Here is a 57,279-nt window from a genome sequence, read left to right as displayed (position 1 = left end):
CTTGGCCCCATTGCCGACCTCGCTGATCTCAAAATCAACACCACCAACCTGAACCTGTATCAGCTACGCGACACCATCAAGCTGCGCCTGCTGAACCAGCCGGAAGCCGGCACTGCATTCCTGGTCGAGTCCTTCGGATTCAAGCGCGGCATGCCGGTGGACGCGGACCTGGTGTTCGATGTGCGCTGCCTGCCCAACCCTTACTGGAAGCCGGAACTGCGAGCGCAGTCCGGGCTTGATCAACCGGTGGCCGAGTACCTGGCGGCTCAACCGGACGTCGAAGAGATGTTCCAGGACATTTCCACCTACTTGCTCAAGTGGTTGCCGCGCTTTGCCGCCAGTAACCGGGCTTATGTCACCATCGCCATTGGCTGCACCGGCGGGCATCATCGCTCCGTCTACCTGACCGAACGTCTGGGCCAGGTCCTGCAACAATCCCTGAAGAACGTCCAGGTCCGCCACCGCGACCTCAGCTAAAGGATCCACATCGCGATGCCTGCTCTGGAAATTGAAATCATCAACAAGCTGGGCCTGCATGCCCGCGCTTCTGCAAAATTCGTTGGAGTGGCGGGTCAGTTCAAGGACTGCACGATCAGGGTAGGACGTGCCCCAGAATCCACGGTCGACGGTAAAAGCATCATGGCGATGATGATGCTCGCCGCCGGCAAGGGCACCACAATCCACCTGAGTACCGAAGGTGAGCAAGCGCAGGAAGCACTGGATGCGCTCGTGGCATTGATCAATAACTTCTTCGACGAAGGCGAGTAACACCTCGCCCTGTAGCAGCTGGCGAAACCTGCTGCTACAGCTCAGCGTTACGCCAGCGCCGTATCCATCACCATCATCAAACAAAATCCGATCAACAAGCCAAGACTCGCGAGTTTGTCATGACCATTGCGTCGCGACTCCGGGATCACTTCGTGGGTCACCACCAACAGCATCGCCCCCGCCGCCAACGCCAATCCCAACGGCAACAACAGTTCGGCAAGGCTTACCAGCCACGCGCACAACAGCGCGAATACCGGCTCGACCAGGCCTGATCCCGCACCAATCAGAAATGCCTTGATCCTAAACATCCCTGCCCCAGCCAGCACCAACGCAATCACCAGCCCTTCCGGCACATCCTGCAGCGCGATGCCCATGGCCAGGCTGTCCGCGTCCGGCATGCCGCCGCCGGCAGAAACGCCGACGGCCATGCCTTCAGGGATGTTATGGGCAATGATGGCGAACACGAACAGCCAGATGCGTGGAGGAATCACCGGATGTTCAAGCGTGCCGATGAGCATTTCCGGTGAAGCGCTCGACACCTTGCGATCAACCAAATACAGACCAAACGCCCCGAGCATGATGCCGAAACAGATCAGTCCACTGGCTGACCACGGCGTCAGGCCGAGGCCTTCAGCGGCGGAAATGCCCGGCACGATCAGCGAAAACGCCGTCGCCGCCAGCATCACGCCGGCACCGAACCCCAGCAATGTGTCACTGAGCGCCTGGGGCATGCGCCGAATGACCAGCACCGGCACCGCACCGAGCGCGGTGCCGAGCGCGCAGATCGCACCGCCCTGCAACGCACGCGACAGTCTCGGCTCAAGGTCCAGCCAGGCGAGCCCTTGAGCCACCAGCAAGGCCATGCCTGCCATCAGTAATAGCGATCCCACAGCGTAACGAAACATCCGCCCACTTCCGATCGCCAGTGTTTCAGTGCCCATAGTCAGCCTTGGATTGTTTTTATAGAGGACTTAAACCAGCACGGCTTGATAGCGCGCAGCGACTTCGGGCCAATTGATGACGTTGTAGAACGCATTGATGTATTCCGGACGGCGGTTCTGATAGCGCAGGTAATAGGCGTGTTCCCACACATCCAGACCAAGAATCGGCGTATTGCCGTTCATCAGCGGACTGTCCTGGTTACCGCTGCTTTCCACCACCAGCGTTTTTTGTGGCGTGACACTCAGCCAGGCCCAACCACTGCCGAAACGGGTCAGCGCCGCTTTGGTGAACGCCTCTTTGAAACTGTCCAGACCACCCAGATGCTCATCGATCGCCTTGGCCAGTGCACCTTCGGGATTGCCGCCGCCGTGAGGTGCCATCACTTCCCAGAACAGCGAATGGTTCGCGTGGCCACCGCCCTGATTGATGACAGCGGCGCGCAGTGTTTCCGGCAGTTGCCGGACGCTGGCGACCAGCTTTTCAACTGACCACTCGGCGAACTCCGTGCCCTCAACCGCGGCGTTGAGGTTGTTGATGTAGGCCTGGTGGTGCTTGGTGTAATGGATTTCCATGGTCTGCGCATCGATGTGCGGTTCCAAGGCGTCATAGGCGTATGGCAAGGCAGGCAAGGTAAAAGCCATTTCAATGGACTCCATGATGTAAAGGCGCAGGCGCGACCGCCGGGCTGTGCAGCAAACGATGGGTGCGCGGATACTCGCCGTGCTCGCTGATGAAATTCAGCAGTTCGACATAGGTTTTGCTGCTTTGGCGCAGTGCGGCATCGCGCAGGGCCGGTGCCAGACGCGGATCCTGCAGGGTCTGCAACAACCGTTGGTGGATCGCACACAAATACTCGGCGCTCTCCTCCGGCTGGTTCAGCCGCAGATGCAGGTCCGCCAGGTTGTGGTGGGAAATCACGCAAGCCGCCACCGCTTCGTCGGCATCCGCCCAACGCTCAAACAACACTTGAGCCAGGGCCAGTGCCTGCAAGTAAGCCTCGCGGGCATCGACCAGTTCGCCCAGCATGAAACAGTGATTAGCCCTTTCGATCGTGCGTTTCCAGTGCTCCATGGTGAGCCTCCAAAGCGGTGGCAGTGATTACACGCCGCCTGCGGTTAGTTTTTCCGGGGCCAGCAAAACCTCAAGCTGGTTGCGGGTCATGTCGGTGTGTTCCAGTGCCACGTCGATAACCGGCCGACCTTGCTGATAAGCCTTCTTGGCAATCTCGGCGGCTTTTTGGTAACCAATGATCGGGTTGAGTGCGGTGACCAGTATCGGATTGCGCGACAGCGCTTCCTTGAGTCTGGCTTCGTTGACCTTGAAGCTGGAGATCGCTTTTTCACCCAGCAGATGGCTGGCGTTGGCCAGCAATTCAATGCTGCTGAGCAGGTTCTGGGCGATGATTGGCAGCATCACGTTCAGTTCGAAATTGCCTGACTGACCGGCGATGGTGATCACGGTGTCGTTGCCGATCACCTGAGCGGCGACCATCGCGGTGGCTTCCGGGATCACCGGGTTGACCTTGCCGGGCATGATCGACGAGCCCGGCTGCAAGGCTTCGAGTTCGATCTCCCCCAGACCGGCCAGCGGACCGGAATTCATCCAGCGCAGGTCGTTGGCAATTTTCATCAAGGACACCGCCGTCGCCTTGAGCTGCCCGGAGACCGCAACGGCCGTGTCCTGGGAGCCGATCAGCGCAAACAGATCGGTACCGGGCTTGAATGGGACGTGGGTCAGCTCGCTCAGTTGTTGACTGAAACGCGCGGCGAACTCGGGATGCGCGTTGATGCCGGTGCCCACCGCGGTGCCGCCCTGCGCCAGGGATTGCAGGCTTGGCAGCAGGTTTTGCAGATGGCCGATGTTGGCTTTGAGTTGCTGCGCCCATCCGTTGAGCACCTGGCTCATGCGCACCGGCATCGCGTCCATCAAATGGGTGCGACCGGTCTTGACGTGATGGTGAACGGTCTCAGCCTTGTGCTCGATCACCTGCACCAGGCGCAGCAGCGCCGGCAGCAGCTGTTCATGCAACGCCAGCGCCGCGCTGACATGGATCGTCGTCGGGATAATGTCGTTGCTGCTTTGGCCGCAATTGACATGATCGTTGGGGTTCACCGGCTCACCGAGTACGCGGCTGGCCAGGGTGGCGATCACTTCATTGGCATTCATGTTCGAGCTGGTGCCAGAGCCAGTCTGGAAGATGTCCACCGGGAAGTGCCGCATGAAATCGCCGGTGAGCAGACCCAATGCCGCCTCGACAATGGCAGCACCCTGAGCTTCGCTGATTTGCTTGAGCTCGACGTTGGCCCGGGCGGCGGCCGCTTTGGCCAGGATTAGCGCGCGGATGAACTGCACGGGCATCGGCTTGCCGCTGATCGGGAAGTTATCCACCGCCCGTTGGGTCTGCGCGCCATAGAGCGCATCCACCGGGACCTGAAGCTCGCCCATGCTGTCGCGTTCAATGCGTGTCTTGGTCATCAGAAAATCCTTGCACCAGTTCTATGAGAGGAATCGAGGGCTGCAACTCGCAGGTCGCCAGTTGCCAGGTGTAGCGTTGCCAGCGCGTGAGGCGGCACTTGCACAGAGAGAGGCGTTCGAGTTCACGCAGCGGGCGCCAGGCCTGGTCGAGGCAGTAAGTGCGCCAGTGCCAGGGCAGCGCGACATCGGCGGCAGTGTCGAGTAACAAACGGAAGGAAGTTTCGGCGATGGTCCAGGGAGACGTTGCCGTGCAACAGGCCAAATACCGGCCTTCAGCCAGGTAATGGGCGATCAGGCGTGGTTCGTCAGGGTCCATGGCGCAACGGATCTGGCGACTCATCCAGCGCCAGCTTTCGAGGTAAGGCTGCTCGTGCAAGGCAGAACTCATGATCCGGGCTCATTCGGTAATGAGATTAATTATTAGATGATAATGAGAACCAAAACAACCCCGATAAAATCGAGGCACAAAAAAAGGCGCGTTTCCCGCACCCGGGTAACGCGCCTTTTTGCGTAACGGTTAAGCGTTAGCTACCCGCGACCGTCATGCGTTCGATCAGCACCGAACCTGTGCGAATGTTGCTGCGCAATTCCAGATCATTACCGACCGCAACGATCTGCTTGAACATGTCACGCATGTTGCCGGCGATGGTCACTTCCTGCACGGCAAACTGGATTTCGCCGTTCTCGACCCAGTAACCCGCTGCGCCACGGGAGTAATCGCCGGTGACCATGTTCAGGCCCTGCCCCATCAGCTCTGTGACCAGCAGGCCACGGCCCATGCGACGCAGCAACGCGGCCTGATCTTCATCGCCATGGGTGACAAACAAGTTGTGCACACCGCCGGCGTTGGCAGTACTCGGCATCCCGAGCTTGCGCCCGGAGTACGTGCCGAGGATGTAGGACACCAACTCACCTTTTTCGACGAACGGCTTGGCGTAAGTCGCCAGGCCATCGCCATCGAACGCGGAACTGCCCATGGCGCGCATCAAATGCGGACGCTCATCGATGGTCAACCACTCCGGAAACAACTTCTGCCCCAGTGTGCCTTCAAGGAACGACGACTTGCGGTACAGACTGCCGCCGGAAATGGCCGAGAGAAAGCTGCCGAACAAACCACCGGCCAGTTCAGCGGAAAACAACACCGGCACTTCGCAGGTCGGTACGGGACGCGCGCCCAGACGGCTCGCCGCCCGCTGCGCGGCACGCTGACCGATGATCGCCGGATCGGTCAGCAAGTTGCCCTGGCGGTTTACGTCGTACCAGTAATCGCGCTGCATCTGGCCATCGGCCTCGGCAATCATCACGCAACTCAAGCTGTGTCGGGTCGACGCGTAGCCGCCGATAAACCCATGACTGTTGCCGTACACGCGGCAGCCCTGATGGGTGCTGAGCGTGGTGCCGTCGGCATTCTTGATCCGGCTATCGGTGGCAAACGCTGCGGCTTCGCAAGCCAGCGCTTGCTCGATGGCTTGTTCCGGAGTGATGTCCCATTGGTGGAACAGGTCGAAATCCTGCAGGTCGCGGGCCATCAACGCAGCATCGGCCAGGCCCGAGGCTTCGTCTTCGGACGTGTGCTTGGCGATGGCGAGCGCCGCCGCGACGGTTTCCCGAATGGCGTCAGGGCCGCTGGCCGAGGTGCTGGCCGAGCCCTTGCGCTGACCGACATACAAGGTGATGCCAAAGCCCTGATCGCGGTTGAACTCGACAGTTTCGACCTCGCGCTGGCGCACCGACGTCGACAGGCCCTGTTCCAGGGACACGGCGACTTCGCAGGCACTGGCGCCCTGACGCTTGGCTTCAGCAATGATCTGCTCGACTTGTTCTTGCAGTGCCGGCAACGCTTGTGGGCCGACGCTTTCAACTGCACTCATGCTGTTCTCCACTCAAATTCTGCTTTCGGTATGGCCTTCGAGCGACCGGGCCGGACAAGCGGCCCCCGACTGGTTATCATGGCGGCGTTTCTTTGCGGACGGCCACCATGGTTGATTCTTACGACGACTCCCTCGATACGGGAGAAAAAAGCAAATCCCAGGTTAAACGTGAGCTTCATGCTCTGGTTGACCTTGGCGAGCGCCTTACAACACTCAAGCCTGACTTGCTGGCAAAACTGCCGTTGACCGACGCTTTGCGCCGGGCTCTGGGCGATGCGCCCAAGCACACCGCGAATATCGCGCGTAAACGGCACCTCATGTTCATCGGTAAACTGATGCGCGATCAGGACACTGACGCCATTCTGACCTTGCTCGATCAACTCGATGCCTCCACTCGGCAGTACAACGAACGTTTCCATGGCCTGGAACGCTGGCGCGATCGCTTGATCGCGGGCGACGATGCAGTCCTGGAGAAGTTCGTGCTCGACTACCCGGAAGCTGATCGTCAGCAATTGCGCTCCCTGATCCGTCAGGCCCAGCACGAACTAGCGACCAACAAGCCACCGGCATCGAGCCGTAAAATCTTCAAGTACATCCGTGAGCTGGACGAGACTCAACGCGGCCTGCGTTAAGTCCCTTCTCGGGTGAGTCGCCAAGCGGCTCACCCGAAGCTTCTCTTTTCTCAAAAGCCACTTATGCGCCTGTGCCACCCACAGTGATCGCATCGATTTTCAGCGTTGGCTGGCCGACACCCACCGGCACCGACTGCCCATCCTTGCCACACGTGCCCACGCCGCTGTCCAGCGCCAGATCGTTACCGACCATCGACACCTTGCTCATGGCTTCCGGCCCGTTGCCGATCAACGTCGCGCCTTTGACCGGGGCAGTAATCTTGCCGTCTTCGATCAGGTACGCCTCGCTGGTCGAGAACACGAATTTGCCGCTGGTGATGTCCACCTGTCCGCCGCCGAGATTGGCGCAGTAGATGCCGCGCTTCACCGAGGCGATGATTTCTGCTGGATCGCTTTCGCCCGCCAGCATGTAGGTGTTGGTCATGCGCGGCATCGGCAGGTGCGCATAAGATTCGCGACGACCGTTGCCGGTACGAGCCACGCCCATCAGACGCGCATTGAGCTTGTCCTGCATATAGCCTTTGAGTACGCCGTTTTCGATCAGCGTGGTGCACTCGGTCGGGGTGCCTTCGTCGTCGACGTTCAGGGAACCTCGACGGCCCGCCAACGTACCGTCATCGACGATGGTGCACAGTTTGGACGCAACCATTTCGCCCATGCGCCCGCTGTAGGCAGAGCTGCCCTTGCGGTTGAAGTCACCTTCCAGACCATGGCCGACCGCTTCGTGCAGCAGCACGCCAGACCAGCCGGAACCCAGCACCACCGGCAACGTACCGGCCGGCGCCGGAATGGCTTCAAGGTTGACCAGTGCCTGACGCAATGCTTCACGGGCGTAACCCATGGCGCGGTCATCGCTGAGGAAATAACGGTAATCGGTACGACCACCGCCACCATGACCGCCACGCTCGCGGCGACCGTTCTGTTCGACGATCACACTGACATTGAAGCGCACCAATGGCCGTACATCCGCTGCCAGGCCGCCGTCAGTAGAGGCCACCAGAATCCGCTCCCAGACACCGGCCATGCTCACAGTGACTTGCTGGATACGCGGATCGAGAGCACGAGTAGCCGCATCGATGCGTTTAAGGAGTTCGACTTTTTCGGCGCGGCTGATCACTTCCAGCGGGTTGTCCGGCCCATACAACTGGGCGACGTCCTGGGTCGTGAAAGCCTGCACCGTGCCGTTCTGCCCGGCGCGGGAGATTGAGCGCGCAGCACGGGCCGCGGCACCGAGGGCTTCCAGGGTGATGGCATTGCTGTAGGCAAAACCGGTCTTTTCACCCGATTGCGCGCGTACGCCGACGCCCTGGTCGAGGTTGAAGCTGCCTTCCTTGACGATCCCGTCTTCCAGCGCCCAGGACTCGGAAATCTGCCCCTGAAAATACAGGTCGGCAGCATCGATACCCGGGCCAGCCAGGTCGCCGAGCACGCCTTGCAGGCTCTCGATCGTTACGCCACCGGGCGCCAGGAGGTGTTCACTGACTGAGGACAACAACTCGCTCATATGCTTTACGCCTTAAATTCATCGTTCTGAGGCAGGACGCTGAGCGCCCTGCGAGAAAAGCGCCGGTGACTGGACACCGGCATCCGCGCCCGGATGGACGCCTGTTCGCTGCTATCGCGTTCGGCCAGCAGCACGGCCTCGCCTTGATCCTGTTGCGCCAGTATCCGGCCCCAAGGGTCGACGATGGCGGCATGCCCCCAGGTTTCTCGCGGCCCCGGATGAGTCCCACCCTGCGCGGCCGCCAGCACATAACATTGAGTCTCGATGGCCCGGGCGCGAATCAGCACATCCCAATGCGCCGCGCCGGTCACCGCCGTAAACGCCGACGGCGCGGTAATCAATTCCGCCCCGGCAGCCCGTAATTCGCTGTACAACTCCGGGAAGCGCAGGTCGTAACACACCGTCAGGCCGACTCGACCGACCGGCGTATCCGCCACGACCACCCCACTGCCATAAGCATAGTCATCGGACTCGCGATAACGTCCGCGATTGTCCGCAACGTCCACATCAAACAAGTGCAGCTTGTCGTAGCGCGCCACTGTTTCGCCATGGTCATTCACCAACAGCGAACAGGCATGCACCTTCGCCGTCGGTTGATCCACCGGCGGCAACGGCAATGTGCCGGCGACTATCCATAACTTGAGGTCGAGGGCGGTCTGTTTCAACCATGGCAGGATCGGCCCGTCGCCCAACGCCTCGGCGCGGCCGATATCGGCGATGTCGCGACGGCCCATCGCGGCGAAGTTTTCCGGCAGCACGGCCAGTTGCGCGCCACCGGCCGCCGCTTGCTCAAGCAGGCGGCGAGCCTGGGCCAGATTGGCCAGCACATCGCTCTGGCTGACCATTTGAATCACCGCTACAGACATGGCCTTTCCTGACTTGAGAAGTGTCCGCCAACCTGTAGCGGCTGGCGAAGCCTGCGTCCGGCTGCGCAGCAGTCGTAACACCGGATTGCACGGTTTACCTGCAAGACCATGTTGACCGGGTTCACGACTGCTGCGCAGCCGGACGCAGGCTTCGCCAGCTGCTACAGGATCTGCGTCGCTGATTGAAATGTGTTCGGCCATGCTACTCCATCGCCTTGGCGAGTGCCTTTTCGAAAAGCGACTCAAAAGGTTTGTCGAAGGTGATTTTCGGCTCTTTCCACGGGCCTTTGACGGTGTATTTCACACTGGCAAACCGCGCCATGCGATCACCAATCAGTTTGTCGATCAGGAACAGCGCGCCGCCAACGGCCGGCGCGCCAACGATCAACGCGGCAATCGGCAAATTGTTGGTAACCGGTAACGTCACCAGCAATTTGGCGTCGATCTGATCACCCACCAGATTGAGCGTGCCATCGAGTTCAACATTGCTGGACGGACCGGTCATCCGGATCGGTTCACGGGTGACGTAGACGCCATTGGTACCGACCAGCAAACCTTTGACCCGGTCATAACTCAACCCTTTGCCGAACAGGTCGGAAAAGTCCAGGCGCAAACGGCGACCGATGGAATTGAAGTTAAGCAAGCCGAAGACTCTCAGCGCCTGGGCACTGCCGTCGACTTCAACAAACTGGCCCTTGGTAAGGGAAGCATCAAGGGTGCCGGAGAACCGTTTGCTGGCCAGCCACGCCGGCGAACCGGGCCAGCGACCGTCAACATCCATATGGAACTCTTCGCTGGTGACACTCGGTGCAAACCCCCAGCCCTTGAGCACATCGGCTAGATTCTTGCCGCTGATTCGCCCCTTGTACCAACTGCTGGAGCTCCCTGGCGCACCTTCCCAACCGCCACTGCCCTGCAACAGAATGCCTTTGAGCCCCATGTCCAGGTTATTGAATGCAATGCCCCGCGGCGTCGGACGGACTTTCAGCGACCAGCCACCCACCAGATCCTGACCCAGGAACAGCTGATTGATGGTGATGTCCAGTGCCGGAATTTTTGTCGGGTCAACCGTGGCCAGAGGGTCGGGCGCATTATCGTCGGTCAGTGCCTTGGGATCCGGCGCGGGTAGCCGCACGTATTGCAGATTGACCGTGATCGGCGCGCCTTTCGCGTCAGGCACACCGACCGTGCCTTTGACCTGCTGGCTGTCGAGTTGCAAAGCCCAGGCGGCGGGCTTTCGGTTTATCTGCACCGATGCCTTGTCGAGGGTACTGCCCAGTGCACTGAGCTTGCCAATCTGGAAGTCTGCACCGCTGAAGAACTGCTTGGCATTACCACCCGGATCCTGGCCAGCGTACTTGTCCACCAAATCCTTCCAGGGGCCGACATCCAGTTCCGACAGTACGCCACGCACGCGCAGGCCTTTGGTACCGGGCAACACGGCATTGCCACCACCGAGGAACAGCTCACCACGACCTTCGGCAAAATTGCCGTTCGGGGCTGCAAACGTGAAGTTTGCCAACTCACCATAATTGACCCAATAACGACGCTCCGCACCTTGCAAGGTCATGCGAAATGTCGTGTCGCGCCCCGCATCGGCCGCCATGCCGAACGGAGCCGGCAGATCAACCGTCACGCCTCTGAGGTTTGAATTGACCATCAACTGGCTGTCGGCGCCATCCAGGGTCAGTTGCAATTGATACGGGATCACCCCGGACACCGGCAACGGCTGAGTCACGTTCAACCACTGAGTGAGTTTTTTGACTTCGACATGACCGGAAGCCGTAACGCGAGTCTTGAGATTGCTGGCGTTGCCATCAGCGAAAATCTGCGCGGTGACCGGTTTATCAAAGGCGCGGGCGCTGATGTTCTGCCCGCTCAGCCCCTTGGTGCTGTCGAAGCGGAAATCGCCCTTGAGCTGAGTCAGCTCCAGCGGTGGCTCGGGAAGTTTCAGGCGCGCCCTGGCCGTCTTGAAGTCGACCAGTATTTTCGGCTTCTCGCCTTGGGCCAGCGGGATATCCAGTTTCAGTTTGCCTTGCAGCTCACCCTCACCTTCCCATTTGGCGAAGGTTTCAGCCGTGCCGATGGGCGCCTCCTGGAGAATCTTCAACCCATCGCCCAAACCACCGGCAAACTCGCCGTCAAGAAACAGGTGGACACTTTTTCCATCCGGCACATGGGGAATATTGACGTAGATGTCCTTGACCTGAGTGTCGAGCAACTGGCCCTTGCTGGCCAGAATCCGCACACCACTGTCTTCGACAAACACATCACCCGTGACTTTGCTGACATGCGGCCAGCCTGGCTGGAACGCCAGCTCGGCATCGTGCACCTTGAAGAACAGGCTGATGCTGCGGGCGGTATCAGCGACGCCATGGTTCAGCGACCCCTGATACTGGAAGAAACCTTCATCCACCGCGCCTTTGAGAATGGCCGTACGCAACCATTCGTCGAGTGCGGGGCTGAGGATGGTCGGCAGGTACTTGGCGGTGTAGCGCCCATCGCCTTCCACCATACCCACCCGCAGGTCCATGTAATCTTCCTTGGCGGGATCAAAATACAGGCGAATCAGAAAATCGCCGGCAATCTTGCCCTCTTCGCCAAGCACCTTGAGGTAGGGCGCGATCAGGGTGAAGCCTTCTTTATCGAGTTTCCAGGTCAACGTGGCGTTGGCCTGGATGTACTGCCATGGCTTGGCGAAAATGGGGTCCAGGTGCAGGACAAAGTCCTTGCTGTCCATGCGCAGCTCACCCTTGCCGAGGTCACCGCTGATGCTGCCGCTTACATTTCGCGCCGCCGGGGCGCCGGCATAGGCATCAAAACCTACCTGGTCAAGGTTCGCGGCGAAGCTGAACTTGCTGTCGTCAGTGGCATTGGGCCGCATGTCGATCAGCACATTACGCAGCCCACCGGTCACTTTGAGTTTCTCGACTGCCGTGGCGACACCTTTGGGCAGTGGGCCCAAGGCGTTCAGCAGCGGCGTGAGCGGGGTGAGGTCGAGTCGATCGGCTTGCAGGTGCCAGAGTTCTTCGACCTTGTCAGTGGCCGACGTCTGTTTGAGTTGCAGATGCGACTCCCAGCGCGTCTCGCCGAAGCTCATGGCCAGCGAATCGAGGGTCACCACGACGCCTTCAGCACTGCGCTGGAAATAACCATTGAGTGCCAGGTTATTGATCTGGATCGGCTTGCGCTCGGCATACGCCCCTTTGAGTTGCGGCGCGTTGAGGCGAATCGCCGCGCTTTGCAATGTGCGCTGGCCCCAATTGATCCAGAGCTCGCCGCCGGCCTTGATCTCGGAAAAATTCCATTGCTGGGTCAGGCGCTCGGGCAGCCATTTTGACCAATCGCTTTGCGGCAGGCTCAGGTAGGCCTCGGCCTCCCCATCCTGCCACTGGCTGGCGCGGATACGGGTACGCAGGCTCATGGCCACTGGCTGACCATCAGGCAAGGTCATTCGGGCATCGAGACGCTGCCGCGAAGCTCCGGTTTTCAGCGTGAAGCCGACGTAGGTCAAGGTCAGCGCCGGTTGATCCAGTGGTTGCAAGGTCACCTGACTGTCGATCACCGACAACTGCTGGACGATCTGCAGGCGATTAAGCAGTTGCTCGGGATCCAGCGGCTGATCCTTCTGCACCGGCAACCCTTCCAGCGCCCACTGCCCGTCGGTGCCTTCCTTGAGGCTGATCTTCAGGCCATTGAGCTCCAGGTGAGCGATGCGCAACTGACGAGCCAACAGGCTGCCCCAAAGGTCAGGCACCGCACGCACCTGATCCAGGCGCAAGGCATTGGCACCTTCGCCGACCGTTACGTCATGGGCGAACAGGATCGGCGCAAAACCACTCCAGCTGCCTTCAAGCGCGCCGATTTGCAATGGCACGCCGAAGGCCTCACGGGCTTTGGTTTCGACCTCGGCCCGGTATTCAGCCACCAGTGGCGTCAGCTCCCGGCCGAGGCTGACGTACAACGCCATCAACACCAATGCCAACGCGCACAGGCCCAGCCCCCAGCGGGTGAGTGCGACCAAAATGCGTGTCAGACGCTCCATGTCAGTTGGCTCCCATGGCAAAAATGCTGCAAAAAGCTGAGGCCAGCCGTTCTAGTAAGGTTGGAACACCGCGATTCAGAGCAACACCACGTCGTATTGTTCCTGGGAATACATGGTTTCCACCTGGAATCGAATGGTGCGTCCGATAAATCCTTCCAGCTCGGCAACGTTACCTGACTCTTCGTCGAGCAAGCGGTCGACAACTTTCTGGTTCGCCAATACACGATAGCCCTCCGCCTGATAGGCGCGAGCCTCGCGAAGAATTTCTCGAAAAATTTCGTAGCAGACCGTTTCCGGGGTCTTCAGCTTGCCACGCCCCTGACAGCTGCTGCACGGCTCGCACAGTACCTGTTCGAGACTCTCGCGGGTGCGCTTGCGGGTCATCTGCACCAGGCCCAACTCAGTGATGCCGATGATGTTGGTTTTGGCGTGATCGCGTTCCAGTTGTTTCTCAAGCGTGCGCAATACCTGGCGCTGGTGTTCTTCGTCTTCCATGTCGATGAAGTCGATGATGATGATCCCGCCCAGATTGCGCAGGCGCAGCTGACGGGCAATCGCGGTGGCGGCTTCGAGGTTGGTCTTGAAGATGGTTTCTTCAAGGTTGCGATGGCCGACGAAGGCCCCGGTGTTGACGTCGATGGTGCTCATGGCTTCCGCCGGATCGACCACCAGGTAACCGCCGGACTTGAGCGGGACTTTGCGCTCCAGGGCTTTCTGGATTTCGTCTTCCACGCCGTACAAGTCGAAAATGGGCCGCTCGCCTGGGTAGTGTTCAAGACGATCAGCGATTTCCGGCATCAGTTCGGCGACGAACTGCGTGGTTTTCTGAAAGGTTTCCCGGGAGTCGATGCGAATCTTCTCGATCTTCGGGCTCACCAGGTCACGCAAGGTCCGCAACGCCAGGCCGAGGTCTTCGTAGATCACACTCGGCGCACTGATGGTTTTGATCTGCTCGTTGATCTGATCCCAGAGCCTGCGCAAGTAGCGGATGTCCATGAGGATCTCATCGGCGCCCGCCCCTTCGGCGGCGGTGCGCAAAATGAAACCGCCAGCCTCCTTGATGCCTTCTTTGGCCACGCAATCGGTGACCACTTGCTTGAGGCGCTCGCGCTCGGCCTCGTCTTCGATCTTCAGCGAAATACCGACGTGGGCGGTACGCGGCATGTACACCAGATAGCGTGATGGAATCGACAACTGAGTCGTCAGGCGTGCGCCTTTGGAGCCGATCGGGTCCTTGGTGACCTGGACCACCAGGCTCTGGCCTTCATGGACCAGAGCGCTGATGCTCTCGACCACCGGGCCTTCACGCAGGGAGATTTCCGAGGCATGGATGAACGCGGCACGGTCCAGGCCGATGTCGACGAACGCTGCCTGCATGCCGGGTAGAACCCGCACAACCTTGCCTTTATAGATGTTGCCGACGATCCCGCGCTTTTGCGTACGCTCGACGTGGACCTCTTGCAGAACACCGTTTTCGACCACCGCCACGCGCGATTCCATCGGCGTGATGTTGATCAGAATCTCTTCACTCATGGCAGGGTCTCGTTCAGGCATGTTCACGATAGTGGCTGCATCTTGTCAGTACGACGCTTAGCGCGCGTTAAGTGTTTGCCAACAGGGTATGCCGAAATGGCCGAGCAGTTCCGCGGTTTCGCACAGCGGCAACCCGACCACCGCCGAGTAACTGCCATCGAGCCCGGCAACAAATACCGCACCCAGCCCCTGAATTCCGTAGCCACCCGCCTTGTCACGAGGCTCACCGCTGGCCCAGTAGGCTGCCGCTTCTTCGCGACTGATGTTGCGAAACCGCACCAGACTGCGCACCACCAGCGACTCGCAGCGCTCGGCGTCGAGTACGGCGATGGCGGTCAGCACCTCATGCTCACGACCGGCCAACAGCATAAGCATGGCGCACGCATCGGCTTCGTCCACCGGTTTGCCCAGAATTTTGCCGTCCAGCACCACGGCGGTGTCGGCACCCAGCACGCAAAAATCGACGTCGGAAACGACAGTTCCGCACCCGACTTCGGCCTTGCCGCGCGCCAGGCGCTCGACATAGGCCGACGGGGATTCTTGAGGCAAAGGGGTTTCATCGATGTCCGCGCTGATGGCGGAGAATGGCACGCCGATCTGCGTGAGCAGTTCACGCCGACGCGGCGAGCCTGAGGCGAGGTATAGCTTTTTCATCAAGACGTCTCCCTGTCCAGTGCCCTGTCTCACAAATACTGTTCCTTTTTGGCGGCGTCTGTTGTTGCCATACTGCGTTGCCGCTTCTCGCCATAGCGAGCTATGACTTGGCGCGGCGCCTTGTCTGGCAACAACAGCCACTCGCCAAAAAAGGAACGTATTTGCGAGACAGGGCACCGGCGCGGGCAAATGCCTGACCGAATTAATTGATTTTGTAGCGTCGACGCAGACCACGCAAACCGTAGCTGACCCAAGGCCAGAGCAACGCACTGACCAGTGCCGGCAGCACCAGCGCCAGGGTTGGCTGGCGATTGCCGGTCAAGGCGCTCAGCCACAGCTGAACCAGCTGTGCGAGGCCGAAGATCACCAGGATCACCAGGCTCTGTTGCCACATCGGGAACATGCGCAAGCGCTGTTGTAGTGACAACACCAGAAAAGTGATCAACGTCAGGATCAGCGCATTCTGGCCAAGCAACGTGCCGTAAAGCACGTCTTCAGCCAAGCCCAGGCACCATGCGGTGACCATGCCGACCTTTTGCGGCAGGGTCAGCGCCCAGAACGCGAGCAGCAACGCCAGCCACAGCGGGCGAAGGATTTCCATGAATTGCGGCAGGGGCGAGATACTGAGCAACAGGCCGATAGCGAACGTCAGCCAGACAATCCAGCTATTTCGGGAAGCTTTGACGCCGACCATTATTCTTCTCTCCCAGTAGAAGCCGGCGCGGGGACAGGCGGTTTGGCGGCAGGCTTCACGGCCGGTTTAGCGGCGGCAGGTTGCGGCGCGTGCGGTTTGGCGGCAGCGGGTTTGGCCGGGGTTGCCGCCGGTGCCGGTGCGGCCGGTGCAGCTGGCGGCGCGACAGGCGTGGCAGGCGCTGCGTTGGCGGCGGGCACCACCGTGGTCGCCGGCACTGGTTTGGGTACGGTGGCCGGAATGATCGGCCCGCCACCATGCTGGTCCAGTGCTTCCTGAGCCTGGGCCGCTTCGTTGGCACGCTCTTCGGCAGTACGGCCGTCGCTGAACACCAACAGCAAGTAGCGACTGCGGTTCAAGGCAGCGGTCGGCACGGCGCGAACAATGGCAAACGGCTGGCCGGAGTCGTGAATCACTTCCTTGACGGTCGCCACCGGGTAACCAGCCGGGAACCGCTGACCGAGGCCGGAGCTGACCAGCAGGTCGCCTTCCTTGATGTCTGCAGTATCGGCAACGTGACGCAGTTCCAGGCGCTCCGGGTTGCCGGTGCCGCTGGCAATCGCCCGAAGACCGTTGCGGTTCACCTGCACCGGAATGCTGTGGGTGGTGTCGGTCAGCAGTAATACACGGGAGGTGTAGGGCATCAATTCGACCACCTGCCCCATCAGGCCGCGGGCATCGAGCACCGGCTGACCGAGGATCACCCCGTCGCGCTCACCTTTATTGATGATGATGCGATGGGTGAAGGGGTTCGGGTCCATGCCGATCAACTCGGCCACTTCGACCTTTTCGTTGACCAGCGCGGAAGAATTGAGCAACTCGCGCAGCCGAACGTTCTGCTCGGTCAGGGAGGCAAGCTTTTGCATGCGCCCCTGCAACAGCAGATTTTCGCTTTTGAGTTTTTCGTTTTCGGCGACGAGCTCGGTACGGCTGCCAAATTGGCTGGCCACACCCTGCCATAGCCGCTGCGGCAGGTCGGTGATCCAGTAAGACTGCATCAGCACCAGCGACATTTGGCTACGCACTGGCTTGAGCAGTGTGAAGCGGGCATCGACCACCATCAGCGCGACCGATAGCACGACCAGCACCAATAAGCGCACGCCCAGTGAAGGCCCTTTGGTGAAAAGCGGTTTAATAAGCCGCTCCTCCCAGGCAAATGTTCTCTTTATTCATACGGCATCAAACCGGCCTGGATGCAGACTGACAGAAGATAAACGCCAACAGGCAGCACTGCAAAGTGCTGCCTGCGCGCCAACAGCATAGATGCAACCGGCGAGATCACTCGCTGGATAGCAGGTCCATGGTGTGTTTATCCATCATTTCCAATGCACGGCCACCGCCGCGAGCAACGCAGGTCAGCGGGTCTTCGGCGACGATCACCGGCAGACCTGTTTCCTGGGCCAGCAACTTGTCGAGGTCGCGCAGCAAGGCGCCACCACCGGTCAGAACCAGGCCACGCTCGGCGATATCGGACGCCAGCTCCGGAGGCGATTGCTCCAGTGCGCTTTTCACAGCCTGAACGATGGTGGCCAGGGACTCTTGCAGAGCTTCCAGCACTTCATTGGAGTTCAGGGTGAATGCGCGTGGAACGCCTTCGGCCAGGTTACGGCCACGAACGTCGACTTCGCGAACTTCGCCGCCCGGGTAGGCTGTACCGATTTCCTGTTTGATGCGCTCGGCGGTGGATTCGCCGATCAGGCTGCCGTAGTTGCGACGCACGTAGGTAATGATCGCTTCGTCGAAGCGGTCGCCGCCAACCCGTACGGACTCGGCGTAAACCACACCGTTCAGGGAGATCAGGGCGATTTCGGTAGTACCACCACCGATATCGACCACCATCGAACCGCGTGCTTCTTCAACCGGCAGGCCGGCACCAATCGCAGCAGCCATTGGCTCTTCGATCAGGAACACTTCACGAGCACCGGCACCAAGGGCCGATTCACGGATGGCACGACGCTCAACTTGAGTCGATTTGCACGGAACGCAGATCAGCACACGAGGGCTAGGCTGCAGGAAGCTGTTTTCGTGAACCTTGTTGATAAAGTATTGCAGCATCTTTTCGCAGACGCTGAAGTCGGCAATCACGCCGTCCTTCATCGGACGAATGGCAGCAATGTTGCCCGGCGTTCGGCCGAGCATGCGCTTCGCCTCGGTGCCGACAGCAACGACACTTTTCTGGTTACCGTGTGTCCGAATAGCCACAACCGATGGCTCATTCAGGACGATACCGCGCTCGCGCACGTAAATAAGGGTGTTGGCAGTGCCCAGGTCAATGGAGAGATCGCTGGAAAACATGCCACGCAGTTTCTTGAACATGGGAAAGGGACCCTAGGCAACGCGTGGGTAAAAAAGTGCGGCAAACTCTAACAACGACAGGGATTTTGGGCAAGGCGCCAATATGTTAAATTGACCGCTTTTCTGTGCACCAACCCCCACAATCGCGGCCTTATGACCGTAGAAATGCGGTAGTGTTCCGACAATCTAACACACGGACGCCGTCCGTTCTGTTTTCCACTGGAGAATCGCAATGGCGCTTGAACGCTCCGACGTGGAAAAAATCGCTCATTTGGCCTGCCTGGGCCTCAATGATGCCGATCTTCCACAAATCACCTCGGCCCTGAATAGCATTCTGGGTCTGGTCGACGAAATGCAGGCGGTCAATACCGACGGTATCGAGCCGCTGGCCCACCCACTGGAAGCCAGCCAGCGCCTGCGCGCAGACGTCGTGACCGAGACCAATCATCGCGAGGCCTATCAGTCCATCGCACCAGCGGTCGAAAACGGCCTGTACCTGGTTCCGAAAGTCATCGACTAAAGGGAAAGAGCCTGCAATGCATCAATTGACTCTGGCCGAGATCGCCCGCGGACTCGCCGATAAAAAGTTTTCTTCCGAAGAGCTGACCAAAACCCTGCTGGCGCGTATCGCCCTGCTCGATCCTCAGCTCAACAGTTTCATCAGCCTCACCGAAGACCTGGCGCTCCAGCAGGCGAAAGCCGCTGACGCACGCCGGGCCAATGGTGAGAGCGGCGCCCTGCTCGGCGCGCCGATTGCGCACAAAGACCTGTTCTGCACCCAGGGCATCCGCACCAGCTGCGGCTCTAAAATGCTCGACAACTTTAAAGCACCGTACGATGCCACCGTAGTCGCCAAACTGGCCGCTGCCGGGACCGTGACCCTGGGCAAGACCAACATGGACGAATTCGCCATGGGTTCGGCCAACGAGTCGAGCTACTACGGCGCGGTGAAAAACCCGTGGAACCTGGAACACGTTCCGGGTGGTTCATCCGGCGGTTCAGCGGCTGCAGTTGCCGCGCGCCTGCTGCCTGCGGCCACGGGCACCGATACCGGCGGCTCGATCCGTCAGCCAGCGGCCCTGACCAACCTCACCGGCCTGAAACCGACGTACGGTCGTGTTTCGCGCTGGGGCATGATTGCCTACGCGTCCAGCCTCGATCAGGGCGGCCCGATGGCACGCACCGCCGAAGACTGCGCGATTTTGTTGCAAGGTATGGCCGGCTTCGATCCGAACGACTCCACCAGCATCGATGAACCCGTGCCGGACTACAGCGCCAACCTCAACGGTTCGCTGCAAGGCCTGCGCATCGGCGTGCCGAAAGAGTATTTCAGCGCCGGTCTCGACCCGCGCATCGCCGAGCTGATCCACAACAGTGTCAAGGAGCTGGAAAAGCTCGGCGCCGTGATCAAGGAAATCAGCCTGCCGAACATGCAGCACGCGATTCCTGCGTATTACGTGATCGCGCCGGCAGAAGCCTCTTCCAACCTGTCGCGTTTCGACGGCGTGCGTTTCGGCCACCGCTGCGCAGACCCGAAAGACCTGATCGACCTGTACAAGCGCTCCCGTGGCGAAGGTTTCGGCCCGGAAGTACAGCGCCGGATCATGGTCGGTGCCTACGCGCTGTCGGCCGGTTACTACGACGCCTACTACCTGAAGGCCCAGAAGATTCGCCGCTTGATCAAGAACGACTTCATGGCAGCCTTTAATGAGGTCGACATCATCCTCGGCCCAACCACGCCGAACCCGGCCTGGAAGCTTGGCGCCAAGAACAGCGACCCGGTCGCTGCTTACCTGGAAGACGTCTACACCATCACCGCCAACCTCGCTGGCCTGCCGGGCTTGTCCATGCCTGCCGGTTTCGTCGATGGCCTGCCGGTGGGCGTGCAACTGCTCGCGCCGTATTTCCAGGAAGGTCGCCTGTTGAACGTTGCCCACCAGTATCAGCTCAACACTGACTGGCACACCCGCACCCCAACCGGCTTCTGAGGAGACACACATGCAATGGGAAGTCGTGATCGGGCTGGAGATTCATACCCAGCTCACCACCCGGTCGAAAATCTTTTCCGGTAGTTCCACCACCTTCGGTTCCGAGCCGAACACCCAGGCCAGCCTTGTAGACCTGGGCATGCCCGGCGTGCTGCCGGTGTTGAACCAGGAAGCGGTGCGCATGGCGGTGATGTTCGGTCTGGCGATTGACGCCGAGATCGGTCAGCACAACGTGTTCGCCCGTAAAAACTATTTCTACCCGGACTTGCCGAAGGGCTACCAGATCAGCCAGATGGAACTGCCGATCGTCGGCAAAGGCCACCTGGACATCGCCATGGAAGACGGCACGATCAAACGTGTCGGCGTGACACGTGCCCACCTGGAAGAAGACGCCGGTAAAAGCCTGCACGAAGAGTTCAACGGCGCCACCGGCATCGACCTGAACCGTGCCGGCACGCCGCTGCTGGAAATCGTTTCCGAGCCGGACATGCGCAGCGCCAAGGAGGCCGTGGCATACGTCAAGACCATCCACGCGCTGGTACGTTACCTGGGCATCTGCGACGGCAACATGGCCGAAGGCTCGCTGCGCTGCGACTGCAACGTGTCGATCCGTCCGAAAGGTCAGGTTGAGTTCGGTACTCGCTGCGAGATCAAAAACGTCAACTCGTTCCGTTTCATCGAGAAGGCGATCAACAGCGAAGTGCAGCGCCAGATCGAGCTGATCGAAGACGGCGGCAAGGTGATCCAGCAAACGCGCCTGTACGACCCGAACAAGGACGAAACGCGTCCGATGCGCAGCAAAGAGGAAGCCAACGACTACCGTTACTTCCCCGATCCGGACCTGCTGCCAGTGGTCATCGAAGACTCGTTCCTCGACGACGTGCGGGCCACCCTGCCGGAACTGCCACCGCAAAAACGCGAGCGTTTCCAGGAGCAATTCGGTCTGTCGGTCTACGACGCCAGCGTGCTGGCCACCAGCCGCGAACAAGCCGATTACTTCGAGAAAGTCGCGAGCATCGGCGGCGACGCCAAGCTGGCGGCGAACTGGGTGATGGTCGAGTTGGGCAGCCTGCTCAACAAGCAAGGCCTGGATATCGAAGACTCGCCGGTGTCCGCAGAGCTTCTGGGCGGCATGCTGCTGCGCATCAAGGACAACACCATCTCCGGCAAGATTGCCAAGGTGGTGTTTGAAGCCATGGCGAACGGCGAAGGCAGCGCGGACGAGATCATCGACAAGCGCGGCCTCAAGCAAGTGACCGACACTGGCGCGATCTCGGCGGTGCTGGACGAAATGCTCGCCGCCAATGCCGAACAGGTTGAACAGTACCGCGCGGCAGACGAAGCCAAACGCGGCAAGATGTTCGGCTTCTTCGTCGGCCAGGCCATGAAAGCCTCCAAAGGCAAGGCCAACCCGCAACAGGTCAACGAATTGCTCAAAAGCAAGCTCGAAGGCTGATGACAATGGAGCCAGTTTCAAAGCCTGGCTCAAATCCCTGTGGGAGCGGGCTTGCTCCGGGCGGCGTTCCGACGATAGCGGTCCGGCACTCAACACCATGTTGACTGTCAGAATGCCAATCGCGAGCAAGCTCGCTCCCACATTTGTTTCGGGAAACCTTTAAATGAAGCGTCTACTCGGCGCCTGCGCCCTGCTCTCTCTGCTGGCCGGTTGCGCCAGCAACGATATCGTCGATCCACACGGCTACGACAAGACCGGCACGGCGTCCTTTTACGGCGCCAAACACCAAGGTAAACGCACCGCCAGTGGCGAGCGTTTCGACAAGAATTCCATGACCGCCGCCCATCGCCAGCTACCCTTTGGCACGCGGGTGAAAGTCACCAATCTGAACAACGACAAGTCCTGCGTGGTCCGCATTAACGACCGCGGGCCACATACCCGTGGACGTCTGATCGACCTGTCCCATGCAGCCGCGGAGCGCTTGGGCATGGTCAAGAGCGGCACCGCCAAGGTTCGCGTGCAAGCCCTCGACGACTGACAGACGGAGCACCCACCATTTTCGGACTTGCCGATATACCCCTGATCAGTGTGATTGAACTGCTCAGTGGCCTGCTTTTACTGATCGCAGGCGCCGAACTGATGGTGCGTGCCGCCGTGCGCCTGGCGGCGCGGTTGCACGTGCGGCCGCTGATTATCGGCCTGACCATCGTCGCCCTTGGCAGCAGTGCGCCGCAGATGGCGATCAGCCTGCAAGCCACCCTGGCGGACAATGCCGACATCGCCGTCGGCAGCGTGATCGGCAGCAGCATCTTCAACATCCTCGTCACCCTCGGGCTTTCGGCACTGATCATTCCGCTGCGTGTCTCGCGGCAACTGGTGCGCCTGGATATTCCGTTGATGATCGGCGCCAGCCTGCTGGTGTTTGTCCTGGCGTGGAATGAAGAACTGACCCGAACCGATGGCGTGATACTGCTGGCAGCATTGGCCCTGTATCTGGGCCTGTTGCTACGCCAGTCCCGGCACTCGGCCCGTCCACCATCGAGCGACCCGCACAGTCACACCGCGCCCTGGATCAGCAGCCTGTTGATGATCGTCGCCGGGCTGGCGATGTTGATCTACGCCGGGCACTTGCTGCTGGGGGCGGCGGTTGTCGTGGCGACCGACCTTGGCCTGTCGGAACGAATCATCGGCCTGACCATCGTCGCCATCAGCACATCCCTGCCGGAGTTGGCCACCTCATTGATCGCCGCCCTGCGCGGTCAGCGGGACATTGCCGTGGGCAACGTGATCGGCAGCAACTTGTTCAACCTTCTGGGTGTGCTAGGCGTGACAGCGCTGTTCGCGCCGTCGCCGTTGTCGGTGTCACCCAATGCCCTGGATTTCGACTTGCCGGTGATGCTCGGCGTTGCGGTGTTCTGTCTGCCGTTGTTCTACACCGGCTATCGGGTAACCCGGGCCGAAGGTTTGTTGTGCCTGGCTTTGTACCTGGCTTACGGGCTGCACGTGGTGTCATTCACCACCGGCATGCCACTGGCCGGCAAGCTTGAACACCTGATGCTGTTTTTCGTTCTGCCGGCGCTCGTGGCGTTTCTGCTGTTCTCGTCGCTGCGCGCCTGGCATCGCCAACACCACAAGAGGGATGTGTCATGACCGATAATAAAAAATCTGGCGTTGAAGTCCGCCGCCAAGTGATGGGCGACGCCTTCGTCGACCGCGCACTGGGCAATGCCACCGAGTTCACCCAGCCGCTGCAGGATTTCGTCAATGAACACGCCTGGGGCGGTGTGTGGAATCGCGAAGGCCTGCCGCTGAAAACCCGCAGCCTGATCACCCTTGCCGCCCTGACTGCACTGAAGTGTCCGCAAGAATTGAAAGGCCACGTACGCGGCGCCCTGAACAACGGCTGCACCGTGGAAGAGATTCGTGAAACGTTGCTGCATTGCGCGGTGTACGCCGGCGCGCCCGCGGCGATTGATGCGTTTCGGGCGGCGCAGGAAGTGATTGAGAGCTATCAGAAGCCGGAGTAAATCTTCGGTATTTGCGGCGGCAGGACTACCGCCATCGCGGGCAAGCCCGCTCCCACAGTTTGGAATGCATTCCCCTGTGGGAGCGGGCTTGCCCGCGATGAGGCCCTATAAAACACTACAAATCCCTGGGCTAAATCCACTCGCCCCACTGCAATAAAAAGATCCCGATATTGGTCGTGATTGCCGCCATCAACGTGGTAATCACAATAATCGCCGCCGCCAGTTCATGATTGCCCTCGGCCTGGCGAGCCATGACAAAACTGGCGGCCGCGGTCGGGCTGCCGAAGTACAAAAACAGAATCCCCAACTCCGCCCCACGAAAGCCCCAGAGCCAGGCCCCAAGGGTCGCCAGCACCGGCAGGCCGATCATCTTCACCAGGCTGGAGCTGAGCGCAATGTTGCCGCTCTTGCGCAACGCAGCCAGCGACAACGTGCCGCCAATACAGATCAACGCCAGTGGCAACGTGGTCTGCGCCAGATACTGCCCGGATGTCTCGAGCCAACCTGGCAAGGCGATCTTGAAATAGGCAAACGGCGCCGCCGCAAACACACTCATGATAAGCGGATTGACCATGACGCTTTTGCAGATGCTCCACGGATCGGACTTGATCACCGGGCTGTAGACTGCCAGCACAATGGTCGAGAGCGTGTTGTAAAACAGGATCACCAGCGCCGCGAGAATCGCCCCGAGGGAAATCCCGTAAGCGCCGTACATGCTCGCCGCCAGTGCCAGGCCGATTACCCCGTTGTTGCCGCGAAAGGCGCCCTGGGTGTAAATCCCCCGGTCTTCACGCGGGCACTTCCAGATCGCCCAGCCCCAGGCAATGGCGAAACTTGCCAGGGTCGCAATCGAAAAGTAGATCAGCAGCGCCGGTTGCAACGCGGCGTTCAGGTCGGCATGCAGGATGCCCAGAAACAACAACGCCGGCATGGTGACGTTGAACACCAGGGCCGACGCGGTGTGGATGAAGTTGTCGTTGATCCAGTTGATGCGCTTGAGCAACACCCCCAAAAACAGCATGGCAAACACCGGCGCGGTGATGTTCAGGGTTTCGAGGAAGATTGCCAGCATGCCGGGGATAACCTTGGGTGAGCGTCGTTAGGGGGCTAATGATAAGCCACCCAGAGCATCGGCGTCTGGTAGACCGCTATCGCGGGCAAGCCGTGCTCCCACAGGTCGGCGTCGTACGCAATGGCGTGAACGACATAAAACCGTAGGAGCAAGGCTTGCCCGCGATGCAGGCGACTCGGTCTCAGGTGATTGGCGCCGGGTTAAACAACGTGATGTCGTTATGCAGCTTGTGCTGCTCGGCCCACGTCTGTTTTTTGCCGCTGGCCACGTCCAGGTAGTAGTGGAACAACTCCCAGCCAAGCTCTTCGATCGATGCCCGCCCGGTGGCAATCCGCCCGGCATCGATGTCGATCAGGTCCGGCCAGCGTTGCGCCAGTTCCGTGCGGGTCGAGACCTTCACCACCGGTGCCATCGCCAAGCCATACGGCGTGCCACGCCCAGTGGTGAACACATGCAAGTTCATCCCCGCTGCCAACTGCAACGTCCCGCAGACAAAGTCACTGGCCGGGGTCGCGCAGAAGATCAGCCCTTTGCGTTTGAAGCGCTCGCCAGGGCCAAGCACCCCGTTGATCGCACTGCTGCCGGACTTGACGATCGAGCCCAGGGACTTCTCGACAATGTTCGACAACCCACCTTTTTTGTTACCCGGTGTGGTGTTGGCGCTGCGATCCGCTTCGCCCTTGGCCAGGTAGCGGTCGTACCAATCCATTTCCCGCACCAGTTCCTGGGCAACTTCCTCGGTTTCGGCACGGGAGGTCAGCAAGTAAATCGCATCGCGCACTTCAGTGACTTCGGAAAACATCACCGTCGCACCGGCACGCAGCAACAGGTCCGAGGCATACCCCAAGGCCGGGTTGGCGGTGATGCCGGAAAACGCATCGCTGCCACCGCACTGCATGCCCAGAATCAGCTCGGACGCCGGCACGGTTTCCCGGCGACGCTGATCGAGCTTTTTCAAACGGGTTTCGGCCAGCGCCATGATCTGCTCGATCATCTCGGTAAAACCGTGACTCGAGTCCTGCAAGCGATACAACCACGGCTCACTCAAATCCACGGAACTGTCGTTGTCGTGCATGACCTGTCCGGCCTGCAATTTCTCGCAGCCCAGGCTGATCACCAAGGCTTCGCCACCCAGGTTCGGGTTGCGCGCCAGGTTGCGCACGGTGCGGATCGGGATGTACGCGTCCGCCGCCGTAATCGCCACACCACAGCCATAACTGTGGGTCAGCGCCACCACGTCATCGACGTTCGGGTACTTGGGCAGCAACTCGTCCTTGATGCGCTTGACCGCATGGTCCAGCACGCCCGTGACGCACTGAACAGTCGTGGTGATACCAAGAATGTTGCGCGTGCCGACGGTGCCGTCGGCGTTGCGATAACCCTCGAACGTGAAGCCTTCCAGCGGTGCCTGCGCAGCGGGCACTTCGGTGGACAGCGGCAAGCTGTCCAGCGGTGGCGCGGTGGGCATGCGCAGTTGATCTTCCTTGACCCAGCTGCCGCGCGGAATCGGCTGCAACGCGTAGCCAATGGTCTGGCCGTAACGAATCACCTGCCCGCCTTCTGGAATATCTTCCAGCGTGACTTTGTGGCTCTGTGGCACGAAGTCCACGGTCACCAGGCCATCGGAAAACTCGGTGCCGGCTGGCACGCCCTGGTCATTGACCACGATCACTACGTTGTCCCGCTCGTGCAGGCGGATGTAGCGCGGCGAGTCGGAATGTTCAATCAACTGCATGACGCCGCTCCTCAGGAATGCGCTTGTGACAATTTGTTATTTGTTTCAGGACCGCTGACTGGCGGCTCTTTGAGCACCACACGCTTGATCGGACCCACGATCACCAGGTAGCTGAACACCGCAACCAGTGCGTTGCAACCGACAAACACCAACGCCCATTTGAACGAGCCGGTGGAGCTGATGATGTAGCCGATCACGATTGGGGTGGTGATCGACGCGATGTTGCCGAACATGTTGAACAGGCCGCCACTCAAACCGGCGATCTGTTTTGGCGAAGTGTCGGACACCACCGCCCAGCCCAGTGCGCCCACGCCTTTGCCGAAGAATGCCAGCGCCATGAAGCCCACGACCATCCATTCGATGTCGACATAGTTGCAAGCCACGATGCTGCTAGACACCAGCAGACCCGCGATGATCGGCGCCTTGCGGGCGAAGGTCAGTGAGTGGCCTTTGCGCAGCAGGTAGTCGGAAATCACACCGCCCAACACACCACCGATAAAACCGCAAATGGCCGGCAACGAGGCAATGAAACCAGCCTTGAGGATGGTCATGCCGCGTTCCTGCACCAGGTACACCGGAAACCAGGTCAGGAAGAAGTAGGTGATGGCGTTGATGCAGTACTGGCTCAAATACACGCCGAGCATCATGCGGTTGGTCAGCAACTGACGCACGTAATCCCATTTCGGGCCTTCAACACGCTTGCCGGCTTCCTGGCCTTTGGTTTTGTCCTGGTCCATGTCGACCATGCCGCCATTGTCAGCAATGTGCTTGAACTCGGCGTCATTGATCATCGGGTGCTGGCGCGGGCTGTGGATGACTTTCAGCCAGATCAGCGAGAACACGATGCCGATGCCGCCCATCACCACAAACACGTGCTGCCAGCCAAACGTGAAGACGATCCAGCCCATCAGCGGAGCAAACAACACGGTGGCAAAGTATTGCGCCGAGTTGAAGATCGCCGAAGCCGTGCCACGTTCAGCGGTCGGGAACCAGGCCGCGACAATGCGTGCGTTACCCGGGAAGGATGGCGCTTCGGCCAGGCCCACCAGGAAGCGCAGCATGAACAGCGCAACCACCGCCGTGGACATGCCGAACTCACCGACATAGCCCTGCAACACGGTGAACAGCGACCAGGTGAAGATGCTGAGCGCGTAGATTTTTTTCGAGCCGAAACGGTCCAGCAACCAGCCACCGGGAATTTGCCCGGCCACGTAGGCCCAACCGAATGCAGAGAAGATATAACCGAGGGTGACCGCGTCAATGCCGAGGTCTTTTTGCAGGCTGGAGCCCGCGATGGCGATAGTGGCCCGGTCGGCATAGTTGATCGTGGTCACCAGGAAAAGCATGAGCAAAATCAAATAGCGGACGTGAGTCGGCTTGGTCGCTTGCATGTAGATGTACTCCCACTGATTATTTTTATGCGCGGGTGAAACTGTTTATCTCGTAGAGCTGTCGAGCGAAACGAGGCTGCGATCTTTTGATCTTTAAAAGCAAAGATCGCAGCCTCGTTTCACTCGACAGCTCCTACAGGGAGTGCGGTATCCGGGGATACCGCGATGTGTCAGGAGCCGATGTAGCTAGTCTTCACGACCGTGTAGAACTCTTGCGCGTAGCGACCTTGCTCGCGAGATCCATAGGATGAACCTTTACGCCCACCGAATGGAACGTGGTAATCCACGCCAGCGGTCGGCAGGTTGACCATCACCATCCCGGCCTGGGAGTGGCGCTTGAAGTGGTTGGCGTACTTCAACGACGTGGTGGCGATGCCCGCCGACAGACCGAACTCGGTGTCGTTGGCCATGGCCAGTGCCGCTTCGTAATCCGCGACGCGAACCACGTTGGCCACCGGGCCGAAGATCTCTTCGCGGCTGATGCGCATCGCGGCTTCGCTGTCGGCAAACAGGGTTGGCGCGAGGAAGTAGCCTTCGGTGTCGCAGGTCACCAGACCACCGCCGCTGACCAGACGCGCACCTTCGGACTGGCCGATGTCGATGTACTTCATGTCCTGTTCAAGCTGCGCTTGCGAAACGACCGGGCCAATGTCGGTGCCGGCTTTCAACGCGTGGCCGACCTTGATCGACTTCATGCGTTCGGCCACGGCTTCGACGAACTTGTCGTGGATGCCGGCGGTGACGATGAAACGGCTCGAAGCAGTGCAACGCTGGCCGGTGGAGTAGAACGCGCTCTGCACCGACAGCTCGACCGCTTGCTTGAGGTCGGCGTCGTCGAGAATGATCTGCGGGTTCTTGCCACCCATTTCCAGCTGAACCTTGGCCTGACGCGACACACAGCTGATCGCGATCTGACGACCGACACCGACGGAACCGGTGAAGCTGATGCCGTCGACTTTCGGGCTCTGCACCATCGCATCGCCAACCACACGACCACTGCCCATCACCAGGTTGAACACACCGGCCGGGAAGCCTGCGCGGGAGATGATTTCGGCCAGGGCCCAGGCGCAACCCGGCACCAGATCGGCCGGCTTGAGCACCACGCAGTTGCCGTAGGCCAGGGCCGGGGCGATTTTCCATGCCGGGATAGCGATCGGGAAGTTCCACGGCGTGATCAGGCCAACCACGCCGAGCGCTTCGCGGGTCACTTCAACGTTCACACCCGGGCGTACCGACGGCAGGTAGTCGCCGGACAGACGCAGGCATTCACCGGCGAAAAACTTGAAAATATTACCGGCGCGGGTCACTTCACCAATGGCTTCAGGCAGGGTCTTGCCCTCCTCCCGAGCCAGCAAGTTGCCGAGTTCTTCACGACGGGCGAGGATTTCAGTACCTACTTTATCCAGCGAATCGTGACGTGCCTGGATGCCCGAAACGGACCAGGCCGGGAACGCAGCGCGAGCGGCGTCGATCGCGGCGTGAACCTGAGCCAGATCGGCCTTGGCGTAATTGCCAATGGTGTCGGTCAGTTCAGACGGGTTGATATTGGCGCAGTACTCACTGCCCGCTACCCACTCACCATTGATGTAGTTATCAAAACGCTTTGCATCTGCCACGAGATGTTCTCCTCACGCAAAAGGCCGCTGACGAGTCAGCGGCCTTGCTTAATCGAAAGTGTTACTGCGCGCCCTGCTTGTCGATCAGTGCGGCGAGCATTTCGTACTCTTCGCGGGTCAGATCGGTCAGCGGTGCACGCACAGGACCTGCGTCATAGCCGGCAATTTTTGCCCCGGCCTTGACGATGCTCACGGCATAACCGGCCTTGCGGTTACGGATGTCCAGGTACGGCAGGAAGAAGTCGTCGATGATCTTGCCGACGGTGGCGTGATCTTCACGAGCGATCGCGTGGTAGAAGTCCATCGCGGTTTTCGGGATGAAGTTGAACACCGCCGAGGAGTAAACCGGCACGCCCAACGCCTTGTAGGCAGCGGCGTAGACTTCAGCGGTCGGCAAGCCGCCCAGGTAGCTGAAACGGTCACCGAGGCGGCGACGGATCGACACCATCAGCTCGATATCGCCCAGGCCATCCTTGTAGCCGATCAGGTTCGGGCAGCGCTCGGCCAGACGTTCCAGCAGCGGCGCGGTCAGGCGGCAGACGTTACGGTTGTAAACCACCACGCCGATTTTTACCGATTTGCACACGGCCTCAACGTGGGCGGCAACGCCGTCCTGGCTGGCTTCGGTCAGGTAGTGCGGCAGCAGCAACAAGCCTTTGGCGCCCAGACGCTCGGCTTCCTGTGCGTATTCGATGGCTTGACGGGTCGAACCGCCCACACCGGCCAGGATCGGCACGCTGGTTTCGCAGGTGTCGACGGCCGTCTTGATGATTTCCGAATATTCGCTGGCCGCCAGAGAGAAGAACTCACCGGTACCGCCTGCGGCGAACAACGCCGTGGCGCCGTATGGGGCCAGCCATTCGAGACGCTTGATGTAGCCCGCGCGATGGAAATCGCCCTGAGCATTGAAATCGGTAACCGGGAAAGACAGCAGACCGGAAGAGAGGATGGACTTCAGTTCTTGTGGATTCATTATTCGAACACCCTGGGTAGCAACGTATATGTGTGTGTGAGAAAACCGTTCAGCCTGCGCCGAAGTTGTAGGTCATCGTACAACTTAAATAACAACCGTCAACTGCATTTCATCGCCGGCTGCATTTTTATGTAGGAGAGGCTCCTTCCTTGACGTAGGAAATTTCTCGGCTAAGATCTATTTAACTGTATATACATACAGTTATTTTGAAATCTGCCTACGACATATCAAGGAGATAGAAATGTCAGGTCTACACACAAAACCTCAGGAAACACCGAAACAGGTCATTGCCAATCTGGATGATCTTTTTACTGAACGCGGCATTACCGTCAGCGCCAACGAACACGTAGTGCTGCACCTTGCCGAGCAACACATCGCGGCTCCTCAACCGCCTGCCTCAACCTCCGCGAGTGCTCTGAAAGGCAAGCCACAGCTACGTTTCGAGGGGGGTGAACACACCGCCATCGGCGACACCACGCTGCTGCGTTTCGTCAAGGATGCCCCGGCCATTCCAGCGGCCCAAGTTGAATTGCACCTGCCCAATGGCCTGGCGCTGACCTATGGCCAGGTGGTTGCGTTGGGGGGTGATTTCTATGGCATTCCCGATCAGCCCGTCAGCGAAGGCGCCACGCCTGCGAAGCGTATCCAGCGCTTTGCCAATGCCTTCAATTCACTCGCTGTGCTGCCGACCGCCAATGCCGAGGCCAAGCAGATCCTCGCCGTGATGCAGAAGGAAATCGCCGCCGTTAATCAGGCGATCCGGGAAGGCAAACAACCTCACGAGGTTTATGACGCCTTGGGAGATACGTTGTCGGAAGAGTGGAACAAGATCACCGGCGGCGGCAGTTTTGTCTCGGCCCTGTTCCCGTTGGGGCGCTATCTGAAATTGGCCGCCAACAACACCGACCATTTTGTCGAAGGGGCGCTGGCGGCCTACATCGCCGGGCATACGGCGGCGGTGCAGCAAGCGGTTCTGGCGAGAAGCAGTGGCGACGAAAAACAGCTGGAAATCGCCTACGCGATGAATGCCTTTGCTGATCATTACCTGACCGACCTGTTTTCCGCCGGCCACTTGCGCGTACCGCGCAAGCAATTGGCAGCGGTGGTCACACCCAGCGACCTGGGCTCGTTGATCACCCGTTTCATGCACGATGAAGACAGCAAATTCGGCCTCAATGTGCGCAACGGCAATGGCGACCAATGGCGGGCCTATGGCGACAAACGCTACTTTGACGCGATCGACAGCGCCAACCGCGTGCAGGTCAATCAAGCGGTTCAACTGTCTGCGGATGAGATCTTCGCGACGTACCTCAGCGGAGTCGCTCCATCGCCGAGCAACTTCAGCGCCTTGAAAAAGCTGCCGGACCTGCAAGCCGTGCTGAACCCAGCGGGTAATTTCTCGCCGCTGTTCAGGGTCGAGGGCAGCAAAGTGCTGCGACGCAAGGACGTCAACAACCTGAACGACACCGCCACTGTCGACGACTGGTGGGGGTGGAGCACGTATTTGCTACTCAAGGACTACAACCCTAAAGGCAACGTCTGATAAGGAGATCGAAGATGACTATCAAATTGAAACTGGAACTGGCTTCTGGCCAATCGCTGAAGGGTGCGCCGCTGGAGTTGTTGTCCAAGGGGTGGGTGATTGCGCGGGCGGTGGTGGATGAGCGTGGGGTTGTGGCGTTCGATGCCAAGGCTGGGGCTTTGGAGTTGGCGGTGAGGGTGGATCGGTCAATCCTGCGTACTGGCTGATTTTTTCATCAGGGCTACTGGCTCAATCGCGAGCAAGCTCGACTCCCACAGGTTTTGTGTCGATCACAACCGTGTGAACGCACACAAGACACTGTGGGAGCCGAGCTTGCTCGCGATGGCATTCCAGCAGACAGCAGAAAACTCCGAACCAGAAAATTAACCCCGCTGCGCCTCAGCCTCTTCATGCGCATGACGCAGCCGCTCACGGCTATTGGTCAAGTGCAAACGCATCGCCGCTCGCGCCGCATCGGAATCCTGGCGAGCGATGGCGTCGTAAATCTCTTCGTGCTCACGACTCAGGCGATTCATGTAGTGCTGCTGGTCGTCATGGGCCAGGCGCGCCGAGTTCAGCCGCGTGCGCGGAATGATGCTGGTGCCCAGGTGGGTCATGATGTCGGTGAAGTAGCGGTTTCCGGTTGCCAGGGCAATTTGCAGGTGGAACTGGAAATCCGAGGCGACCGCATCGCTGGCGTGGGAAGCGCTTTCGTTCAGGGCGTCCAGTGCGGCTCTCATCAGACCCAACTGCTCAGGGCTGCGGCGTTGCGCGGCGAGGCCGGCGGATTCGACTTCGAGGCTGATGCGCAATTCCAGAATCGCCAACACGTCACGCAGGGTCACCACCGTCGCCGGGTCAATACGGAAGCCGCTCGGGCTTGGCGTATCGAGCACGAAGGTGCCGATACCATGGCGGGTTTCCACCTGCCCGGCTGCCTGCAAGCGGGAAATCGCTTCGCGCACCACGGTGCGGCTGACGCCATGGGCGTCCATGATCGCCGACTCAGTGGGCAATTTGTCGCCGCGCTTGAGAAGACCGTCGCGGATCTGCTCGGACAGCACCGTCACCAATTCCTGTGCGAGGCTGCGGCGCTTGCGAGGGAGGCGGGGTGCGTCAATCGGGTTTTCCATGGTGAACATCTGTCTCGAAAATTCGGCTGAAACCGCATCATAGCTCAACGCGGTTGTACGATCACCGTCAGCATCCACTATCCATGTGGGAGCGAGCTTGCTCGCGATAGCGGAGTGTCAGACACCTTTGATGTTGGATGTCAGGCCGTCATCGCGAGCAAGCTCGCTCCCACAGGGATTTGTGGTGCTTATGCGGTTACTGTCTGGTCCACCAAATGGCCGTTCTCGATGCGAACATGCCGTGGATGGAAACGCTTCAGGCTGCTGCGATGCCCGACGCTGATAATGCTCAGCCCCGGCAACTCATCGATCAGCGCTTGATACAACGAAGCCTCATCCTCTTCGTCCATCGCCGACGTCGCTTCGTCCATGTACAGCCATTGCGGTGCGTACAGCAGCGCGCGGGCAAATGCCAAACGTTGTTGCTCACCCGGCGAGAGCATGCGCTGCCAGTGGTTGGCTTCATCCAGACGTCCAACAAGATGCGGCAATCGGCAGGTTTCCAGCACGTGAACGTAGCGTTCTTGCGTATAGGTATCGCCAGGCTGTGGATAACTCAGCACTTCGCGCAGGCTGCCAATCGGCAGATAAGGCTTTTGCGGCAGGAACAGGTAGCGCGCCGATGGCAGGCGAATGCTGCCGTGGCCGCGCGGCCACAAGTGCCCCATGGCTCGCAACAAGGTCGACTTGCCGCTACCGGAACGCCCGCTGAGCATGACACGCTCGCCCTCTTCCACCGCCATATCGGCGTTGGTCAGCAAGTGACGACCGTCCGCCAGATCGAGGCCCAGGTTGTGGATCTTCAGTTCCGTGCCCTGATTCTGCACGTCGATGGCCTGTTGGCGCTCTTCATTGTCGGTCATGGCCTGACGGAAGCTGAGCAGACGGTCACAGGTGGCACGCCATGAGGCGAGGTTCTGATACGCACTGATAAACCAGCTGAAGCTTTCCTGCACATTGCCGAATGCCGAGCTGATTTGCATCAGTTCACCGAGTTCGATCTTGCCGGAGAGGTAACGCGGCGAGGCAACAATGAACGGGAAAATGATGGCCGCCTGGCTGTAACCGGCGGTAAAGAATGTCAGGCGTTTGGACACTTTCATGATGTCCCAGAAGTTATGCCAGACCATTCCGAAGCGGCCGCTCAACCGACGATTTTCGTTCGGCTCTCCGTTATATAACGCAATGCTTTCGGCATTCTCGCGAATCCGTACCATGGAGAAACGCAGGTCGGCTTCGAAGCGTTGTTGTTGGTTGTTCAGACCGATCAAGCGGCGACCGATCAAATGCGTCAACCAGCTGCCTACCACTGCGTAAACCAGTACGCACCAGAACATGTAGCCGGGAATAGTGATACCGAAGACTTCAATACTGCCCGACACGCCCCACAGAATGATCGAGAACGACACCAGGCTGACGATATTGCGCAGCAGCCCGATACCCAGCTCAAGGGTGTTGGAGGTGAAGTTGTTAAGGTCTTCGGAAATCCGCTGGTCCGGGTTATCGGTGTAACCGCCCTGCTCCAGCTGGTAGTAGTTTTTGTTGCCGAGCCAACGGGCAAAGTGCTTCTCCGTCAGCCAGGCTCGCCAGCGGATGGTCAGCATCTGTGTCAGATAAAGCCGGTACACCGCACCGACAATCGCCACGGCGGCAATCACGCAGAAATACAGAATCAGCTGCCAGAACGCGGCTTCATCTTTCTTTTGCAAGGCGTTGTAGAAGTCCTTGTACCAGGTGTTGAACCACACCGAGATTCCCACGCTGATCAGCGACAGCGCAATCACTGCAATCAACAGCGTCCAGGCCTTGGTCTTCTCTTCACTTTGCCAATAGGGCGTGATAATCGCCCAGACTTTGCGGAAAAACTGCCCGCGCACGGCATCGTTGACCGCGGAATATTCAGCGTTCTGATTCATGAATAAGGCTCGATAGAGAAAAGAACACGCACGAACCGATCATAGTAGATCGGCTCGGGTTATCGCGAGGACTCTGACGATGATCGTTCAGCGTCCGTTCAGCGACGCACGGGGCGCTTCTGTAGTTTGCGCTGCAAGGTGCGGCGGTGCATGCCCAGGGCGCGAGCGGTGGCAGAGATATTGCCTTCGTGCTCGGTCAGTACGCGCTGGATGTGTTCCCACTGCAAACGGTCCACCGACATCGGGTTTTCCGGCACCAGGGAATCGAGGTCAGCGTGCTCGGACAGCAGCGCAGCCAGCACGTCGTCGGCGTCGGCCGGTTTGCACAGGTAATTGCAGGCGCCGCGCTTGATCGCCTCGACGGCGGTGGCAATGCTCGAATAACCGGTGAGGATCACCACGCGCATTTCCGGGTCCAGCTCAAGCAGTTTGGGCAGCAAGACCAAACCCGAGTCGCCGTCCATTTTCAAGTCCAGCGCGGCGTAATCCGGCAAATCGGCCTGAGCGATGGTCAGGCCTTCTTCGGCAGAGCCTGCAGTGCTGACGCGAAAACCGCGGCGGGCCATGGCGCGTGCCATCACGCGGGTGAAGGTGGCATCGTCGTCGACCAACAGCAAATGCGGCAGTTCTTCGCCTTCAACTTGGATATCGTCACTCATGTTCGTCTCCTCGGGCGACACGGGGCAGGCGCAGCTCGGTGAGCGTGCCGCCTTCCTCATGACTGTAGAGTTTCACTGAGCCGCCGGCGCGTGTCACGCTGGCCTTGCTCAAAAACAGGCCCAGGCCGAAACCTTTGCCCTTGGTGGTAAAAAACGGTTTGCCGATCTGCTCGGCGATGGCCAGCGGCACACCGGCGCCGTGGTCACGAATGCTGATGGTCAGGTTTTCAAAATCCCAGTCCAGCGTCACTTGCAGCCCTTCGGGGCAAGCATCGGCGGCGTTGTTCAGCAAATTCAGCAACGCCTGGGTCAGGTCCGGTGGCGGCGCCATGCGCGGCACGGTGCCCTGCCCCAGGCGCTGGAACCGGTAACTGGCTTCCGGGCGCATCAGGTGCCAGCGGTTCAGCGCTTCATCGAGCCAGTCGGTGACGTCCTGCATCTCCACCGCCAAGCGGCGATTGGCTTCGGCGGCACGCACCAGTTGCTGCAAGGTTTCTTTGCAGGCCTTGACCTGATCCTGCAGCACCTTCAGATCATCCTGCAACATCGGGTCTGGATGATCCTGTTGCATCTCTTTGAGCAACACGCTCATGGTCGCCAGCGGCGTGCCCAATTCGTGAGCCGCACCAGCCGCTTGCGTCGCAACAGCCAGCAATTGCTGGTCACGCAGGCCTTCCTCGCGACGAATGGCACGCAGCTCTTCCTGACGGCGCAACTCTTCGGCCATGCGCGCAGCGAAAAAGGTAATCACCGCCGCAGCCAGCGCGAAGCTCAGCCACATGCCGTAGACCTGCAGGTTTTCCCGGGCAATCGGGAAGGTTTGCAACGGATAGAAACGCGCGAGCAGCAAGGTGTACATCGTCAATGCGATACCGGACAGGATCACCGAATAACGCCATGGCAAGGTCACAGCGGCAATGGTCAGCGGCACCAGGTAATAAGAGACGAACGGGTTGGTCGAGCCACCGGAGAAATACAACAGGGCGCTGTGGATAAACAGGTCGCAGGCCAGCTGCAGCGCGTATTCGAGCTCCGTCACCGGCCACGACGTGCGCAGGCGAACCGCCGTGAATACGCACAGCAGCGTCGAGCAGGCGAGGGTCATTGCCAGTTGCACCCACGGCAGCGGCAGCAGGTCCAGCCAGTAGGCCAACCCCACGGAACCGGCCTGAGCGGCGAGCACTAACGTGCGGATGAACGTCAGCCGCCAGAGGTTCTGGCGAGTGGCAGAAGTGATTTGAACGGGGGCGAGCATGAGCTCTCCTGATGAGCGCTCCAGGCGGATCGCACGGAGTATAACCAAGCACGGGGGCTGGCAGGCAAAAGTGCGGCAAACCGCCACATGGCAATGGCCAACACAAACCCTTGTAGCAGCCTTCGGCAGCTGCTACAGGCGATCGCGTTGATCTGTATAGAAGTTGTAACTGGGCGAACCGGATCATTAAAGCTAGAGTCTGATGGTTTCACGCAGGCTTGGACCTGACACCTGCGCACCGCCCAAGGAGTTTTCATGCACACATTTCGCCGCAGCGCCGCCCTTCTCGCCCTGAGCGTTGGCACCCTCGCCAGCCTCCCGGCCCTGGCCGCCGACGAGCTGCACTACAACCAGATTGCCCTGCGCGCTGAAGTCAGCCAGGAAGTGGCTCGCGACCTGATGATCGTGACCCTCTACACCGAAGAACAAAACACCGACCCGGCCAAACTCGCCGCCGACGTCAGCACCACCATGAACAAAGCGCTGGCCCAGGCCAAACAAGTCAAAGACATCACCTTGCGCCAGGGCAGCCGCAACAGCTACCCGATCTACGACACCAAGGGCCAGAAAATCACCGGCTGGCGCGAACGCGCCGAACTGCGCCTGGAAAGCTCCGACTTTGCCGCCCTGTCGAAATTGACCGGCGAACTGCTGACCGACCTGAAAATGGGCGGCATGGACTTCGCCATCGCCACGCCAACCCGCAAGGCCAGTGAAGACGCGCTGCTCAAAGATGCCGTGACGGCCTTCAAGGCCCGCGCGCAACTGGCGACCGATGCACTGGGCGGCAAGAGCTACAAAATCGTTAACCTGAACCTGAACAGCAACGGTTATCCACAACCCTACATGCGCGGGCCGATGATGATGAAAGCTGCCGCAATGGATTCGGCGCCGGTGACCCCGGATGTGGAAGCCGGCACCAGCCAGGTCAGCATGACGGCGGATGGGTCGATTGAAGTGTTGATGCCTTGATTTAATAGCTCGTACATATAAACGGCGATCACCCAGTGATCGCCGTTTTTTATTGCCCGTCGCGAACCAGTCAGATGTTGTGCCGACTGATCCACGGCTCTCGCGTTTTATGCCGGATCAACGTTATCCAATGCCCGATTCACCGCCAACTCCGCCAGCATGATGATCTGCTGAATCGCCATTGCCGTATTACGCTGCGGGCCGATCAGGTTCGTGGCGAAATCACTGGTCATGACGCTGGCAGATGCCAGTGATTCGCAGGCTTGGGCCAGCAGGCTTTCGGTGTCCATGTTCGGGGCGATCATGTACATCGTGCTGGGGCGGCGGGGGTTTTCGGTGTATTGGGATGGAGGGTCGAGGTAGTAGTCGAGAGCGCGTTTTATGGCTTCGCGGTCTTTGATTAGCGACTCGGTGCGCAAGTCTTCGGCTTCGGCTTCGGGAGTGATGGGTGGATCGGGGACTGACTTATCCATGGAAACTCCTACTGGTAACGGGAGCCATCCTTTCGCCGGATCTCAAGCGGCGAAGAGGTGGCCGCTATGTGCAGAGTGAGATCACCGGTAGTAGGCACCCGGCCAGACCGAAGTCTGCCCGCACACAGCCGCCATAACGCATTTACAGGCAGCAGATAAGCTGGCGCCAATTATGGTGGCATTGGCGCTAGATGAATACTAATAGCCGGGGATCTCACGCCCGGTCGCTGATTTTGCAGCGACAGCCAGAGGTTAGAGACACGGCTTCCTACCCGGCAACCTGAAAAATACGTGGGAAAGCACTGCGCTTCTTACACATCTTTCAACACACAAAAATGGAACGCGGAGCGTCCCCGGCGGCATTCCCACGCGGAGCGTGGGAACGATCAATTGATGCACACCTGTTAGAGATCGGTCGACTGGCAGGCCGCCATCGCGGGCAAGCCTGAACTGGTCAAGTAATCTCGGACACCGATTACGGTGTTTATGCCGCTTTTTGCTCCATGGCTATTGGCGACAGGTAGTCGTTATAGCTATGGAGTCTGGTGCGGTTGTAGTACATGAAGAAGCGCACGATATCGGTTTTGGCTTCCTCGATCAGGCTGTAACCGCCACGAGGCACCCACTCTGACTTGAGCGTGCCGAAAAAGCGTTCTGTCGGCGCATTATCCCAGCACTGCCCGCGATGACTCATGCTTTGCAAAATGTCGTGTTGCAGCAGCTCTTCTTGAAACTTGCGACTGGTGTACTGACATCCCTGATCTGAGTGAAACATCAGTCCAGGAGGACACGTTCGTACCTCTGTCGCCATACGCAGCGCTTTGCTGACCAAGTTGGCGTCATTGACCAGAGAAAATGCCCAGCCAATAACCCTTCGGGCATACAGATCGATCACGATGGCCAGATGAACCCAACGTTTGCCCACCATCAAACTGGTGACGTCGCCACACCAAACCTGATCGATTGCAGTCGGTTTGAAGTTGCGCTTGAGCCGATTGGGCGCGACAAATGCTTCCACTCCTTTGGATCTGAAAGGGTGAGGCTGGCGTTGTTTACTGACGATATTGGCCTCTCTCATCAGCGCTCTGACAAGACTCCTTCCAGCTGTAATGCTTTGGGATTTCAGGCCTTTACTGATCATTCTGGAGCCCATGGCTTCGCGGCTTTCGCTGTGCAGCTCAACTACTTTCAGCTTGAGCTCTTCGCGTTTGCGCCTCGGTTTGGCGCGTCGCTGAATCCACTCATAAAAGCTGCTGCGCTTCACACCGAAAACACGACACACCACAGCCGTCGGGAATGACTCTCTTAGCTCTGCGATCATCGAAAACGATCGGGATCCGACATCAAGAGAGCGGTAGCCTTTTTTAGGATATCGGCTTCCATCTCCATGCGCTTGATCTTGGCTTTTAGTTCCTGGATCTGGCGCTGATCTTCGGTGATTGCCTTGGTGCCTTTGACTGGCTGCCCTTCACGTTCCTTACGAACCTGATCGACCCAGCGCCGTAAAGCGGTGGGCCCGATATCCAGCGATGCACAAACATCTGAAACCGGGCAGTTATCATCAAGCACCATGCTGGCAGCATGAAGCTTGAACTCGCGCGTATAGACCTTTCTTTCGTTCATGGAGCCTCCAAGTTGGCGAAATCATATCGCCCTTAAGAGGTGTCCGAAATTATTAGGCCAGTTCAGCCCGGCTCCCACAGGGAATGTGTACACCGGCAAGAGATCGGTCGGCTGGCAGGCCGCCATCGCGGGCAAGCCCGGCTCCCACAGGGAATGTGTACACCGGCAAGAGATCGGTCGGCTGGCAGGCCACCATCGCGGGCAAGCCATGCTCCTACAGGGAATGAGTACACCGACCGCTTCTCACCACTCATCAGGCCGAGCGTTAGCTCGCCTACCGCTTTTGATCTTGATCCACCCGCCCCTTCGGGAGGCTGAGTGGAGGTGTTCATCCGGGGAGTGGCGCGCAGCGCCGTTCGACGCAGTCGAACACGCTGCATGTAGGTCGAAGCGAAGCCGACCGGAGGGCAGTGTCCCCGGATGGATACCGGAGCGAAGGAACGCCGAGCCTAGGCGAGGGGCCGGACGCTCGGGGCGAGCCTTTTTTTGCTTACTTTTTTTTGGCGTTTGAAAAAAAAGTGAGTCGCCGTAAGGGCGAAACCCTAAGTGGCCGTAACCGCAGGAATGGATATGTACACCAAGGAAGAGATTGGTCGGCTGTCAGGCCGCCATCGAAAAAAGGCGCTACCAATAAATAACCACGGTTGCACCCAGTATTACCCATAAATGCGCAGCCCACGACCGTGCGCCTACTGTCACTACAAATGTACTGATTAGATCAACAACCAAGATGTCCACTGACAAACACCTGCCAGTCAAACTGCATCCGAACCCACAACAAACCCGTTAAACAACAAATACCTACCACACAGCCCCAAACTCAACAGCAACCCACCCCGGCGCAAAACATTCTCAATCCCAAACAGTCCCCCACCCAACACATTCAGCCCGCAAAGCGTGGGTATAAATAAGTAACACCACGCTCCAACCGGGTGCGCAATCCCCGCCAAATGCCCCGCACCGGTGCGCCGGTTGCACCGAAAAAAACCCGCGCAAACGGTCAAATGCGCGTGAATTTATACAAATGCGACATTAAGGTACGTACGTGCCACTGTTTAACGCCTGTGGTCGCTCTGCATCTTGCATTGGGTACGGCCCCTGCATAAGTATCCGCAGGTCGACTCACGAGGTCGTCCTCTAATTCCAAAAATGACAACAATCATGAGGCCACCATGCTTAAACACGCGGTCATTCCGTTTTTAGTCGGCGCCAGCATGCTAGCTGCCGCACCCTTCGCCCAAGCCGCGACTAACCTGGTGTTCTGCTCCGAAGGGAGCCCGGCCGGTTTCGACCCAGGTCAATACACCACCGGGACCGACTTCGACGCCTCTGCAGAAACCATGTTCAACCGCCTCACCCAGTTCGAACGTGGCGGCACCGCTGTCATTCCTGGTCTGGCGACCAGCTGGGATATTTCCCCGGACGGCCTGACGTACACCTTCCACCTGCGCGACGGCGTCAAGTTCCACACCACCCCGTACTTCAAGCCGACTCGTGATTTCAACGCCGACGACGTGCTGTTCACCTTTAATCGCATGATTAACAAGGATGATCCGTTCCGTAAGGCGTACCCGACCGAATTCCCGTACTTCACCGACATGGGGATGGACACCAACATCACCAAGATCGATAAAGTCGACGACAAAACCGTCAAGTTCACCCTCAAGGAAGTTGATGCCGCGTTCATCCAGAACATGGCCATGAGCTTCGCCTCGCTCCAGTCCGCCGAGTACGCAGCCCAGCTGCTGAAAGAAGGCAAAGCCGCCGACATCAACCAGAAGCCGGTCGGCACTGGTCCGTTCGTGTTCAAGAGCTACCAGAAAGACTCCAACATCCGCTACACCGGGAACAAGGACTACTGGAAGCCGGACGACGTGAAGATCGATAACCTGATCTTCGCCATCACCACTGACCCGTCGGTGCGTATCCAGAAGCTGAAGAAGGGCGAGTGCCAGATCACTCTGTTCCCACGTCCGGCCGACCTGAAGGCGCTGAAAGAAGACAAGTCCCTGAAAGTGCCTGATCAGGCCGGTTTCAACCTGGGCTACATCGCCTACAACGTGATGCCTAAGGTCAAGGGTCAAACCGACGCCAACCCGCTGGCTGAACTGAAAGTGCGCCAGGCACTGGACATGGCAGTCAACAAGCAACAGATCATCGACTCCGTTTACCAGGGCGCCGGCCAACTGGCCGTCAACGCCATGCCACCGACCCAGTGGTCCTACGACACCACCATCAAAGATGCCAAGTACGATCCTGAGAAAGCCAAAGAGCTGCTCAAGGAAGCCGGCGTGAAGGAAGGCACCGAAATCGTCCTGTGGGCGATGCCGGTACAGCGTCCATACAACCCGAACGCCAAGCTGATGGCAGAAATGCTGCAGTCCGACTGGTCCAAGATCGGCCTCAAGGTCAAGATCCAGAGCTACGAGTGGGGCGAGTACATCAAGCGCTCCAAAGGTGGCGAGAACCAGGCAATGCTGATTGGCTGGAGCGGTGACAATGGTGATCCGGACAACTGGCTGAACGTGCTGTTCGGCTGCGATTCGCTGGAAGGCAACAACTTCTCCAAATGGTGCGACAAGAAGTTCGACGGCATCGTAAAAGAAGCCAAGCGCACGACCGATCAGGCCAAGCGCACCGAACTGTACAAACAAGCGCAACACGTCCTCAAAGACGCCGTTCCAATGACACCTATCGCTCACTCGACGGTGTTCCAACCTATGCGCAACGAAGTGCAGGATTTCAAGATCAGCCCGTTTGGCTTGAACTCCTTCTACGGCGTCAGCGTCAGCAAATAAGGTGTTGCAACGGCGACGTTTCTGACGTCGCCGTTGTTTTATCTGCCGAGAAAGTAGGAAAACTCTTACATCCAATTCCGCCGCGTACTACTGCGGTGGTGTCGGACGCGTTGCCATTTCCTACGAGTCTTTAGGACTCTACGCATTTACTGCCAGACCCACGGCCCCTACCGTCGGGTTCTGACCAGCTTATGTGTGGGTTCTCGGTTATTGCCGCCCGCAGGGTTTGAAATCAGTGATCCTCCACGTCCCAGGACGGGACGGCGGCTCATTGTCAAAACACTCGTCAATACAAGAGGGAGCGTCATGCGCCATACCTTGGTTTTATCCGCATTACTGGGCACCGGCCTGTTGGCCGCCACTTCCATGAGCCAGGCCGCCAATAACAGCCTGGTGTTCTGCTCCGAAGGCAGCCCCGCCGGTTTCGACACGGCGCAGTACACCACTGCGACCGATAACGACGCCGCCGAGCCGCTGTACAACCGACTGGCAGAGTTTGAAAAAGGCGCGACCAACGTCGTACCGGGCCTGGCCACGAGCTGGGATATTTCCGAGGACGGCCTTAAGTACACGTTTCACCTGCGCGAAGGGGTGAAGTTTCATGGCACCCAATACTTCACGCCGACCCGTGATTTCAACGCCGATGACGTGCTGTTCACGTTTAATCGCATGCTCGACCCACAACAACCATTCCGTAAGGCTTATCCGACCGAGTTCCCGTATTTCAACGGGATGAGCCTGAACAAGAACATCGCCAAGGTCGAAAAGACCGGGCCCTTGACCGTGGTCATGACGCTCAACAGCGTCGACGCCGCGTTCATCCAGAACATCGCCATGAGTTTCGCCGCCATCCTGTCCGCCGAGTACGCCGACAAACTGCTGGCCGAAGGCAAGCCGAGCGATATCAACCAGAAGCCGATCGGCACTGGCCCGTTTGTCTTCAAGAGCTACCAGAAAGACTCCAACATCCGTTACACCGGCAACAAGCAGTACTGGGACCCCAGCCGGGTCAAGCTCGACAACCTGATTTTCGCCATCAATACCGACGCCTCGGTACGCGTGCAGAAACTCAAGGCCAACGAGTGCCAGATCACCCTGCACCCGCGCCCTGCGGATGTGGAGGCACTGAAAAGCGACACAAAACTCAAGCTGATCGAGAAGCCTGGCTTCAACCTCGGCTACATCGCCTACAACGTTCGGCACAAGCCTTTCGACCAGCTCGAAGTGCGCCAGGCGCTCGACATGGCGGTGAACAAACAAAGCATTCTCAAGGCCGTCTATCAGGGTGCCGGTCAACTGGCCGTCAACGCCATGCCACCAACGCAATGGTCCTACGACGAGACGATCAAGGACGCCGCCTATAACCCGGAAAAAGCCAAGGAACTGCTCAAGGCTGCCGGCGTGAAAGAAGGCACCGAAATCACTCTGTGGGCGATGCCCGTTCAGCGCCCTTACAACCCGAACGCCAAGTTGATGGCCGAAATGCTCCAGGCTGACTGGGCGAAAATCGGTCTCAACGTGAAGATTGTCAGCTATGAATGGGGCGAGTACATCAAGCGCACCAAGAATGGCGAGCACGACATCAGCCTCATCGGCTGGACCGGGGACAATGGGGACCCGGACAACTGGCTCGGCACGCTTTACAGCTGCGACGCCATTGGTGGCAACAACTACTCCATGTGGTGTGATCCGGCTTACGACAAGCTGATCAAGCAGGCCAAGGTCGTCACCGACCGTGACCAGCGCACCGTGCTCTACAAACAGGCGCAGCAGTACCTCAAACAGCAGGTGCCGATCACGCCAGTCGCCCACTCGACGGTTAACCAGCCGTTAAGCGCCAAAGTCGAAGGGTTCAAAGTCAGCCCCTTCGGCCGCAACGTGTTCTCGGGCGTCAGTATCGACCAATAACCGATTAGCCAGAACGCTGGGGGCGCAGTGCGCCCTCATGCAAACGTATTGCCGTAATTCGCCGATTCGGCCTACAGCAAACGTTTGCGATGCCTTATATGAGTTCTAAACCAAATAGCCGGATCACCAAAAAAAAGACCGGTATAAAAAAAAGAAAGTAAGGAGCTTCACCCATGAAACTGAGCAGCACCGCGTTATTGGCCTTGGCCATCAGCAGCGTAACCGCCACGGCTTACGCAGAAACCCAGAGCCAGGAATTCACCCCGGTGACGGTCAACACCAAAAGCGCACAAGCCGACGCAACCGGCTTTGTCGAAGGCCAATCCATCAGCGGCACCACGCGCAACTGGTACGCCAACGAACAACTGCACCGCGGCGGCAAGTTCACCTACCGCAAAGACGGTGTAGCCACCCCGACAGATCGTCGTATCAACTGGGTTCAAGGCACCATCATCAAGTACAACTCCGGCTTCACTGAAGGGACCGTGGGTTTCAGCACTGAAGTGGCGGCCTACAACGCTGTCGCGCTTGAACGCGACCGTGAGAACCTGGCCTCCAACAACGGTGGCGCACCGACTTCTCGTCCAGGCGCTGGCAACAACCGTACCCTGACCAAGGAAGGCGGCGACGCTCAAGGCCAGTGGAGCAAACTGGGCCTGGCCAACGTCAAGGCGCGCGTCTCCAACACCACGCTGACTGCCGGCCGCATGAACTTCAGCAGCCCGCAGGTTGATGTGATCGGTAACCGTGCGCTGCCTTCGAGCTTCCAGGGCGTCGCAGTCCACAGCGAAGAGCTGAACAACCTGGCTTTCGACCTGGGCACCTTCGACCGCAACTCACCGCGTACCGAAGAGAGCCTGCGCAAGTTCCGTTCCGAATACGGCACCAGCAGCGCCGAAGCCGACCACGTGAACACCGGCGGTATCACCTACCAGCCATTCGCCAGCCTGACCACCAGCTTCTGGGGCACCCAGGCTGAAGACTTGTGGAACCAGTACTACTTCGGCGCCAGCCACGTATTGGGTGACAGCTCGGTACTGAGCCTGACCACCGGCCTGAACTACTACAAGACCGTCGATGAAGGTAAAAAGCTGCTGGGCGAAATCGACAACCAGGCCGGCTCCCTGTCGTTCGGCCTGACTCACCAGGCTCACACCCTGACCTTCTCGTACCAGGAAATTAACGGTAACGAGTACTTCGACTACCTGCACGAAACCAACGGCATCTACCTGGCCAACTCCCTGTTGTCGGACTTCAACGGCCCGAACGAGAAATCCTTCCAGGTTGCCTACGGTCTGAACATGGCCGAATACGGCGTGCCAGGCCTGAAGTTCAACATCTACCAAGCTCGCGGCTGGGGCATCGACGGTACTCACTACACCGGTACTGCCTACGACGTGAAGAACATGGACGGCGAAACCCACTACGAATACGGCATCGGTTCTACCTACGCCATTCAAAGCGGCCCGCTCAAGGCCACCACTGTTCGCGCGACCTACACCGCTCACCGCGCCAGTGAAAACCAGGGTGATGGCAGCATCAACGAGTTCCGTCTCGTGACCACTATTCCGTTCAATATTCTGTAATGCACCTGCCCACCGGCTGATTCAGTGACGAATCGGCCGTTGGGGTTTTGTCCTTTAACCGATTGCAGAGGGTTCTTGATGAAAATGCTTCCCCTACGTGCGGCCATCGCTGCCGCGTTGCTGAGTGTCGCTGTTGGTGTCTCGGCCAAACCCCTGGTGGTCTGCACCGAAGCCAGTCCGGAAGGCTTCGATATGGTCCAGTACACAACTGCAGTCACCGCCGATGCAGTGGCCGAAACCATCTTCAATCGCCTGGCGGACTTCAAGCCCGGCACCACCGAGGTGATTCCGGCGCTGGCCGACTCCTGGGACATCAGTGAAGACGGTCTGAGCTACACGTTCCACCTGCGCAAAGGCGTCAAGTTTCACACCACCGATTACTTCAAGCCGACCCGCGACATGAACGCCGACGACGTAGTCTGGAGCTTCCAGCGTCAACTGGACCCAAACCACCCATGGCACAAACTGTCGAGCGTGGGCTTCCCGTACTTTGAAAGCATGGGCTTTAAAGAACTGCTCAAAAGCGTAGAAAAAGTCGACGACAACACGGTCAAGTTCACCCTGACCCGTCGCGAAGCGCCATTCCTGGCTGACATTGCCATGGCCTTCTCCTCGATCTACTCCGCCGAGTACGCTGACCAGTTGCTCAAGGCCAACAAGGCCGGCGACCTGAACAACAAACCGGTCGGCACCGGCCCGTTCGTGTTCCAGCGCTATAACAAGGACGCGCAAGTTCGCTTCAAGGCCAACCCGGAGTACTTCCGTGGCAAGCCACCGGCAGACGCGTTGATTCTGGCGATTGCGACCGACAACAACGTGCGCCTGCAAAAACTCAAGGCCAACGAGTGCCAGATCGCGCTGTATCCGAAACCGGATGACATCCCGAGCATCAAGAAAGACACCAACCTCAAGGTTGATGAGCTGAACGCGATGACCGTTTCCTACATCGCGATGAACACCTCGCACAAGTACATGAGTGATGTGCGCGTGCGTAAAGCCATCGACATCGCGTTCGACAAGGCGGCCTATGTCAACGCGCTGTTCGGCAAAGGCAACGCGACTGTGGCGGTCAACCCGTACCCGGACACCCTGCTGGGCTACAACCACAAGCTGACCAACCCGCCGCGTGACTTGGACAAGGCCCGCGCCTTGCTCAAGGAAGCAGGCGTACCGGAAGGCACAACGTTTACACTGTTCACCCGTAACGGCGGCGGGCCGACCAACCCGAACCCGATGCTGGGCGCGCAGATGATGCAGGCTGACCTGGCCAAGGTCGGCATCAAGATCGACATTCGCGTCATGGAATGGGGCGAAATGCTCAAACGTGCGAAAAACGGCGAGCACGACATGGTTTCCGCCGGATGGGCGGGCGATAACGGCGACCCGGATAACTTCCTGACGCCTATGCTGAGTTGCGAAGCAGCCAAGAACGGCGAAAACTACGCGCGCTGGTGCAACGAGAAATTCCAGACGCTGATCGACGAAGCCCGAGCTAAAGTGAACCCGACGGAACGTGCAGCGCTCTACGAGCAAGCCCAGGAGGTTTTCAATCAGGACCAGCCATGGATCAGCATGGCGCACACCCGTATGTTTACTGCAATGCGCAACAACGTAGAGGGCTATCACATTAGCCCGCTTACCACGAATAACTTCGCCACCACCCAGGTGAAGTAAATAAGAAAACTCCCGGTGTCCCTGACTCCAGGGACACCAGGCACGCCTAACCGGCTGATGAGGTACACCACAAGATGTTTAGTTTTATTGCCCGCCGATTGGGGTTATTGATCCCCACGTTTTTCGGCATCACCTTGCTGACTTTCGCGCTGATTCGCATGATTCCAGGCGACCCGGTGGAAGTCATGATGGGCGAACGTCGCGTCGACCCCGAAATGCACGCACAGGCAATGGAACGCCTTGGTCTGAACAAGCCGCTGTATGCCCAGTACCTGGACTACATCGGCAAACTGGCCCACGGCGACCTCGGCGAATCGCTGCGTACCCGTGAAAGCGTGTGGAGCGAGTTCACCTCTCTATTCCCCGCGACCCTGGAACTGTCCATGGCCGCCCTGTTGTTCGCCGGCATCCTGGGCCTTCTGGCCGGGGTGATCGCGGCACTCAAGCGAGGATCCCTGTTCGACCATGGGGTGATGGGCGTCTCCCTGGCGGGGTACTCGATGCCGATCTTCTGGTGGGGCCTGATCCTGATCATGTTCTTCTCGGTGAGCCTGGGCTGGACCCCGGTGTCCGGGCGGATCGACCTGCTCTATGACATCGAGCCGCGCACCGGCTTCATGCTGATCGACACGCTGCTGGCCGATGACGTCGGTGCGTTCCTCGATGCCCTGCATCACCTGATCCTGCCGGCCATCGTGCTGGGCACTATCCCGCTGGCCGTTATCGCGCGGATGACCCGTTCGTCGATGCTCGAAGTGCTGCGTGAAGACTACATCCGTACCGCCCGCGCCAAGGGCCTCTCGCCATCGCGCGTGGTGTTCGTGCACGGCTTGCGTAACGCACTGATTCCGGTACTGACCGTGGTCGGCCTGCAAGTCGGCACATTGCTGGCCGGTGCGGTCCTGACCGAGACCATCTTCTCGTGGCCGGGCATCGGCAAATGGCTGATCGAAGCCATTGGCGCCCGGGACTATCCCGTTGTGCAAAACGGCATCCTGCTAATCGCCTGCCTGGTGATTGTGGTCAACTTCGTAGTGGACATCCTCTACGGCTTTGCCAACCCACGCATCCGTCACCAGCGCTGAGATCATGACCATGACCACTCCAGCTTCAACTCAAAATCAAGCGGTAGCAGTCGATCAAAGCCTGCTGTACCCGTCCCCGTACAAAGAATTCTGGCAAGCGTTCTCCAAAAACAAAGGCGCCGTTGCCGGCCTGATGTTCATGTTGCTGGTGATTTTCTGCGCGATCTTCGCGCCATGGGTTGCCCCGCATAACCCGAGCGAGCAATACCGCGATTTCCTGCTGACCCCGCCAGCCTGGCTGGAAGGTGGGCAGATCCAGTTCCTGCTCGGCACCGATGAACTGGGTCGCGACCTGCTGTCGCGCCTGATCACGGGCTCGCGCCTGTCGCTGATGATCGGCTTGTCGTCGGTGGTGATGTCGTTGATTCCGGGGATCCTGCTGGGTCTGTTCGCCGGTTTCTTCCCGCGCCTTCTGGGCCCGACCATCATGCGTCTGATGGACATCATGCTGGCGCTGCCGTCGCTGCTGCTGGCCGTGGCGATTGTCGCCATCCTCGGCCCTGGCCTGATCAACACCGTGATCGCCATCGCCGTGGTGTCCCTGCCGTCCTATGTTCGACTGACCCGCGCGGCGGTGATGGGCGAACTGAACCGCGATTACGTGACCGCCGCCCGTCTGGCCGGTGCCACGTTGCCGCGCCTGATGTTCATCACCGTGCTGCCGAACTGCATGGCACCGCTGATCGTTCAGGCGACCTTGAGCTTCTCTTCGGCGATTCTCGATGCCGCGGCACTGGGCTTCCTCGGCCTTGGCGTACAACCGCCAACCCCTGAGTGGGGCACCATGCTGGCTTCGGCTCGCGACTACATCGAACGCGCCTGGTGGGTGGTCAGCCTGCCGGGTTTGACCATTTTGCTCAGCGTGCTGGCAATCAACTTGATGGGCGACGGCCTGCGCGATGCGCTGGACCCGAAACTCAAGAACGCCGCCTGAGGAGATTCAAATGTCACTGTTAGAAATCAAGAATCTCAACGTTCGCTTTGGCGACAAAAACGCCGTTCCGGTGGTCGACGGGCTCGACATTACCGTGGAGAAGGGCGAAGTCCTGGCCATCGTTGGCGAGTCGGGTTCGGGTAAGTCCGTGACCATGATGGCGCTGATGGGCCTGATCGAACACCCGGGGATCGTCACTGCCGACGCCCTGAACTTCGACGGCAAGAACATGCTCAAGCTCAGCAACCGTCAGCGTCGACAAATCGTCGGCAAAGACCTGGCCATGGTCTTCCAGGACCCGATGACCGCGCTGAACCCGAGCTACACCGTCGGTTTCCAGATTGAGGAAGTGCTGCGCCTGCACCTGAAAATGTCCGGCAAGCAAGCCCGCAAGCGTGCCATCGAGTTGCTGGAAAAAGTGGAAATCCCCGGCGCCGCCAGCCGTATGGACGCCTACCCGCACCAACTGTCCGGCGGTATGAGCCAGCGTGTGGCGATCGCCATGGCGATTGCCGGCGAGCCGAAATTGCTGATCGCCGACGAACCGACCACCGCGCTGGACGTAACGATTCAGGCGCAGATCATGGACCTGCTGCTGGCGTTGCAGAAAGAGCAGAACATGGGCCTGGTGCTGATCACCCACGACCTCGCGGTCGTGGCCGAAACCGCCCAGCGCGTGTGCGTGATGTACGCCGGTCAAGCGGTTGAAGTCGGTCAGGTGCCCCAGCTGTTCGACATTCCGGCGCACCCTTACAGCGAAGCGCTGCTCAAGGCGATTCCGGAACACAGCCTCGGTGCCACACGCCTGTCGACCCTGCCGGGCATCGTTCCCGGTCGCTACGACCGTCCGCAAGGCTGCCTGCTGTCGCCGCGTTGCCCGTATGTGCAAGACAGCTGCCGCGCCACGCGCCCGGCCCTGGACCCGAAAAGCCACAGCCTCGCCCGCTGCTTCTACCCGCTGAATCAGGAGGTGGCGTAATGGCCGTCGTACTTACCGCCCGCGACCTGACCCGTCACTACGAAGTGTCCCGCGGCCTGTTCAAGGGCCATGCGACCGTGCGCGCCCTCAACGGCGTGTCGTTTGAACTGCATGCCGGCAAAACCCTTGCTGTCGTCGGTGAATCGGGTTGCGGCAAATCCACCCTGGCCCGTGCCCTGACCCTGATCGAAGAGCCGTCCTCCGGCTCCTTGAAAATCGCCGGCCAGGAAGTCACCGGCGCCGACAAGGCCCAACGCAAGCAACTGCGCAAAGACGTGCAGATGGTGTTCCAGAGCCCGTACGCGTCGCTCAACCCTCGGCAAAAAGTCGGTGATCAGCTCGGTGAACCGCTGCTGATCAACACCAACCTGAGTGCGTCCGAACGTCGCGAGAAAGTCCAGGCGATGATGAAGCAGGTGGGCTTGCGTCCCGAGCACTACCAGCGTTATCCGCACATGTTCTCCGGCGGTCAGCGCCAGCGGATTGCCCTGGCCCGCGCGATGATGTTGCAGCCTAAAGTGCTGGTGGCGGATGAGCCGACCTCGGCATTGGACGTGTCGATCCAGGCGCAGGTGCTGAACCTGTTCATGGATTTGCAGCAAGAGTTCAACACCGCCTACGTGTTCATCTCGCACAACCTGGCGGTGGTGCAACACGTGGCCGATGACGTGATGGTGATGTACCTCGGTCGCCCGGTGGAAATGGGTCCGAAGAACGACATCTACGAGCGTCCGCTGCACCCGTATACCCAGGCGCTGCTGTCGGCCACACCGACCATTCACCCGGACCCGAACAAGCCGAAAATCAAGATCGTCGGCGAGTTGCCCAACCCGTTGAACCCGCCGTCGGGTTGCGCTTTCCACAAGCGCTGCCCGTATGCCACCGAGCGCTGCAGCACCGAAGAGCCAGCCCTGCGCCCTCTCGATAACCGCCAGGTGGCTTGCCACTACGCCGAGCAATTCCTCGACGGCGCGGCATAAAAATGTGGGAGTGAGCCAGCTCACTCCCACAGCGATTGAATCGCACACGTCATCAAGAAGCGTTAACCAGAAACCCCTTCTCCCACCACTGCGCATCAGCACGGGAGCAGGGGTTTTCTTTTTTCCGGGCGTTACGACTGGCTGTCGCCTTCGTCATCATCGGAATCCGGCTCGTCAGTCGTCGAGTCATCGTCGTTATCCGCACCACCCTGCCCCTGATCGCCTGGCTCGGATTCGGATTTGGCGAGCATCAAGCCACTGTATCCTCCCTGCCCGCTCGAAGCCTGCTCATCATGTTGCGTGCACTCGGCCCACGCCATCGAAGTGCCGAGTGACAGCATCACCATCACTTTCAACAGCAATAAAACACGTAGCATTCTGTTCATAGTCGATTCCATCCTTTCGTAGAGTGCCTATCTGGCGCTGAGTGAAATCTAGTTCCGATCCGCGTGGTTCTCCAGATAAGACGTTAGCGAAGGGGTGGAATTGCCGTGGATCGACAGAATGGTTTTGAATAATGGTTATTTCCAAACTCCTTAAGCGGCCGTCTCGCTCTTTAGCGAGGATTTGATCACTGGATGCATACAGGGACGTGTCGCTTGGTATATGAGCGGCATAGAACACATCGCCAACACCGCACTTGCGATCCAGACACTATGCCCGCCAAAGTGACCATATAGCTGGCCGCCAAGGGTCGGCGAAAGAAGCGCACTCATCCCCCAACACATAGAGAAAAGGCCAAAATAAAGCCCACTTCTACCGACTTGCGCACGTTGCATGACCAGGACGTTCAAGGTCGGCATAAACAGAATTTCGCCCATAGTCCAGACAACGGTCGATAGGCAGACAAATAGCATCCCGCTCCCCAACGGCAGAACTCCAAGCCCGAAAGCGAGCAAAAAGGCGCCTGCCAACAGTTGCCGCCGCGCCCCCCATGACTCACTCCAATGGGATAACGGAATTTGCAGCAAAACCACGAGCAATGCATTGAGCGCAAATTGCCATCCGACACCCTCAGCTCGCAGTCGATAGTAATCGAGCAAATAGTTGCCCAACATGCTGTAGACCGGTTCGAAGGCAAGGCCGAGCAAACCTGAAGCCGCTAGTAACCATAGGAACGGTTTGTTCTGGAATGGGGACCTGGCGTCCAATGCCGCGGCATAGAACTCATCCGACATCAGAACATCTCGACGAATAGTCGACCGGACAAACCAGACCAAGGCCAGTAACGTCATAGCCGCGCTGACAAAAAACACCCACCGAAAATCAGCCTGTGCCAGAACGCCACCCACCACCCCAGCTATAGCCATACCCAGATTGATGGCAACTCGACTCAATGATTGCGCACGAACATGCCGCTCAACATGGCAATACTCCAGGATCAAACGCTGATGAAGCGTACGAATTGCACCATCGAGAACACCGCTGAACAGCAGCAATCCAGCCAGCCAGGGCACGTCGGTGACCAGCCCCAATAGCACCAAAATCCACACCGAGGCGAACATCAACAATGCAGTAAGCCGCGCCGTGGAGAAATGATCACTCAGCACTCCACCGCCCATTGACCCAATCAGTAATCCTGCACCGTAACCGGACAACAGCCATCCAACTGTTTCAAACGGCAACCCCAGTGCCTGACGCAGGTACAACGCCATGAACAACTTGGCCATGGCGCTCAACCGACTGATGAAAATCAACGCAGCAAGCACCCAGGCCATAGAGCAGAAGTAGCCATCCAACCGAATAAGGTGAGCAAGTCGGCTAACCATGCCACTGGTCCAGATTGCGGTTCACTTGGCTGTAAATACCTTTTGAGGCGTAAGGAATGTCTGAGCGAATCTCGTGATCCGAATCGAAAAAATACTGCGCCTGTAGCCGGCCATCAGCATCCAGACCTATTAGAGGGTTGTTAATCAGAAATTTTCGCACCGCAGCACAAAGCGTCGGCATTCGAATCAAGATCCTCCACTGTCCGAAGCCGTTTTCCGGAACAACAGCTTGAGCCCCAAAGCGCTTTTTGTATTGGAATGTTCCTTTGCTTAAAAATGGCTCACAACCTTGAAAATCGACCCAGTCGATGGATGATTGATTGGAGGCCCATTCAAGGATCGAGTGATAAACAAAATTCTGCGCACCGTTAGCACGATAAACTGCACTCCCACCCTTCATCCCGATCAAACGTGCATTCAAGGTACGCGTAGACCACTCAATCTGAGAAACACTTCCCGCAACCCACTCAGCATGCATCTGGACTCGAAACAAAACGCCTCGTTTGAACAAATTCAAAAAAGCGTCCTGCTCTTCCACACTTCGCGCAAAATCACCGTAACGCGCGTTCATCGTCGGAACATGCATGGTGCGGTAAAAGGAGAAAAAATCCTCATCTTCAATTGACACATCGTACTGAAAGCCACGTTTTATCGATTGAGTCCGGCGTTTGCTTTCACGATTAGATAGTTGCCCCAGCACGTGCTCCCAACCAGCAGAAACATCAACTTTTTGATGAATCCTACTGAGCCCGACAACATCACTTGGTTTTTGGTATTGCTGGATAACATCCGATGAGGTCATCAGCAAACTCATGTCGGCTTTATTTCGTTTTATAAAGTCATCCAGTTGCTCCCACTCCAAAGTCCCTTCTTGGTCTATACACGAACTCTCGAAAAAGCATTGAGCTACAAAAGGAGCGATGTACCGCAGTCCCTCATTCACCCCGAGATACGTAAGACGAGCCAGAGTTCCGGCTCGGGAGGCCCCACTGTAAATACGAAAGTGACAGACTGTTTTCTGACTCATCCGAAAATCAGCGTTCATCATTATTTCGGTTACGAAGGGTCTCAATCATCTCATCAGCAGTTGCAATGAATGAAAGCCCATCAAACGGCACAACCTCATAGTCCCCAAGACTATAGGTGCCTGACCCATGAATGGTGCAACCGTCCACCTCCTCCAATAGCTGTCTATCAATCGCATTCAAGCAACCGGTCATCGCCATCACCAATGACCACTCCTTCAGATCGCGAGGGTCGCTGGGCAACCTCACTGAGGTATTGGCGAGCATCTGAACGCATTCACTGTAGCGTTGCATACATTCATACAGCGAAACGACAATTCCAGAGCCTCCATTGGCCCGAACATGCCCAGTCATTTCCACAGCGGTAGGCGGCAAGTGCGTGTAAAAAGTGGATTCGAGAGTCTCGTCGGGACTCCAAGTCGTAGCAGGAAAATGTGCAGACGCCGATTGCACCCACAGACCGTCGTCTGCCTGTGTATAGAGTGGAGTAGAAGTGCCCTCGAAATTTCCATCGAGCAAATGCAGAACCATGTCACTGGTAGCCAAGTGTTGAACCAAAAGAAACGAAGGTGTAGAAACCTGTTTTCCTAGGCGTTTCAACGCCTCTACGCCAGAGCAATATCCCAGAAGCCCATAGGCGCTCGATACCGCGTGCACATGCACTGTTTTTCGATCGGTATCCCAAGCATCACCATACTCGAAATCAAAAAAAGCTCGGGCTTGGTCAGAGAATCGATAATTCTCCAGTCGCAGGGAATGCCACAACTTCGAATCACCAAATGGTTCACGACTGAACAGTTCTTTGAACCGCTGACCAATAACCTTCACAGCCTCCGGCGAGTCGCCATCAAGGACAAATATCGGGTTCAGGGCACGCAACCGAGGGTCATCGTAGAGTTCGGTTCTACGCAATTTATCGGTAGTTTGCGCAGGTGTCAGCGTGACAATACGTAATTGCTCGGGATGAATAAGTTTGGCTTTCAACGCACGTAGAACCGCATCACGCAATGCAATAGCCTTGTTACCGGAAGAAGGGGAAAACAACAAAATGCTTTCGCCAGTTTCCTGAATATGCCGGATAGCACGTGCAACGATCAGCGTGGAGGCAAAGGTCTTCGTTGTTTGCGTGTTTGCGTTTTGCCGCAGGTCGAACAGGCGTAGCGGTACACCTCGATAGTGACCTAACTCAAAAAACTGTGCAGTGGCAACAGAAAGAAAATCCTGCATACGGGAGTCCAGTGCAGGCAACCTCATTGAAGGCTCGAAAGAACCGTCGCTGCTGCTGACTTCGAAATCGGAAGCACCTTTGACGATAAGCTCGTAATAACGCTCGAGAACAGAAACCGGGGGCTTAGGTCCTTGTGTCGCCGTTGCACTTGAGTCGGTTTTCATCAGGTCCATTTGTCTTGCGCTCCTGCACGTGGAAAATCGCTACTTGCGAAATACCCAACGAACGCTAGACCTCAACGAGTGCCGTGTCCCGTGAAAAAAGCCAAGAGAACTTGAAACCGGAGCCGAGCTACAAAAATCGGAAAAAAACCCTACAGAAGCATCTTTCATCCTGATCGACTCGACCTATCAGTCATGTCTCTGTTTAACCGCTATCACAACATAATCATCGGTTTGTGCTCACCCTCCAACAGCCTGCGAAGTTCGATTTTGTGCAAGCAAGACGAACAATGGCGGATCGTTTTCCATCAAGGAACATTAGTTCACCCGAGATGAATTTCCCCCTTTTACAGGCAAACGTCAGTCATAAAAAAACCCCGGTGCTTGCGCCACGGGGCTTGGGTCTTACTGTTCAGCGCTTAGTGATGCTCACGCGTCGCACGGAATTTCACGTCCGGCCAGCGCTCTTCCATCAGTGCCAGGTTGACTCGGGTCGGGGCCAGGTAGGTCAAGTGACCGCCGCCATCGACCGCGAGGTTTTCCACGGCCTTGTTGGAGAATTCCTCAAGCTTCTTCTTGTCGCTGCAATCGATCCAGCGCGCGGAATAAACGGTGATCGGCTCGTAGGAGCACTCAACCTTGTATTCCTCTTTCAAGCGGCTGGCGACCACATCGAACTGCAGCACACCGACGGCGCCGAGGATGATGTCGTTGCTGCGCTCGGGGAAGAACACCTGGGTCGCGCCTTCTTCGGCCAGTTGCTGCAAACCCTGACGCAGTTGCTTGGATTTCAGCGGATCACGCAGACGCACGCGACGGAACAGTTCCGGAGCGAAGTGCGGGATACCGGTGAAGCCCAGGACTTCGCCTTCGGTGAAGGTGTCGCCGATCTGGATCGTGCCGTGGTTGTGCAAACCGATGATGTCGCCGGCGAAGGCTTCTTCCAGTTGCTCACGCTCGGAGGAGAAGAAGGTCAGCGCATCGCCGATCCGCACGTCCTTGCCGGTGCGCACGTGGCGCATCTTCATGCCTTTTTCGTACTTGCCGGAGCAGATACGCATAAAG

Annotated in this window: 51 protein-coding genes (2 of these 51 cut by a window edge); 20 read left to right on the top strand and 31 right to left on the bottom strand. The window is 58.6% G+C overall.

Annotation, left to right across the window (positions count from 1 at the left end; genetic code table 11):
- Positions 1 to 477 carry the 3' portion of an RNase adapter RapZ gene (gene rapZ, locus AB4N76_RS18690; protein WP_046026823.1) on the top strand. It extends 381 nt beyond the left edge of the window, so the window shows 477 of its 858 coding nt (coding positions 382-858); its start codon lies beyond the left edge, outside the window; the stop codon is at positions 475 to 477.
- Positions 478 to 492: 15 nt separating this feature from the next.
- Complete coding sequence (locus AB4N76_RS18685) at positions 493 to 768, top strand: HPr family phosphocarrier protein (RefSeq protein WP_046026824.1); 276 nt, start codon at positions 493 to 495, stop codon at positions 766 to 768.
- A gap of 47 nt (positions 769 to 815) precedes the next feature.
- Here the strand turns inward: AB4N76_RS18685 and AB4N76_RS18680 are convergent, their stop codons facing one another.
- From AB4N76_RS18680 to pmbA, 6 genes are all read right to left on the bottom strand, one after another.
- Positions 816 to 1,709: a ZIP family metal transporter gene (locus AB4N76_RS18680; protein WP_077430874.1), complete on the bottom strand. Its 894-nt coding sequence runs from the start codon at positions 1,707 to 1,709 to the stop codon at positions 816 to 818.
- A gap of 30 nt (positions 1,710 to 1,739) precedes the next feature.
- Positions 1,740 to 2,351, bottom strand: a complete 612-nt coding sequence (locus tag AB4N76_RS18675; protein WP_109787867.1) for a superoxide dismutase — start codon at positions 2,349 to 2,351, stop codon at positions 1,740 to 1,742.
- A gap of 1 nt (position 2,352) precedes the next feature.
- Complete coding sequence (locus AB4N76_RS18670; protein ID WP_046026827.1) at positions 2,353 to 2,781, bottom strand: hypothetical protein; 429 nt, start codon at positions 2,779 to 2,781, stop codon at positions 2,353 to 2,355.
- 27 nt (positions 2,782 to 2,808) lie between these two features.
- Positions 2,809 to 4,185, bottom strand: coding sequence for a class II fumarate hydratase (locus AB4N76_RS18665; protein WP_460163371.1), 1,377 nt, complete (start codon positions 4,183 to 4,185; stop codon positions 2,809 to 2,811).
- Positions 4,166 to 4,573: a hypothetical protein gene (locus AB4N76_RS18660; protein WP_046026829.1), complete on the bottom strand. Its 408-nt coding sequence runs from the start codon at positions 4,571 to 4,573 to the stop codon at positions 4,166 to 4,168. The genes AB4N76_RS18665 and AB4N76_RS18660 overlap by 20 nt, the downstream gene beginning before the upstream one ends.
- A 136-nt stretch (positions 4,574 to 4,709) precedes the next feature.
- Complete coding sequence (gene pmbA, locus AB4N76_RS18655) at positions 4,710 to 6,056, bottom strand: metalloprotease PmbA (RefSeq protein ID WP_046026830.1); 1,347 nt, start codon at positions 6,054 to 6,056, stop codon at positions 4,710 to 4,712.
- 107 nt (positions 6,057 to 6,163) lie between these two features.
- Between pmbA and yjgA the strand changes: the two genes are divergently transcribed.
- Positions 6,164 to 6,688, top strand: a complete 525-nt coding sequence (gene yjgA, locus AB4N76_RS18650) for a ribosome biogenesis factor YjgA (RefSeq protein ID WP_008026892.1) — start codon at positions 6,164 to 6,166, stop codon at positions 6,686 to 6,688.
- Between the two features lie 61 nt (positions 6,689 to 6,749).
- Here yjgA and tldD read toward each other — a convergent pair whose 3' ends face one another.
- From tldD to mreB, 8 genes are all read right to left on the bottom strand, one after another.
- Entirely contained in the window at positions 6,750 to 8,192 is a 1,443-nt protein-coding gene (gene tldD / locus AB4N76_RS18645) for a metalloprotease TldD (RefSeq protein WP_046026831.1), read from the bottom strand.
- 5 nt (positions 8,193 to 8,197) lie between these two features.
- Positions 8,198 to 9,058: a carbon-nitrogen hydrolase family protein gene (locus tag AB4N76_RS18640; RefSeq protein WP_460163370.1), complete on the bottom strand. Its 861-nt coding sequence runs from the start codon at positions 9,056 to 9,058 to the stop codon at positions 8,198 to 8,200.
- A 202-nt stretch (positions 9,059 to 9,260) separates the two neighbouring features.
- Complete coding sequence (locus tag AB4N76_RS18635) at positions 9,261 to 13,103, bottom strand: YhdP family protein (protein ID WP_460163369.1); 3,843 nt, start codon at positions 13,101 to 13,103, stop codon at positions 9,261 to 9,263.
- A gap of 75 nt (positions 13,104 to 13,178) precedes the next feature.
- Positions 13,179 to 14,636, bottom strand: coding sequence for a ribonuclease G (gene rng, locus AB4N76_RS18630; protein ID WP_046026834.1), 1,458 nt, complete (start codon positions 14,634 to 14,636; stop codon positions 13,179 to 13,181).
- A gap of 57 nt (positions 14,637 to 14,693) precedes the next feature.
- Positions 14,694 to 15,290 (bottom strand): Maf family protein, encoded by a 597-nt coding sequence (locus tag AB4N76_RS18625; RefSeq protein WP_460163368.1) that lies wholly within the window; start codon positions 15,288 to 15,290, stop codon positions 14,694 to 14,696.
- A gap of 202 nt (positions 15,291 to 15,492) precedes the next feature.
- Entirely contained in the window at positions 15,493 to 15,984 is a 492-nt protein-coding gene (gene mreD, locus AB4N76_RS18620) for a rod shape-determining protein MreD (RefSeq protein WP_046026836.1), read from the bottom strand.
- Positions 15,984 to 17,081, bottom strand: a complete 1,098-nt coding sequence (gene mreC, locus AB4N76_RS18615) for a rod shape-determining protein MreC (RefSeq protein WP_046026837.1) — start codon at positions 17,079 to 17,081, stop codon at positions 15,984 to 15,986. Before mreC ends, mreD begins: the two co-directional genes overlap by 1 nt.
- A 178-nt stretch (positions 17,082 to 17,259) precedes the next feature.
- Positions 17,260 to 18,297 carry a rod shape-determining protein MreB gene (mreB, locus tag AB4N76_RS18610; RefSeq protein ID WP_002555108.1) on the bottom strand — a complete coding sequence of 346 codons (1,038 nt, stop codon included), beginning with the start codon at positions 18,295 to 18,297 and terminating at the stop codon, positions 17,260 to 17,262.
- A 211-nt stretch (positions 18,298 to 18,508) separates the two neighbouring features.
- Here mreB and gatC point away from each other — a divergent pair, with 211 nt between their 5' ends.
- The 6 genes from gatC to AB4N76_RS18580 all read left to right on the top strand — a co-directional run bounded on the left by gatC (position 18,509) and on the right by AB4N76_RS18580 (position 23,747).
- Positions 18,509 to 18,796, top strand: coding sequence for an Asp-tRNA(Asn)/Glu-tRNA(Gln) amidotransferase subunit GatC (gatC, locus tag AB4N76_RS18605; protein ID WP_046026838.1), 288 nt, complete (start codon positions 18,509 to 18,511; stop codon positions 18,794 to 18,796).
- 16 nt (positions 18,797 to 18,812) lie between these two features.
- Positions 18,813 to 20,264, top strand: a complete 1,452-nt coding sequence (gene gatA, locus AB4N76_RS18600; protein ID WP_460163367.1) for an Asp-tRNA(Asn)/Glu-tRNA(Gln) amidotransferase subunit GatA — start codon at positions 18,813 to 18,815, stop codon at positions 20,262 to 20,264.
- 10 nt (positions 20,265 to 20,274) lie between these two features.
- Positions 20,275 to 21,720 (top strand): Asp-tRNA(Asn)/Glu-tRNA(Gln) amidotransferase subunit GatB, encoded by a 1,446-nt coding sequence (gene gatB / locus AB4N76_RS18595; protein ID WP_046026840.1) that lies wholly within the window; start codon positions 20,275 to 20,277, stop codon positions 21,718 to 21,720.
- A gap of 163 nt (positions 21,721 to 21,883) precedes the next feature.
- Positions 21,884 to 22,258, top strand: a complete 375-nt coding sequence (locus AB4N76_RS18590) for a septal ring lytic transglycosylase RlpA family protein (RefSeq protein WP_046026841.1) — start codon at positions 21,884 to 21,886, stop codon at positions 22,256 to 22,258.
- A 50-nt stretch (positions 22,259 to 22,308) separates the two neighbouring features.
- The gene (locus tag AB4N76_RS18585) at positions 22,309 to 23,370 is read left to right on the top strand and encodes a calcium/sodium antiporter (RefSeq protein ID WP_077430877.1); all 1,062 of its coding nucleotides are present in this window, start codon (positions 22,309 to 22,311) and stop codon (positions 23,368 to 23,370) included.
- Positions 23,367 to 23,747, top strand: coding sequence for a carboxymuconolactone decarboxylase family protein (locus tag AB4N76_RS18580; RefSeq protein ID WP_046026843.1), 381 nt, complete (start codon positions 23,367 to 23,369; stop codon positions 23,745 to 23,747). Before AB4N76_RS18585 ends, AB4N76_RS18580 begins: the two co-directional genes overlap by 4 nt.
- 130 nt (positions 23,748 to 23,877) lie before the next feature.
- Here the strand turns inward: AB4N76_RS18580 and AB4N76_RS18575 are convergent, their stop codons facing one another.
- The 5 genes from AB4N76_RS18575 to kdgD all read right to left on the bottom strand — a co-directional run bounded on the left by AB4N76_RS18575 (position 23,878) and on the right by kdgD (position 30,534).
- Entirely contained in the window at positions 23,878 to 24,819 is a 942-nt protein-coding gene (locus AB4N76_RS18575) for an AEC family transporter (RefSeq protein ID WP_109787857.1), read from the bottom strand.
- A gap of 181 nt (positions 24,820 to 25,000) precedes the next feature.
- Entirely contained in the window at positions 25,001 to 26,554 is a 1,554-nt protein-coding gene (garD, locus tag AB4N76_RS18570) for a galactarate dehydratase (protein WP_046026845.1), read from the bottom strand.
- A gap of 11 nt (positions 26,555 to 26,565) precedes the next feature.
- Positions 26,566 to 27,945 carry an MFS transporter gene (locus AB4N76_RS18565; protein ID WP_460163366.1) on the bottom strand — a complete coding sequence of 460 codons (1,380 nt, stop codon included), beginning with the start codon at positions 27,943 to 27,945 and terminating at the stop codon, positions 26,566 to 26,568.
- A gap of 170 nt (positions 27,946 to 28,115) precedes the next feature.
- Positions 28,116 to 29,561, bottom strand: coding sequence for an aldehyde dehydrogenase family protein (locus AB4N76_RS18560; protein ID WP_046026847.1), 1,446 nt, complete (start codon positions 29,559 to 29,561; stop codon positions 28,116 to 28,118).
- Between the two features lie 61 nt (positions 29,562 to 29,622).
- Positions 29,623 to 30,534 (bottom strand): 5-dehydro-4-deoxyglucarate dehydratase, encoded by a 912-nt coding sequence (gene kdgD / locus AB4N76_RS18555; protein WP_046026848.1) that lies wholly within the window; start codon positions 30,532 to 30,534, stop codon positions 29,623 to 29,625.
- Positions 30,535 to 30,775: 241 nt separating this feature from the next.
- Between kdgD and AB4N76_RS18550 the strand changes: the two genes are divergently transcribed.
- Both AB4N76_RS18550 and AB4N76_RS18545 read left to right on the top strand, forming a co-directional pair.
- Entirely contained in the window at positions 30,776 to 32,077 is a 1,302-nt protein-coding gene (locus AB4N76_RS18550; protein WP_460163365.1) for a phospholipase, read from the top strand.
- Positions 32,078 to 32,091: 14 nt separating this feature from the next.
- Complete coding sequence (locus AB4N76_RS18545) at positions 32,092 to 32,283, top strand: hypothetical protein (protein ID WP_460163364.1); 192 nt, start codon at positions 32,092 to 32,094, stop codon at positions 32,281 to 32,283.
- A 156-nt stretch (positions 32,284 to 32,439) separates the two neighbouring features.
- On the opposite strand, the gene AB4N76_RS18540 is transcribed toward AB4N76_RS18545, so the two are convergent.
- The 4 genes from AB4N76_RS18540 to AB4N76_RS18525 all read right to left on the bottom strand — a co-directional run bounded on the left by AB4N76_RS18540 (position 32,440) and on the right by AB4N76_RS18525 (position 37,019).
- Positions 32,440 to 33,189 (bottom strand): FadR/GntR family transcriptional regulator, encoded by a 750-nt coding sequence (locus tag AB4N76_RS18540; RefSeq protein WP_175648959.1) that lies wholly within the window; start codon positions 33,187 to 33,189, stop codon positions 32,440 to 32,442.
- A gap of 188 nt (positions 33,190 to 33,377) precedes the next feature.
- The gene (locus tag AB4N76_RS18535; protein ID WP_046026851.1) at positions 33,378 to 35,105 is read right to left on the bottom strand and encodes an ABC transporter ATP-binding protein/permease; all 1,728 of its coding nucleotides are present in this window, start codon (positions 35,103 to 35,105) and stop codon (positions 33,378 to 33,380) included.
- Between the two features lie 98 nt (positions 35,106 to 35,203).
- Entirely contained in the window at positions 35,204 to 35,764 is a 561-nt protein-coding gene (locus tag AB4N76_RS18530) for a response regulator transcription factor (RefSeq protein WP_046026852.1), read from the bottom strand.
- Complete coding sequence (locus tag AB4N76_RS18525; RefSeq protein ID WP_046026853.1) at positions 35,757 to 37,019, bottom strand: ATP-binding protein; 1,263 nt, start codon at positions 37,017 to 37,019, stop codon at positions 35,757 to 35,759. The genes AB4N76_RS18530 and AB4N76_RS18525 overlap by 8 nt, the downstream gene beginning before the upstream one ends.
- 255 nt (positions 37,020 to 37,274) lie before the next feature.
- Here AB4N76_RS18525 and AB4N76_RS18520 point away from each other — a divergent pair, with 255 nt between their 5' ends.
- Positions 37,275 to 37,991, top strand: a complete 717-nt coding sequence (locus AB4N76_RS18520) for an SIMPL domain-containing protein (RefSeq protein ID WP_046026854.1) — start codon at positions 37,275 to 37,277, stop codon at positions 37,989 to 37,991.
- A gap of 107 nt (positions 37,992 to 38,098) precedes the next feature.
- Here AB4N76_RS18520 and AB4N76_RS18515 read toward each other — a convergent pair whose 3' ends face one another.
- The 3 genes from AB4N76_RS18515 to AB4N76_RS18505 form a co-directional block, all read right to left on the bottom strand.
- Complete coding sequence (locus tag AB4N76_RS18515; protein ID WP_460163363.1) at positions 38,099 to 38,464, bottom strand: DUF6124 family protein; 366 nt, start codon at positions 38,462 to 38,464, stop codon at positions 38,099 to 38,101.
- A 484-nt stretch (positions 38,465 to 38,948) separates the two neighbouring features.
- Positions 38,949 to 39,785, bottom strand: a complete 837-nt coding sequence (locus AB4N76_RS18510) for an IS3 family transposase (RefSeq protein ID WP_223525384.1) — start codon at positions 39,783 to 39,785, stop codon at positions 38,949 to 38,951.
- Complete coding sequence (locus tag AB4N76_RS18505; protein WP_046033372.1) at positions 39,782 to 40,087, bottom strand: IS3 family transposase; 306 nt, start codon at positions 40,085 to 40,087, stop codon at positions 39,782 to 39,784. The genes AB4N76_RS18510 and AB4N76_RS18505 overlap by 4 nt, the downstream gene beginning before the upstream one ends.
- A gap of 1,172 nt (positions 40,088 to 41,259) precedes the next feature.
- Between AB4N76_RS18505 and AB4N76_RS18500 the strand changes: the two genes are divergently transcribed.
- From AB4N76_RS18500 to AB4N76_RS18465, 8 genes are all read left to right on the top strand, one after another.
- Positions 41,260 to 42,885: an ABC transporter substrate-binding protein gene (locus tag AB4N76_RS18500; RefSeq protein ID WP_046026856.1), complete on the top strand. Its 1,626-nt coding sequence runs from the start codon at positions 41,260 to 41,262 to the stop codon at positions 42,883 to 42,885.
- A gap of 306 nt (positions 42,886 to 43,191) precedes the next feature.
- Entirely contained in the window at positions 43,192 to 44,793 is a 1,602-nt protein-coding gene (locus AB4N76_RS18495; protein WP_077430882.1) for an ABC transporter substrate-binding protein, read from the top strand.
- Positions 44,794 to 44,966: 173 nt separating this feature from the next.
- Entirely contained in the window at positions 44,967 to 46,379 is a 1,413-nt protein-coding gene (locus AB4N76_RS18490; RefSeq protein ID WP_046026858.1) for an OprD family porin, read from the top strand.
- A gap of 78 nt (positions 46,380 to 46,457) precedes the next feature.
- Complete coding sequence (locus AB4N76_RS18485) at positions 46,458 to 48,053, top strand: ABC transporter substrate-binding protein (RefSeq protein WP_077430883.1); 1,596 nt, start codon at positions 46,458 to 46,460, stop codon at positions 48,051 to 48,053.
- Between the two features lie 74 nt (positions 48,054 to 48,127).
- Positions 48,128 to 49,138 (top strand): ABC transporter permease subunit, encoded by a 1,011-nt coding sequence (locus tag AB4N76_RS18480; RefSeq protein ID WP_258667725.1) that lies wholly within the window; start codon positions 48,128 to 48,130, stop codon positions 49,136 to 49,138.
- A gap of 4 nt (positions 49,139 to 49,142) precedes the next feature.
- Positions 49,143 to 50,072, top strand: coding sequence for an ABC transporter permease subunit (locus tag AB4N76_RS18475; protein ID WP_408980958.1), 930 nt, complete (start codon positions 49,143 to 49,145; stop codon positions 50,070 to 50,072).
- 10 nt (positions 50,073 to 50,082) lie between these two features.
- A complete protein-coding gene (locus AB4N76_RS18470) occupies positions 50,083 to 51,051 on the top strand; it encodes an ABC transporter ATP-binding protein (protein ID WP_027924492.1) in 969 nt (322 codons plus the stop codon).
- Positions 51,051 to 52,031: a peptide ABC transporter ATP-binding protein gene (locus AB4N76_RS18465; RefSeq protein ID WP_077430884.1), complete on the top strand. Its 981-nt coding sequence runs from the start codon at positions 51,051 to 51,053 to the stop codon at positions 52,029 to 52,031. Before AB4N76_RS18470 ends, AB4N76_RS18465 begins: the two co-directional genes overlap by 1 nt.
- 131 nt (positions 52,032 to 52,162) lie before the next feature.
- Here the strand turns inward: AB4N76_RS18465 and AB4N76_RS18460 are convergent, their stop codons facing one another.
- The 5 genes from AB4N76_RS18460 to AB4N76_RS18440 all read right to left on the bottom strand — a co-directional run.
- Positions 52,163 to 52,417 carry a hypothetical protein gene (locus AB4N76_RS18460; RefSeq protein ID WP_046031956.1) on the bottom strand — a complete coding sequence of 85 codons (255 nt, stop codon included), beginning with the start codon at positions 52,415 to 52,417 and terminating at the stop codon, positions 52,163 to 52,165.
- A gap of 150 nt (positions 52,418 to 52,567) precedes the next feature.
- Complete coding sequence (locus AB4N76_RS18455; RefSeq protein ID WP_046031955.1) at positions 52,568 to 53,800, bottom strand: MFS transporter; 1,233 nt, start codon at positions 53,798 to 53,800, stop codon at positions 52,568 to 52,570.
- Positions 53,793 to 54,662 carry a hypothetical protein gene (locus tag AB4N76_RS18450; RefSeq protein ID WP_460163362.1) on the bottom strand — a complete coding sequence of 290 codons (870 nt, stop codon included), beginning with the start codon at positions 54,660 to 54,662 and terminating at the stop codon, positions 53,793 to 53,795. The genes AB4N76_RS18455 and AB4N76_RS18450 overlap by 8 nt, the downstream gene beginning before the upstream one ends.
- Before the next feature lie 172 nt (positions 54,663 to 54,834).
- Positions 54,835 to 56,226: a DUF6002 family protein gene (locus AB4N76_RS18445; RefSeq protein WP_046031954.1), complete on the bottom strand. Its 1,392-nt coding sequence runs from the start codon at positions 56,224 to 56,226 to the stop codon at positions 54,835 to 54,837.
- A gap of 407 nt (positions 56,227 to 56,633) precedes the next feature.
- A protein-coding gene (locus tag AB4N76_RS18440) for a peptide chain release factor 3 (protein WP_460163361.1) crosses the window boundary here: on the bottom strand, positions 56,634 to 57,279 show its end. Its footprint extends 938 nt past the window's final position; 646 of the gene's 1,584 nt are visible here — the last part of the coding sequence; its start codon lies beyond the right edge, outside the window; its stop codon occupies positions 56,634 to 56,636.

The sequence above is a fragment of the Pseudomonas sp. S2_F03 genome, from assembly GCF_054668335.1.
The sequence above is the reverse complement of the archived record's forward strand: the minus strand, read 5'-3'. Positions and strand labels throughout refer to the sequence as shown.

What these genes read in the sequence shown, in the direction of transcription:
- AB4N76_RS18685 (WP_046026824.1), top strand. Translation starts at nt 493, where the DNA reads ATGCCTGCTCTGGAAATTGAAATCATCAACAAGCTGGGCCTGCATGCC.
- AB4N76_RS18680 (WP_077430874.1), bottom strand. Translation starts at nt 1,709, where the DNA reads ATGGGCACTGAAACACTGGCGATCGGAAGTGGGCGGATGTTTCGTTAC.
- AB4N76_RS18675 (WP_109787867.1), bottom strand. Translation starts at nt 2,351, where the DNA reads ATGGCTTTTACCTTGCCTGCCTTGCCATACGCCTATGACGCCTTGGAA.
- AB4N76_RS18670 (WP_046026827.1), bottom strand. Translation starts at nt 2,781, where the DNA reads ATGGAGCACTGGAAACGCACGATCGAAAGGGCTAATCACTGTTTCATG.
- AB4N76_RS18665 (WP_460163371.1), bottom strand. Translation starts at nt 4,185, where the DNA reads ATGACCAAGACACGCATTGAACGCGACAGCATGGGCGAGCTTCAGGTC.
- AB4N76_RS18660 (WP_046026829.1), bottom strand. Translation starts at nt 4,573, where the DNA reads ATGAGTTCTGCCTTGCACGAGCAGCCTTACCTCGAAAGCTGGCGCTGG.
- pmbA (WP_046026830.1), bottom strand. Translation starts at nt 6,056, where the DNA reads ATGAGTGCAGTTGAAAGCGTCGGCCCACAAGCGTTGCCGGCACTGCAA.
- yjgA (WP_008026892.1), top strand. Translation starts at nt 6,164, where the DNA reads ATGGTTGATTCTTACGACGACTCCCTCGATACGGGAGAAAAAAGCAAA.
- tldD (WP_046026831.1), bottom strand. Translation starts at nt 8,192, where the DNA reads ATGAGCGAGTTGTTGTCCTCAGTCAGTGAACACCTCCTGGCGCCCGGT.
- AB4N76_RS18640 (WP_460163370.1), bottom strand. Translation starts at nt 9,058, where the DNA reads ATGTCTGTAGCGGTGATTCAAATGGTCAGCCAGAGCGATGTGCTGGCC.
- AB4N76_RS18635 (WP_460163369.1), bottom strand. Translation starts at nt 13,103, where the DNA reads ATGGAGCGTCTGACACGCATTTTGGTCGCACTCACCCGCTGGGGGCTG.
- rng (WP_046026834.1), bottom strand. Translation starts at nt 14,636, where the DNA reads ATGAGTGAAGAGATTCTGATCAACATCACGCCGATGGAATCGCGCGTG.
- AB4N76_RS18625 (WP_460163368.1), bottom strand. Translation starts at nt 15,290, where the DNA reads ATGAAAAAGCTATACCTCGCCTCAGGCTCGCCGCGTCGGCGTGAACTG.
- mreD (WP_046026836.1), bottom strand. Translation starts at nt 15,984, where the DNA reads ATGGTCGGCGTCAAAGCTTCCCGAAATAGCTGGATTGTCTGGCTGACG.
- mreB (WP_002555108.1), bottom strand. Translation starts at nt 18,297, where the DNA reads ATGTTCAAGAAACTGCGTGGCATGTTTTCCAGCGATCTCTCCATTGAC.
- gatC (WP_046026838.1), top strand. Translation starts at nt 18,509, where the DNA reads ATGGCGCTTGAACGCTCCGACGTGGAAAAAATCGCTCATTTGGCCTGC.
- gatA (WP_460163367.1), top strand. Translation starts at nt 18,813, where the DNA reads ATGCATCAATTGACTCTGGCCGAGATCGCCCGCGGACTCGCCGATAAA.
- gatB (WP_046026840.1), top strand. Translation starts at nt 20,275, where the DNA reads ATGCAATGGGAAGTCGTGATCGGGCTGGAGATTCATACCCAGCTCACC.
- AB4N76_RS18590 (WP_046026841.1), top strand. Translation starts at nt 21,884, where the DNA reads ATGAAGCGTCTACTCGGCGCCTGCGCCCTGCTCTCTCTGCTGGCCGGT.
- AB4N76_RS18580 (WP_046026843.1), top strand. Translation starts at nt 23,367, where the DNA reads ATGACCGATAATAAAAAATCTGGCGTTGAAGTCCGCCGCCAAGTGATG.
- AB4N76_RS18575 (WP_109787857.1), bottom strand. Translation starts at nt 24,819, where the DNA reads ATGCTGGCAATCTTCCTCGAAACCCTGAACATCACCGCGCCGGTGTTT.
- garD (WP_046026845.1), bottom strand. Translation starts at nt 26,554, where the DNA reads ATGCAGTTGATTGAACATTCCGACTCGCCGCGCTACATCCGCCTGCAC.
- AB4N76_RS18565 (WP_460163366.1), bottom strand. Translation starts at nt 27,945, where the DNA reads ATGCAAGCGACCAAGCCGACTCACGTCCGCTATTTGATTTTGCTCATG.
- kdgD (WP_046026848.1), bottom strand. Translation starts at nt 30,534, where the DNA reads ATGAATCCACAAGAACTGAAGTCCATCCTCTCTTCCGGTCTGCTGTCT.
- AB4N76_RS18550 (WP_460163365.1), top strand. Translation starts at nt 30,776, where the DNA reads ATGTCAGGTCTACACACAAAACCTCAGGAAACACCGAAACAGGTCATT.
- AB4N76_RS18545 (WP_460163364.1), top strand. Translation starts at nt 32,092, where the DNA reads ATGACTATCAAATTGAAACTGGAACTGGCTTCTGGCCAATCGCTGAAG.
- AB4N76_RS18540 (WP_175648959.1), bottom strand. Translation starts at nt 33,189, where the DNA reads ATGGAAAACCCGATTGACGCACCCCGCCTCCCTCGCAAGCGCCGCAGC.
- AB4N76_RS18535 (WP_046026851.1), bottom strand. Translation starts at nt 35,105, where the DNA reads ATGAATCAGAACGCTGAATATTCCGCGGTCAACGATGCCGTGCGCGGG.
- AB4N76_RS18530 (WP_046026852.1), bottom strand. Translation starts at nt 35,764, where the DNA reads ATGAGTGACGATATCCAAGTTGAAGGCGAAGAACTGCCGCATTTGCTG.
- AB4N76_RS18525 (WP_046026853.1), bottom strand. Translation starts at nt 37,019, where the DNA reads ATGCTCGCCCCCGTTCAAATCACTTCTGCCACTCGCCAGAACCTCTGG.
- AB4N76_RS18520 (WP_046026854.1), top strand. Translation starts at nt 37,275, where the DNA reads ATGCACACATTTCGCCGCAGCGCCGCCCTTCTCGCCCTGAGCGTTGGC.
- AB4N76_RS18515 (WP_460163363.1), bottom strand. Translation starts at nt 38,464, where the DNA reads ATGGATAAGTCAGTCCCCGATCCACCCATCACTCCCGAAGCCGAAGCC.
- AB4N76_RS18510 (WP_223525384.1), bottom strand. Translation starts at nt 39,785, where the DNA reads ATGATCGCAGAGCTAAGAGAGTCATTCCCGACGGCTGTGGTGTGTCGT.
- AB4N76_RS18505 (WP_046033372.1), bottom strand. Translation starts at nt 40,087, where the DNA reads ATGAACGAAAGAAAGGTCTATACGCGCGAGTTCAAGCTTCATGCTGCC.
- AB4N76_RS18500 (WP_046026856.1), top strand. Translation starts at nt 41,260, where the DNA reads ATGCTTAAACACGCGGTCATTCCGTTTTTAGTCGGCGCCAGCATGCTA.
- AB4N76_RS18495 (WP_077430882.1), top strand. Translation starts at nt 43,192, where the DNA reads ATGCGCCATACCTTGGTTTTATCCGCATTACTGGGCACCGGCCTGTTG.
- AB4N76_RS18490 (WP_046026858.1), top strand. Translation starts at nt 44,967, where the DNA reads ATGAAACTGAGCAGCACCGCGTTATTGGCCTTGGCCATCAGCAGCGTA.
- AB4N76_RS18485 (WP_077430883.1), top strand. Translation starts at nt 46,458, where the DNA reads ATGAAAATGCTTCCCCTACGTGCGGCCATCGCTGCCGCGTTGCTGAGT.
- AB4N76_RS18480 (WP_258667725.1), top strand. Translation starts at nt 48,128, where the DNA reads ATGTTTAGTTTTATTGCCCGCCGATTGGGGTTATTGATCCCCACGTTT.
- AB4N76_RS18475 (WP_408980958.1), top strand. Translation starts at nt 49,143, where the DNA reads ATGACCATGACCACTCCAGCTTCAACTCAAAATCAAGCGGTAGCAGTC.
- AB4N76_RS18470 (WP_027924492.1), top strand. Translation starts at nt 50,083, where the DNA reads ATGTCACTGTTAGAAATCAAGAATCTCAACGTTCGCTTTGGCGACAAA.
- AB4N76_RS18465 (WP_077430884.1), top strand. Translation starts at nt 51,051, where the DNA reads ATGGCCGTCGTACTTACCGCCCGCGACCTGACCCGTCACTACGAAGTG.
- AB4N76_RS18460 (WP_046031956.1), bottom strand. Translation starts at nt 52,417, where the DNA reads ATGAACAGAATGCTACGTGTTTTATTGCTGTTGAAAGTGATGGTGATG.
- AB4N76_RS18455 (WP_046031955.1), bottom strand. Translation starts at nt 53,800, where the DNA reads ATGGTTAGCCGACTTGCTCACCTTATTCGGTTGGATGGCTACTTCTGC.
- AB4N76_RS18445 (WP_046031954.1), bottom strand. Translation starts at nt 56,226, where the DNA reads ATGGACCTGATGAAAACCGACTCAAGTGCAACGGCGACACAAGGACCT.